Below are 41,724 nucleotides of genomic sequence, written 5' to 3'. Positions count from 1 at the left end.
AGATGTATATAAGAAACAGCAGTAAAAACATTATCATAATCATCCTGGCCATCAATATAGTCTTTATCTGCAAAATACTTTGATTTCACTATTATGGAATGATTTTGTTTAAAGCCAGGGAAAGATAATTTGTTTTTACCTGATGGTGCTATGCCTTTTAGCGCACCTTTATCATCTAAAAATAATATATGCTTTTGTCTATCTGGTTTTAGTTTAACTCTATCGTTCCATATATAAAAATCGACATTAAAATGACACTCAAGATCTTCGTTCAAAACAGTGATTTTGCTTTCTATTTGTTTTTCTATAAAATTTTTTATCTCCAATAATTCGTCATTAACGTATATTTTTGTACTATGCGAGGCTATTCTGTCGGCAAAATATGATATAAGCTCATTTCTTATATATTCGACATAAGCTTCTTTTGTGTGTTTTTCTACATCAAAATAACTTGTCAAAATATTTTTAAATTGTATTAATGTTGTAAAACTATTGTTAATTTTAGTATCGATTTTGCCACCAAAAACGTCTTTCATGATTGCTATATTTCTTTTATCTTTGCAATCAAATGTAATCTTATGTATTACATTATTTCTAGCGACAAAAATATTAATATTGTTAGGATTATTTGTGACAGTAAGATACGTATATCTTCCCCTACCTCTTTTACCGTAATTTGTTTTTTCGTACTTAGTAGAGACTTTGTATTGACAAAAAACTTCCTCAAATTCGTTATCGTCAGTAGGTATTCCTAATCCGTCATCAGCTATATCTATGCTGTAATAAACATGGTCAAACATTCCGCTATTATCAATATTTTCATACAAATTTACATAAATATTTTTGCTTTCGGCATCAATGGCATTTGCAACCGCTTCTATGATAGCTGAATCGGACGGTTTGATATCGTTTTTTATTGATTGAAAAGTAACTTTGGTATCAAAACTTTTCATGCAAATATCCTTCTCGATAGTATAAAAATAGTATAGTAGCAAAAAAATATAAGAGAGTTTTGAAAAATCTTTAATTGTCGTTAAAACGAGAGTGACATAGGCAAATTTTAACTTGACTCTCATTTTGGAATGAAGGAGCTATCATTATTAAAATGTGTATTAAAAAATTTTATGACATCGTATGGATATCCGCGCTAGCTTCCGCAAGAGCGCCGACTACTATATCTCTCGCCATGTGTAGGTGAAAATTCTCAACTCCTGAGAGTTCTCTGATTTTTTTGACTTGCCTGTCTAGATTAACTATCGTCTCGCCGCTTACGGGGCTGGCAAACACTAGCTCAACTACCCTCGGTATCTCTTGTAGTTTGGCGGCTATAAAATTTGGGATAGCTACGATATAGTCGTTAGAGTTTTTCGTCCTCTCTAAAAGCATCGTGTTATTGCCGAAATTTATGTTTTTCCATTTTAGGTTTAAGATTTCGGACTTTCGCCTGCCCGTAAAAATCAGGGCAAAAAGCGTCCAGTAAAAAACGTCGTCGGCGTAAAGCTCATTAATGGCAGAAAATAAATTTCTAAGCTTATCCGAGCAGTTGATAACTTTTGATTTTTTCTCGATTTTATCAAGCTTTAAACCAAACGTCGGCTCGAAAGCTAGAGCCCTATGAATAAGCGCGTACTTAAACATAGGGCGTAAAATTTCTTTTATCGTTTTATTGTATGTTTTTGGCGATAGCCCTTTGCTTCGCATAGAGTTATAAAAAATTTGAATATGATCAAGCGTTACCTTTTCTATAGCCAGCGAGCCTAGCGGGCTGTTTTTGATATGATTGTTAAACATCGCCGCTAGCCCGGTCGTAGCTTTGGTTTTGGCTCTAGTTTCCATATATAAATCCCAAAGCTGCTTAACTTTGATGTTTGGCTGGATTCTAGAAATATTAGATGCCGCCATATCTTTGCCTTTTGCCCACTCCGCAAAAACCGCCATAGCTTCTTGTAAATATTCCCGCCCGGTCCATTTTTCTCTTACGGCTATTTCTACTACCTTAGTGGCTCGCCTTCCGTCGCTACTTCTTTTTCTGAATAAAAACTTATTCGTATGATTTTTACTCACGTAGATATTTGGAACTTTCGTCTTTTTGTATTCGCTTAGACTGATTGACATTTGAGTCCTTTTTAAAATCCTTTGTGCCGCTTTGAGTAACCCATTGGGTAACCCATTTGACGATAGATTTATAATTCTAAAAAGTTATAATCAGCTTAAAATATTGTATTTTAGGACTATACAAACTTATATAATCCTTAATAAATCTGCGACGTATTTTTTCATAACCTCTTTTGCACTTTGAGCTATTTTGGTTTCGTCTATTTGCGCTAAAAATAGCTCATCGTGGTCGTGATAATGTTTTCGATCGCGCTTGATCTTTTGCCTCTTGCGGTACGAGAGAATTTATCAAAATATAATGGTTTGGAATGGTTTTTATAAAACCGTTTAGTTCGCCTAGTTTTCTTGAGGCTCTATTTAGCGCTTTATAAATTTTCTCGGTAGGCTTAAAATCCAGCGGAAGCTCTTGCGGTATAAATTCTCTTTTTTGGGTCATTGTGTTTGCCTATATATAATATATACGATTTAAATTTATGGTTTTATTTTTAAAAATGGTAAGCGACAGAATCGAACATCTCAATCTATCTAATAATTGTTGGATTATACAATTTTTTTTACATATAAACCACAAAATTATACTTTATATAGTTTCTTCACCATCTCCTTACCACTGTCTGGCATTAGTTTCGCGTATCTTAGAGTATGGTTGATATCAGAGTGATTCATGAGCTTTTTTATCGTTAGTATCGGGGTGCCGGCTATGGCCAGATGAGAGGCGAACGTGTGCCTTAGCGTGTGTATTACGACCCTATTTGCGCTATCCTCTGGCGCAAGCCCATCATTAAAGAGTTTGTTTAATAGATGTTGCAAAACGTTTTGAAGTGTGGCGTAGGGTTTATCGACAAGAGCATCATTTGGCGAAATCTTCGTGTAAATTTTATTTATCAGCACCAATGCCTCATCGCTTAAAAATCCCGTATATCTTTTATTTTCTGGATTTTTGCTTTTAAAGTCGGTTATATTTACACTCATATTTGAAAGCGATATATCTTTTTTCTTTATACTTAATATGCCATCAAGCCTAGCTCCAGTACATAAAGCAAGTTCTACGAATAACTCTAGTGCAAAATCTCCTTTACAGGCTAGCTCTTTGCGTAAAAGCTCGATTTCTACAAGTTCTAAAAATCTTTCTCGTTTATTATCTGGTTTTTTGATCTCTATATCAAATGGACTAAGATGAGATATAAGCTTTTGTTTTATAGCGTAGTTAAAAATCGTTCTTATTATGCCCATAATAGCATTTGTACGCGATTGTGATAGCTTGCGACCGGTTCTGCTAGACACAGTTTCTTTTATATTTTTAAAATGCTCTTGTATCATCTCGGAGCTTATCAAGCTTGTAACGATACTTCCGAATTTACTTTTATGATACTGCTCATACATACAAATTTGCTCTTTAATGTTTTCCGTTTTATCTGGCGTTTGTTCGAGCCTATAATCAAAAAATGCTTTTGCTATGTCATCAAATTTTAAACCACCTTTAACAAGCTGTTTCTTAGTTATACTATCCGGTAGCTCGCCGTTTCTCTTTTTGGTGTCGTATTCTTTCTTTTTATTATAGGCGTAGGTTACGTTTACGCCTTCTGATTTTGAGCCTACTTTTATGTCTTTGCCGTCTAATCTTACGTAAAAAATCATATCGTTATTTTCGGGAATATAAATTCTAACTCCCGGATATTTATTTGTATTTGCAAATTTATTATAAGACATTAAAGCCATTTAAGGTTTCTCCTTTTACTTAAAAAGTGGCGAAGCATTTTTCCCCTTTATTTCCCCTCTATTTTTATAAAAATACATGATATTTTAGGATAGCTTAGAATAAGCTTAATCAATAAAATCGCCTATTTTAGGTATTTTTGTAGTATATTAGAGGTATATAAAATACTTTAAGAAATAGTATTATACGAATCCAGCATCCGGAGCCATATATACTCAAAAATCTCTTTAAACCCCGATTTTACCGATATTTCAAGAGCTTTAAGTTTTCTTAGTTTTATAAAATTTGTTCCCTATTTGTTCCCGAAATTTTTTAATATTCCAATTTCTTACCAAGCTTTCTAAGTTAATCTAAGATACCTTATTTTTGTTTTAAAAAACAAGAAAACAATTTTTTACTCTCAATTACTCTAAAATACTCTAAAGAACCATATGGTATTAAAAGTTTTTCAAAAAACTACCCAAAAACCGCTCAAAATAGCAAAAGTAAATAAAAAGTTGCTGTAATTAGTTATGTAAGAACTAAGCAAAAGGAGAAAAATAATATGCTTAATGAATTATATAACGACCTAGAATACAAAACGCTTCTTGAGCACATATCTAGCCAATATAAAGGAAAGGTGGTTTTAGACAGAAAGCAAACCGCAGCGGTTCTTGGTATTGGTATATCCACTCTTGATCTTCGTATATCGCAGGGCAGGGATATTCCACGTTATATCAAAATTGGAGATGCAAAGAATTCTCGCATAGCGTTTGCGATAACGGATATTGCAGCTTATATTTTTCAAAAAAGTGTTAAAACATGCTCTTAATTTCTATAGTAGATAATAAAGAAAAGGATCAAAAATGAGTAATGCTCTTCAAATAGGCGGACACAGCCTAGTTCTTTGTGTAAGAAGCGAATTCTTGACGCTCAAAAAGGCTATTATAAGGTATGAGCACAATGTTAGAGAGGTCAAACACGCCTCTAAAATCGGATATCTTAGAGGTAACAGCCGAAATAATAGATACATAGTGCTTAGCGAATATAACGATAACGGCAATATGCGAGAGATGCCTAGTAGCGATAGGGAATTTAACGATAGAAAGTATATAAAAGCACTCTTGAAAAAATACCACGAAAAAATGAAAGCCGACTACGAAGCCCAAACTAAAATCTATAAAAACGGCAAGGTGGTAAAGAATCGTTGGCGAGAAAATATGGTCGGGTTTTCCGAAATAGTCATAAGTTTCGGCACCGATCGGAATAAAGAATCCAAAGAAGGGCTAAATAAAACCGAAGTAAATTTTATCAACGCTCAGGTCTCGCTCGACAGAGTTAGAAGATTTGCAAACGATTATTGCGCTAAATACGGCGTTAAATGCCTGCTAATCGCTGAGCACAACGATGAGAAAACTAAGCATTATCAGCTTATTTTTACGAATTACCAATTTGAAAACCATAAAAATCTTAGGTTTAGCGGCAAGGGCGAAACGCTAAAATTCGGCAGAAGTATGCAAGAAATGGGAGGGGCGGCGTTTAAGGGCATAGCATTGCGCGGCGAGCTAGGCTCTAAGATGAGGCATAAAAATATAAAACAAATGCACAAAACAGAAAAAGAGTATAGTAATGAGCAAAAGTTTAAAAATAAAATTAGACAATCCATAGTCGATGAAGCAAGAAAGTATATAAAAAAGAAAGAGTCTATGTTCGGCAAAGACTATTTGAGATTGGAAATTGAGGACGATAAGACTTTTATAACGAGTCTTACGAATTTAGTATTAGATCAAATGCAAAATAATATAAGTATAGTTACCGACGTAGAACTAAAACAAAGGATTTACGAGCTAACGAATCAACTAATAAACAAGGGTGAGATAATTGTAAAAAATAACGAGCTGGATCAATCCAACGAAAATCTAATCCAAGAAAATAAAAAGCTAAAAGAGATAAACGCAAATCTAAATAATCAAGACGAAATTATAAAAGATAGAAATTTACAAATAGGCAATCTCTCGGCCGAGCTAATTCAAAAAGAAGATGAAAACAATAAACTAAAAAGCCGATTAGAAAATATTGAAGCTGATATAGCGCAAATAGATAAACTAAAACAAAAAGCCGACCAAAGCGATGCCCTACAAAGCAAGCTCGAAGAAGCTAATACAGATCTAGAAAGCAAAGAAAAAACAAATCAGTCTTTGAAACAAAGAAACGAAGAGCTGGAGGCGTCGTTAAGTAACGAGAATGCCTTAAAGGAAGACAATGAAAGCAAGCTACTACAAATCGTTAAACTACAAACTTCTATAAATGGCAAAGTTCAAAGAATATCTGAGCTAGAAGAAGAAGCAAAAGTTAAAGACGAAACGATAGAAAATTTACAGGATAAGTTAACTATATTAGAAAACTTTAAAACGAAAGTTATTAATTTTATCTTAAAAATAAGCAATTTAATACCGGATTTTAATAAGCTGTTGAATGATGAGCCTACGGAGATAAAAAATGAGATAAAAGGCAAAGCATACAGTAGGGATGGGATGGAGATATAAGCAAGTTATCGGCAGCAAGAAATCTTTAATAGATTGTTATAGAGTGGTACCGGTAGGACAAATTTTATCAAAATGACTAATATGTGATTTTTCTTTCAAAATACGATTTTAAAGGCAAATTTAGCCAAAAAAGGAATATTCTAAATTTACATATTACTTAAATAATTCTTAAAAAAATATACTAATTTTAAAACTAAATTTATATTTGCAGTTGTATAATAATCTCATAATTTTCAGTAATACTAGAAAGGAGCAAAAATGGAAGAGATCGTAAAGACCACCTGTCCATATTGCGGTACGGGCTGCGGCATCGATCTTATCGTGCGAAACGGTAGAATCGTAGATGCCAAACCTAGCAAAGACCACCACGTAAACGACGGCGAACTTTGCTTAAAAGGAATGTTCGGATGGGAGTTCGTAAACTCTCCTAAACGCTTAAGCCGACCGATGATGAGAAAGCTAAATGGCGTCTACGACAAGCACGGAGAGCTTGAAGAAGTGAGTTTTGAGGAGGTTTATGATTTCCTCGCGGATAAATTTAAATCCACCGTCGCAAAATACGGTCCAAGCTCGATCATGGGCTTTAGCTCCGCGCGCTCAAATAACGAAGACAACTACGTTTTCCAGAAATTTTTCCGAGCTCAGGGTAGCAACAACGTCGATCACTGCGCCCGTCTTTGACACGCTCCTACAGTGGCAGGTCTTGCCAGCACGCTAGGAAACGGAACGATGACGAACGATTTAGTAGAATTTGCGACCGACACGGACGTATTTTTACTCATCGGTACCAACACGAGCGAGTGCCACCCGATCATCGCTATGCAGATGCAGCGCGGACTTCAGCGCGGCGCAAAGATGATCGTCGTAGATCCAAAACGCACCGATATGGCCAAAAAAGCCGATATCTATCTGCAAATCCCGATCGGAGCGAATATCAAAACGCTAAACACGATGATGCACGTCATAATCGCCGAAAATTTGCAAGATAGCGAATTTATAGAAAAATACTCCGAGGGATTTGAGTATCTAAAAGAAGCGGTTAAGGACTTTACGCCTGAGCGTTTCGAGTGCGAAACTGGTATAAAAAAAGAGCTCATCATAGAGGCAGCTAGAATGTATGCTAAAGCAGGCGCGGCGGCGATTTGCTACACGATGGGCATCACGCAGTTTAGCGACGGCACGTCAAACGTATTTTCGCTATCAAATTTAGCCGTTTTAACCGGAAATTTAGGCAAAAAGGGTGCGGGCGTAAATCCTCTGCGCGGTCAAAACAACGTCCAAGGCGCATGCGACATGGGCGCGCTGCCTAACGTCATCCCGGCCGGCGCGGTAAATAGCCCTTATGCACAGGAGCAAGCGCGCAAAGTATGGCACTTTGAGCTAAATCCGGTTCCGGGCTTTAAGCTAACGCAAGCGCCGGATAAAATGGATAGCGGCGAGCTAAAAGTCCTCTACGTCTACGGCGAAAACCCCGTAATGAGCGACCCTTGGACCGAGCACTTCGTCCACGCCGTGCATCATCTAGACTGCTTTATAGTGCAGGATTTGTTTTTCACAGAGAGCGCGCACAAGGCCGACGTGGTGCTACCTGCCGCTGGCTGGGGCGAAAAGGACGGAACGTTTATCAACACCTCTCGCCGCGTCCAGCGAACGCGCAAGGCTAGCGAACCGGTTAGCGGCGTAGAGCCTGACTGGAAAGTCGTGTGCAACATCGCAAACCGCATGGGGCTAGAGGGATTTGATTTTGCGAGCCCTGAGCAAATTTGGAACGAGCTAAGGGAACTCATGCCTAAATTTTTCGGTGGTATCAGCTACTATAGACTAGGCAAGCTAGGCGGTATCAGCTGGCCGTGCCCCGACGAGGAGCATCCGGGTACGCCGGTGCTTTACGCAGATCACAAGTCTATGCTACCGGGCGGTAAATTCCGCTTTGCGCCGGTGCTGTACCTAGACGATAAAGGGGAGCGCGCAAAGGCCGAGACCGAATTTAGAGCTAAGATGAATATCCCGGACGGCTATCCGGTCGGTAGCGGAGCGCTTAGCGAAGTACCAGACGAGGTATATCCGTGCCTATTTACGACCGGACGCAAGGTCTATCACTACCACACCGGAACGATGACGAGAGAGTGCCCTGCCCTAGAGTACGGTGCTGGCGTAGAGGGCGCGCTCATAGAGGTGAGCCCGGATATCGCTCGCGAGAGAGAGCTAGAGGAAGGCTGCTACGCGCTCGTGCAAAACAAACGCGGACAGATCGCGGCAAAACTGCGCGTAAATCCGGATCTAAAAGAAGGCACGATATTTACGACCTTCCACTATAGCGAGGCCGACGGTAACGAGCTAGCAAACGCCAGCGACCCAGATCCGCTCTCAGGCATCACACCTCTAAAGATGACGATAGCAAATATCAGGCGTCTAAGCGAAGAGGAATTTATCAAATTTAGAGAGCAAAACGAGATGTCGATGCACTCGGCAAATCCGTATTTGTCGCCTGTTAGAGCGTAAATTTAGGGCGGGAGACCGCCCTTTTTCTACTTAATTTTATCCACTTTTATTCCAACTAACGCGTAAAAATTTAATAAAGCTAAAGAAGCGTGAGTTAAATTTGACGCAGCCAAACTGCGTCAAATTTGATGAGATTGCTCGCTCCTGCAATCTCGGCGAGAGTGAGCTAAATTTTAAGATTTTATCTTAAGCCTATCGCCAGCATAGTAGGCGAGCTTCCAGGTCGGAGTTTGTTTTAGGTCTTTAAAGCCGTAGCCGCGTGCCTTGACCCTATCGCCGTAGATTTTTTCTATCATTACAGATTCGCCTACTAGCAGCGCCTTTGTCGAGCACATTGCGGCACAAACCGGCACTTTGCCTTCGGAAATTCTATCCTGGCCGTACTCTTCGCGCTCGGCTTCGCTATTTGTCGGTAGCGGACCACCTGCACACATCGTACATTTATCCATAACGCCTCTTGCGCCAAATACACCATCTTTAGGGAATTGTGGTGCGCCGAACGGACACGCGTATAGACAGTATCCGCAGCCGATACAGATATCTTTGTCGTGTAGCACGATACCATCGCTCCTGATATAAAAGCAATCAACCGGGCAAACCAGCGAGCACGGAGCGTCCTCGCAGTGCATGCAGGCTATCGAGGTTGATATTTCCTTACCGGGTACGCCTTCGTTTAGCGTGATGACGCGGCGGCGGCGGATGCCAAGAGGCAGCTCGTGAGCCTCGTCGCAAGCCACCGCACAGCCGTTACAGTCGATACATCTATCGTCGTCGCAGTAAAATTTAAGTCTATTGTTATCGTTAAATTCGCTCATTTTACGCCTTTTCTATGCGGCATAGACCGCTTTTGGTTTCAGGAATCTGAGTGTTTATATCATATCCGTAGTTAGTGACGGTATTTGCGCTCTCGCCTACCGCATAAGGCTTGGTGCCTTCCGGGAAATTACCCGTCATATCAACGCCTTGCATATAACCCGCATAATGAAACGGCATAAAGATGGTGTCGGGTTTAACGGACGGTACCACTCTGGCGCGCACCTTAACCTTAGTACCTTCAGGCGAATGAACCCAGATGAAATCCCAGTTTTTAATGCCGTGTTTAGCCGCAAGTTCAGGGTGGATATCCGCAAACATCTCAGGCGTCAAGCGGCTTAGATACATACTAGCTCTCGTCTCCATGCCCGCGCCGCTAAAATTTACGAGGCGAGCCGTCGTGAGGATAATAGGAAATTCTTTTGAGTAGTCCTTTGCTAGCTGGACGGATTTAAATTTCGTATCGACGCGGTTTTGAAGTTTCTTATCCTCAAAGCTCGGATACTTCTGCGCTAGATCAAATCTAGGCGTATGCAGCGGCTCTCTGTGAAGAGGAATTTGATCCGCAAAAGTCCAAACGATCGTCCTAGCTCGCGCGTTGCCGTACGGAGCGATGTTTTTCTCCATGCATTTTTTAGCGATGATATTACTATCGTCATGTATCCAGCTGCCGCCTATTTTAGCCTTTTCATCCTCGGTTAGCGTGATGCCTAGCACCTTTTCGATGTTATCTTTTTTGATCTCCGGATATCCGCCCTTGACAAACGAATCTACTGGCGCGCTACCGTCTGCGGCTAATTGGCTAACTCCGTTATGCTCTAAGCCGAAGCGGTTTCTAAAACCCATACCGCCTTGCCTAACGGGCTTGTTTATATCGTAAAGTATCGGGCTGCCCGGATGATCCTCCGTCCAGCACGGCCACGGCAAGCCGTAGTATTCGCCTTCGACTACGGTGCCCGGTTTTCCTAGACTTGTTTTTTCGTCAAATTTATCCCAGTTTTCTTGGTGCTTTTTGAGCCTTTCCGGAGTCCAACCCGTCATGCCGATAGTTTTTATTATATTTGCGATCTCGCGCGTAGCGACCTCAGGCCACTCGATCTTACCTTCGGCGTCTCTGATCGTGCGCGTTAGCTCGTCATAGTAGCCTAGCCTTTTGGCAAGCTCAAACAAAATTTCATGATCCGGCATACTCTCAAACAAAGGCTCTACGACCTGGCTTCTCCACTGGCCGCTGCGGTTTGTCGCTACGACCGTACCGCTGGTTTCAAACTGCGTCGCCGCAGGCAGTATGTAGACGTCGTCTTTTTTGTCAGTTATCACGCCGGCATCGTTTACGAAAGGATCTACCAGCACTAAAAGCTCAAGCGCATCTAGGCCTTCTTTTACTTTTACTTGTTGCGCGGTTGATGTGATACCGTTGCCGATTACCACTAAGGCTTTTATACTGTCGCCGGCATTATCTACGGCTTCGTTGCCGTTTTTACCGTCAAGCACGCCCGCCCACCATTTTGATAGCGTAAATCCGGGTTTAAACATCATTTCAGGCTTAACGAAATTCTTTTGGAGCCATTCAAAATCGACCTTCCACATCTTAGCGAAGTATTTCCAGTTGGCTTCGTTTTTTGGATAGTACCCAGGTAGCTCGGTCGGCAAATTCGCCATATCCGTCGCGCCTTGAACGTTGTCGTGACCGCGCAGAATATTACAGCCTCCGCCCGATACGCCCATATTTCCTAGCACTAGTTGCAGGATCGGAGCGATACGAGTGTTTGAGCTGCCTATGGTGTGCTGAGTTAGACCCATCGCCCAAACGACCGATCCCGGGCGATTTTTGGCATAAACTTCGGTTATCTCAAGAAGCGTCTCTTTTTTGATTCCGCAAACATCGGCCACGACTTCAGGCGTCCATTTGGCAGCTTCTTCGCGGATCAGATCCATACCGTAGACGCGATCGTTTATAAATTCCTTATCTTCCCAGCCGTTTTGAAAGATGATATTCATCATGCCGTACATAAAAGGTATATCCGTGCCGGTGCGAATTTGAGCAAAATAATCAGCCTTAGCCGCAGTTCTCGTGTATCTTGGATCGACCACGATTAGCTTTGCGCCGTTATTTTCCTTCGCTTTTAGAAAATGTCTAAAGCCGACAGGGTGATTTACCGCCGGATTTGCGCCTACTATAAAGATAGACTTCGCGTTTTGGATATCTCCAAGATGATTGGTCATAGCTCCGTAACCCCAAGTATTCGCCACACCGGCGACTGTAGAGCTGTGTCAAAGACGTGCTTGGTGATCTAGGTTATTAGTCCCGAACATCGCTACGAATTTGCTTATATAATAGCTTTGTTCGTTGCAATCTTTTGCAGAGCCTAGAAACATCACTTGTTCAGGATTTTTCTCGCGATACGCCTTTAGTTTGGCGCCGATCTCGTCGAGAGCCTCTTTGTAGCTGATGCGTTTCCATTTGCCGCCTGCTTTTTTCATCGGGTATTTTACGCGGCAGTGAGAGCGCACCATATCGATGACGTCGCTGCCCTTACAGCAGTGGCCGCCCGCGCTTACCGGGTGATCTTGGGCTACCTCTTGGCGCACCCAAACGCCGTTTTCTACCTCGGCCCGCACTCCGCATCCAACGGAGCAAACCGTACAAACAGTTTTTACGATTTTAGAGTTAGGAAACGGATTTGCCATCTCTTCTTTGGTCGCACTTCTGGTTACGCCGCTAGCGGCCAGTCCGCTCATGCCGCCCGCTACGCCCGCTAGCGCGGCCATTTTTAAAAACGATCTTCGCCCGACTGCGTTTGAGTGGGGCATAAGACGTAAATTTGCCTCAGACATATTTATCCTTTCTTAAATTTTTATTATTTTGCTTGTTCGTAGTATAGATCCCAGTTTTTGCTTCTTTTATAAAGCACTTCGGTCTTTTTGCTTTTGCCGTATTTTAGGTTTGACGCCGCTGCCGTCGCTACTCCGGCCGTAGCCGCTACAGCTCCGACTAGCCCCGCCTTTTTTAAAAATTCTCGCCTATTTTTTTGCATTTTCTTCCTCCATAGCTTTTAGCTTTCTCACTCGGTTTTTTTGTCTTCTTATAGCCTCAGATCTTGAAACTCCGTCCAAAGTCTTTTTGTTTTTGCCGTGATTTATAGGACGCGGCGCGCTTAAAACTACGCGCTCAAACTCGATAAATCCTTGCAGTAGTACCGCGACGTCTTTGTAAATTTCGCTACTTTTGTGATTAAAAAGACTCTCTATAAACTCATCGACGTTTGGATTTATGACCTCTTTAAAAAGCTGCTCCTCAAGCTCGCCGTATAGCTCCAGCTCGCTCTCTCGCGCGATAAATTCACTCATCAGCGCAAATACAAAGCCCACGTTGTCTTCGTTTTCTTTAAATTTAGCCTCGTCGCGTCTAAGGTCGGTGCGGGCTAAAATTTTACGCACTTTCGCGCAGGCATGCCCGACCTCATAACCCTCGTCGTAGTACGACAGCGAGTTTCTAAGCGGACTTGGCGGAGCGTGGAAAATTTCATCGAATTCATCCACTAAATTTTGCGGATTTTTCTCGTCGAATTTTGCCTGTATGCGCATTATGGCAGCGGCCGATTCCTCGTTTAGAGCGTGCGCTGCGGCAAGGCCTAGCATCGCGTTTACACCTGCAAATCTATCCGCGCCTTGACTAAAAACGAAAAAACGCGAAAACAGCGAGTAGTAAAGCCCGCGTCCGGCTGCAAATTCGCCCTTGCTAGTCATTGCCTTCCTTTATCATTTTTATCTGTTTTTTGAGATTTTTCTCGATCGTGAAACTATACTACTTTTTGGCTTATTTCTTATACTTAAAAAAAAATAAATTAAAAAAATTAATATATGCTTAAATATGCCTTAGTTGCATATTACTTACGGCGAATTTTAGGGGATAAAATAAATATGAAATTTCCGCATATATATTGCATTTACGCTTCATTTTGATATTTACTTTTAACTAGGCTCTTTTAACGGGCGTTAAACGAGTCTAAATTTAAAATTTGAAGCGAAATTTGCAAAATTTCAGGGCTCACTCAAGCCCCAAAAACGCTTCTTCGTCAAATTTAAAATAAATCATCTCGCCGACGTTAAAATTTTGCGAATTCTCCGTCAGCGTTTTTATCAAAAAGTCGCCGACTTTGATTTTCACCAAAAGCTCTTTGCCAAGATAGAGCGAAACCGAGTGCAAGATGCCCTCAAAATAGCCTTCTATCGGCGTTTTGCTTAGCGTTATTTTACTTGGATTTACGGCGATCTTTACGGCGTTACGTAAATTTTGCGGTAAATTTACGCTCGCGTTTTCGTCAAATTTTAAAACCCCGTCCCGCGCGTCGAATATATTTTTGTACTCGAATTCGCACACACGCCCCTTGTGCAAAAAGACGTTTTCTTCGGCGATGGCGGTTAGCCATTTGTCGTCGTGGCTAGCGATCACAAAGCCGCAGCCGTATCTTTGCCGCATGTAAAGCACCGCTTTGCCAAACAGCTTTGACGTGCCCACGTCCACGCTATTTGTCGGCTCGTCGAGTAGATAAAGACGCGATCTAAGCGCCAAATTTAACGCAAAACTAACGCGCTGCGTCTGTCCGGAGCTAAGCTCAAAGTGACGCTTGTTTAAAAAACTCTCGTCAAGCCCGACCAAATTTAACGCCTCGCTCGCTCGCTCGTCAAATTCCCCTAGCACTCCGCGGCTTTTTAAAACGGCTCTAAAATTTTCTCTCACGGAGCGTTTTAAAAGCGCGGGTTCTGGCAGCAAAACGCTAACGTCGCGCAGTAAATTTAGACTAGGCGCGCTGCTTCCCCACAGCCGCACTTCGCCGCTAGTGGGCTTTTGCAAAAACGACATCACTCGCATTAGCGTACTTTTGCCGCTACCGTTGCTGCCCGTTAGCGCGGTGATTTTGCTAACGTCGATATCAAGACACGGGATGTTTAAAATCTCGCTCGCGCCGTAGTTTAGGCGTAAATTTCTAACGTTTATCACTTTGCGCCTTTCTCGTTAAATTTAAATAAAAGGCTCAAATTTGACGCGCCCAGGCCGCTTTTTGCGAGCATAAAATTTCTAAATTTATCAAATTTCATTTATCAAGCCTTTTTAGCGCATGTATCGCCAAATTTACCGCAAATGCGATAAAGATGAGCACCAAAGCTAGCGCTATACCCATGGCAAATTCGCCCTTGTTCGTCTCAAGCGAAACGGCTGTGGTAATCGTGCGGGTAAAATACTTGATGTTGCCACCTATCATCATCGCAACGCCCACTTCTGCCACTATCCTGCCGTAAGCAGTAGCGATAACTACCATTAGAGCGTAGCGCAACTCATAAAGCACGCAAAAAACTAGCTTTGCTGGCGCAAGGCGTAAATTTAGGATAGTTAGGTAGTGTTTTCTATCCATATTTTCAACCACGCTTGCAGTAAGCGAGATAATGATAGGAAGGGCTAGCACAAACTGACCTAGCATGACAGCTTTTAGCGTAAAGAGTAAATTTAGGCTGCCAAGCGGGCCATTTCTCGTGATAAATGCATATAAAATAAGACCGATCGCAACCGTTGGCATGGCAAGAGCTGTGTCACTTAGAAGGCGTAAAATTTTGCGGCCCTTAAAGTCATAAAATCCAAGTGAAAAACCAAGTGGAAAGCCTATAAGAACGGCAAAAAGTATCGACACACTTGATGTGTAAAGGGTAGCCTTGATGGCTGAATATGTTTCAAGATTGCCGTTTAAAAGTAGATTAAAGGCTTCTGCAAAGCCGTGAAGTAAAAAATCCAATTATTCTTTCCTAGCATATTTCTTAAGATTATTTTAAATGTGCTATAATATCACAATTTTTTTAAAGGAGAAAAATGAAAAAGATTATTTTAGGCTCACTAGCAGCCGCAGTTTTGGCGTTTGGCGCTGATAATGAACTAATCATGGCGACTACAACAAGTACAGATAACACTGGCTTGCTTGACGCGATCTATCCAGTTTATAAGGCAAAAACAGGCGTTGATATAAAATGGACAGCTGTTGGCACAGGCGCTGCACTAAAGCTTGGCGAAGACTGCAATGCTGACATACTTTTCGTTCACTCACCAAAAGTTGAGAAAGAATTTGTAGAAAAAGGTTTTGGCTTAAAAAGAAATGCCGTAATGTATAATGACTTCGTCGTTATCGCTGATAAATCAATCGCTGATAAATTTAAAGGTAAAGATATAAAAGAGAGCTTTGAGCTTATCAAAAAAGATGGTATCAAATTCTTCTCACGTGGCGATAAATCAGGCACAGACAATAAAGAAAAAGGCATCTGGAAAAAGATCGCTGGTGAAGTCCCTGAAAAAGACGGCTGGTATATGCAAACAGGCCAAGGTATGCTAGCTACGATAAATGCTGCTGCTGAGCAAAAAGGCGTTACATTTACTGATCGTGGTACTTACATTAAATATGAAGCAAACCAAAAAGGTCATCCTGAGATGGTCATCATCAACGAGGGCGACAACGATCTTAAAAACTTCTACTCTCTAATCGCAGTAAATCCAAAACACTGCCCTAAAACTGACATCGAAAATGCAGAGAAATTTATAAAATGGGCTACAAGCGAAGATGGTCAGAAATTTATAGGTGACTTTAAACTGCTAGATAAGCCGCTTTTCACGCCTGACGCAAACAGTCGCAAAAACTAATTTTATTTACGCGCAAATTTGAGTCGAATTTATGGCTTAAATTTGCGTGATTCGGGTGCACTTTGCGCCCTTTTTATAAATCAAATTTAAACTCTCCGACGTTATTTTTAAATATTTCAAAACACTTATTACTAACCACCTCGTCTTTAGTATATGCTTGATATAATTTTAGTAACTCTAAAGTCGTTATTATTAATATACCTTCACTTTTTGCATAGCTTATTTGATTGGCATGTATCGGCTCCCTTTTGCTAGGTTCTATGTCGCGTTGAGGGTTAACTATCAGCAGGCCTTTTACATTGCCAGGAGACTTGGTATCGTCTTCGGCTATTAAATCAGTTACATGTTTCTTGCACTGTGCTATATTGCTATTTTTGATGTTTGTATTTATTCCTTTTATCTCTACCATAAAGTTAATATATTCAAATTCGAATCTAAAATCTTCTTTTTTCACATCTGCAAAATGACTGTCTTTTAGCTTGAAAATATCTACTAAAATTTCCTTCACTACACCAACTAGCTCATCTCCTGTTGAATATAGGATTGATTTAAATCTATTATTTTTAGATATTTCTTTTTCTAATACATCAAGTTGTTTTAATATTTCATCTTTTTCACTCAAATAACTTATATTACTAAAATGCTCTATATTGTTTATCCATTCCGGAGCTACAGACTTCTGATATTTAGACAATATAAAATAAAGAACCGCGCGAGCCGCATTATTGTCTTTTATGTCTAGTGTTGTTATATATACGCCATTAATCTCCAATATAACATTTTTTCCGCCGTTTGATTTTTTTAACGATCTGTGTATAGACTCATCAAAAACAAAATCAGATAAGAATGTGTAATCATCTATTTTAGTTACACTTCTTTCATATCTGATAGTTGGAAAATTACGTATCATTGGCGATAAAGAATCCGGAAAATATTGGATTATACTAGATATTTTTATATTGGAAATACTTATTGTCCAGCCATCGCCACCAATTTCTTCTGTTGTTATATTTTGTGGCATTATTATCAAAGTATTACTTTTTTTAGTTTCCTTAAGTATTTCTGATAATAAGCTAGCAAATCCTTTAATGTCCAAACATATACTTTTCCTTTTATCAGATTTCCAGAGCTTACCATCATTAAAATCTATTATATTAAAGTCAAATTCATCAAAACTTCTCGGCTCGCTTATTTTGCTTATACAAAAACTTTCATCTCTCAAAAAGCAAGTGCGTTTAGTTAGTATTTGAATCTTCATTTTATACTCCAAATAGTTTATATAATTTGTATAAATTCCAATTTTTATATATTAAATTTTATTTTTTTGCTTAGAAAATCTTCCCGCCGAACATCTCATACATCGCCTTTTCCTCGCCCCAAAGCTCGCGGTGCTTTTTGATACAGGATTTTATCGCGCCAACTAAATAGAGCACGTCCTGCTCGGTGTGCGTGTAGTGCAGGCTCATGCGCACGAAGCCGGGCTTGACTTCCGGCATGCGCCCCTCCTTGATACCCAGCAGATCGTGAGCGTACGGGCCCGCGCACATCACGCCCGCGCGCGTCTGGATACCGAAGTCATTACTAAGGCTCGCGGCGAAATCATACGCCGAGACGCCGCGCACGTTAAAGGAAATTATCGGTAGCCGCGGCACGCCCTTTGGAGTGTAGTTTATAATCTCGTCAATGCCCGCTAGTTCGCTCTCAAAAAGACGTGCGAGCTCGTCCTCGATGCTTTTTATCCTCTCAAAACCGACCTCATTTCGCAGTGCGTAGGCTAAATTTGCTCGCATTAGCCCGATAATAGGCGGCGTACCACCTTCCTCTAGCTGCTCGGGATTTTTCAAAAACACGTGCCCTTCGCGGCTGGCGTAGGCGACCGTCCCGCCCGCGGCAAAGGTCGGCACATCGCTGTTAAGCAGCTCCTTTTTGATCGCCAAAAGCCCGCAACTTGCGACTCCGCCGAGTAACTTATGCGGCGAGAGGAAAATCGCGTCGAAATAATCGCAGTCTAAATTTGCGTGAGAGCTCAGCGCCGCGCAGTCAAAGGCCACGATACCGCCTGCGGCTCTGATTAGCTCGCTGATTTTTTTGTAGTCGCTGATGACGCCCGTTACGTTTGAGGCGGCGCTAAACGAGCCGATGATGCGGCGTCCCGCATTTAGCTTCAAGATGCGCTCGAGTGCTAGCAGATCGATCTCGCCTGATTCGCTAAGCGGTACGCGCAGGTAGTCGCAAAGCCCCTCGCGAAAGCTAAGCTCGTTTGAGTGGTGTTCGTAGGGCGAAACAAGCACTAGCGGAAGCTGCGCTGCGCGCAAATTTGCCTCGCCGATCGCGCTTCTAGTCGCAGGCGGCAGGTAGATGCCTAGCAGCTCTTGAAATTTCTTGATAGCGGCCGTCGCGCCCTGTCCGCAGGCGATGAGATAAAACCGCTTGTCAAGCCCTAGCAGCTTTTTTAGGCTCTCTCTCGCGCCCTCGTAGCGCCGCTGCGTGATGATGGCGTTGGAGCTACTGTCGGAGTGGGTGTTGGCGTAGGTTTTTAAAATTTCGCCTATCTCGCGCTCTACGGGCTCATAAGCAAGCCCCGAAGCGGTGCAGTCAAAATAATGCACGTCACGCTTTAAGATAATATTTTTTCGAATTTCGTCTAAATTTGCCATTTTTACTCTTTAAATTTGATACAGTAATTATAGTAAATTTTCGCAAATTTCGGGCTTTTGCTGTGGAAATGATTTAGTAAATTTGGAGGTTAAATTTGAACAAGTTAAATTTAACCGCAAAGCGGCAAATTTAACTTGATAAAGCACAGAAGCGCGAGCCACAGAGGCTCACGACCATTTTATTATTTGTTTATAAAATTTTTCTCTAGCCACTCGATAGCTTTTGCTTCGGTTTCGAAGCGTCCGCTTTTAGCGACTTGATTTTGCCCCTCGTAGAAGCGGATCCTGATACCGTCTTGGACGCTATCTACCTTTATTCTAGTGATCTTGTCTTTGTTTAGATAGACCCTATCGTTTAGTTTTACGTACATTTTTTCTCCCTTAAATTTGATGTGGTTTTATTTATTTTTATCGTTTGCGTCGTCTTTGGTTGCGTCTTTTTTCTCGCCGTCTTTTTTCAAAAACAGCTCCTTAAAGCGCTTATCCGCAAAATCCTCGATGTCGTTTTGTAGCTGTCTATAGGCGTTTATGAGCTCGTGTGCGCGCTCGTTTAGCGTCGTGCCGGCGTTTTCGCCGCCGCCTTGTTTGGTGGTGAAGAGCTCCTCTTTTAGATTTTTTTGCAAAATTTGCAGATGATTCCAGCATTTTTTATAGTTCATGCCTAGGATTTCGGCGGCCTTTGAGATCGAGCCGACCTCGGCGATGACGTCTAGGACTTCGGTTTTTCCTTTGCCGAAGATAAGCTCGCCCTCGTCGTTTTCTATCCAAGTTTTGGTTTTTACTCTCATCTTTTTTCCTTTCTTCTCCTTAAAACACCCCAGCTGGCAGTATTTTACGTCGATTTTATAGTCTTTTAGCGTCGAGCGGATCGTCTTTAGCCCCATGCCCGCAGCCGCGTCTCTAGCGTCTTTGCACAGGATCCTGTCATTTTCGTCGGTCATTTGCTTTAGCTGCGTCATCACGGTGTATTTGCCGCGTCCGTTTTCCAGCCCGCCAAACTGCCCTAGCTCGCAGTTGTCGATCTTTACGCCCATTTTTTCGGCCTCGTCGCTAACCAGACCGACCTCTACACCTAGTTTTGCGGCGATCCTAAACGCCGCACCGCAGTCTAGCCTGCCCTTTGGATTTAGCAGTTTGGTTATCAGTTCGCGGATTTGCTCACTCATAGATTCTCTCCGCGCCGCTATATACATTTATGTTTTCGCCGCGAGCAAAGCCGCACAGCGTGAGGTTAAATTTACGCGCTATCACGACGCCAAGGCTAGTCGGAGCCGTACGCGAGACGAGCACTGGGATGCTGTGCATGACGGCTTTTGCCACCATCTCGGAGCTGAGCCTCCCGCTCACCATCAAAAACGAATTTTGCAGCTGTGCGCCTGCCAGTACCGCCTTGCCGACGGCCTTATCTATAGTGTTGTGCTGAGCGATATCCTCGCCGATATAAAACTGCTCGCCGCTAACAAAAAGCTTAGCCGTGTGCACGCAGCCCGTCATCTCGTAAAGCTCGCACTGCGTGTAAAACTGCCCCATCTGGCGCAAAATTTCGTCTTTGTGAAATTTAACCTCGCCCTTTATCAAGCGCGCCGCCATAGCCTCTGGATCGATGTTTGCCGTCGAGCTACGCCCGCAGCCGCTGATTATCACCTTTTCCTCGTCAAACTGCTCGAGGCGCTTTTTGTTGATTTTAGCCTTTACCCGCACGCTTAAAGTGTCGTCTGAGAGCTCGACACTCTCGATATCCTCAGGGCTCGCGATCAAATTTTCGCTGATTAGGTAGCCTGCAGCTAGTGCCTCCTGATCGGTCGGAGTTGCCATGAGCGCGCCGAAACGCTTGCCGTTTATGTAGATCTCAAGCTTGATCTCGCGCACCAAAATATCATCAACGACGCTTTTTTGTGCGCCTTTAAATTTGGAGATTTGGGTCGTAAAAATAGGTTGCATGATTTTCCTTAATTTTTGCGAAATGATAGCTTGAAAATCTAAATTTAAGATTTGATTGTAGTGAAATCTTGCTTAAATCAAGCAAAAAACTTAAATTATTTTTAGTACGATTTTATCGGTATCTGATGATGATTTATATATGCAAATTTAGCATATATCTTAAGATATTTTTTGACTAAGATTTTATCATTATCTGTCATTTGTATAAGAAATAAAAGAATAGTAAAAAATAGTATAAGGCTAGAATTGGATCGCACATAACTTGCTGTATATAGATTAAATCTTGAAAAATTATAAATATAATTTGCAGCCTGACATAAGACCGAGAAGGAAATTTATATTATAGAGTCAAATTAAAAAAACTAATTTTTGTCAAGCTGTATTTTACTGTTATATAGTCCGTGCACGACTCAAACACGCCGACCGTATATAAAAATCCCTTAATTATATTCATTAAGGGCTTTTTATATGAAAACTTAGACATTTTGCCGATGAAAAATCATTTTCGAGCGATAAGGTTTCGTCTAAGTTTTTATATTTTTCTTTTGCCTAGACAAAGAAAAATATCGGCCGTCTGCCAAGACCTTACAGCAAACTCATTTGAGTTTGCTAAGTAAGTACTAACATATTGTCTTATGTAAGGGTTGTTTATTCTTGATGTTTTGATAAATGATATTAAGTTCTAAGACTATACGATGGAATTTGAAGCGATTGTTTTTTATTAAGTTAAAGTAAATTTTGGTTTATAGGGAAATTTACTTTTGTTTTTTTATTTGGTGTTTTAGCACAAATTTTAAAAATTGAGATTTTGTTGGTTTTTATATAGCATAAATAAAGATTAAAGTAGAGATTGTTTTTTGAGCAAGAAATAAGAATCAAAAAGAAGAGCATTTTGTGCGGGATTAAGATTATTTGATAAAACAAGCGTCGCTATAATATAGCCGTATTCGTTTTTGTAGTCGTATTAAAACCTTCGATTTAGTTGCGTTTTAAATATGTCCATGTTGTAAGAGCCTTATTTTTCCAAATCCTAACTATCGTATCCGCAAGAATCCCGTCTTGAGAATCGACAAAGCTTAATACTTTTCTCCTGTGTCGGCTTGAGTATTTATTAGATAATTAATCTCACTCAAACTATCGCCACTCTTTTACCGCAAGCTTTTATGTAGTTAAAAAATGTTTTATACTTGATATTATACGCTCCGCTTTCTATTCTGGCTACAGCTGATTGGGTTATGCCCATCCTTTTGGCTACCTCGCTTTGAGTTAGTCCGGCTTTGTTTCTAGCGTCTATTAAAGCTTCTATGGCTTTATATTTGTCCTCCAGCGCATCGTATTGCGCTTTAAATTCGGGGCTTTTTAGCTCTTCTTTTAAAACTTCTCTAAAATTAACGGTTCCCATCTTTAAACTCCTTTAATCTTTGTTCTGCCAAATTTAGTATACTTTTAGGCGTTTTTTAACAAAAGTTGGCAGGATTATTATTCTTTTGCCGATTTCATAACAATATATGCTTCTAGTTATTCCTTCATTCGACTTTATACGTATCTCAAATAGTCCGTCTTTTAGGCTTTTAGTGTACGGCTCCCCCATAGTATTGCCTCTGGCTTCTAGAAGCTCGAACATTTTATAGCCTCTTTGCCTGAGCCCGGTCGGTAGCTCCAAGAACTCATCTTTTATGGCTTCGTTTGCAAATTTTACGCTCCGCATCGTAACCATTTTATGCGACTAAGTCTTATTGTGCCATATATGATATAAAATGCAGTTTGTTTTATATGCTTATTGCTGAATAAACGACTTGATATAAACCTACTCATACAACCTCTCCACCATCTCTCGTCCGCTGTCCGGCATTAGTTTAGCGTATCTTAGAGTATGGTTGATATCTGAGTGATTTATTAGCTTTTTTATCGTTAGTATCGGAGTGCCTTCTATGGCTAGATGAGAGGCGAACATATGCCTTAGCGTATGAATAACTACTCTATTGGTTGCGTCGCTTATATCTAAATTTTGATTAAAAAGCTTATTTAATAACGGCTGCAAGACGTTTTGGATAGTGGCTTTTGGTTTATTTACTAAAAAATCGTTCGGGGATAGGGTGGTATAAATTTGATTTATCTTTTCTAGTGCTCTTTTACTTAAAAACCCCGTATACGTGCTCTTTGTTTTAAAATCGCTTATGGTGACCGACTTGGTAGATAACGCTAAATCCTTTTTCTTGATATTTAAAATTCCTTCTAATCTAGCTCCCGTACAAAGCGCAAGCTCAACGAACAGCTCTAGGGCAAAGTCTTCTTTGCCCGCTACTTCTTTGCGTAAAAGCTCTATCTCGATAAGCTCCAAAAATCTCTCTCGCTTGTTGCTCGGCTTTTTTAGTTCTATCTTGTATGGGCTAATATGATCGATAAGGTCATTTTTTATAGCGTGATTAAAAATCGTCCTAACTATACCCATTATAGCGTTTATCCTGGATTGCGACAGCTTTCGTTTGGTTTTAGGTGAGATTATCTGAGAAATATCTTTATGATGCTCATTTATCATCTCGGGTGTTATCTGCGTCGTGGCTAGACCGCCTAACTTATCCTTATGGTAAATTTCGTAATCTCGTCTTTGCTCTTTTATATTGACGGCGTTATCGGGTTCTTTTTCTAGCTTAAATCCGAAAAATGCGTCTGCGATCTCATCAAATTTAAGCGAGTTTTTGTTGTTCTTGGCTATTATTTTCTTGGTTATGCTATCTGGCAATTCGCCGTTTCTTTGCGTCGAATTCTTTCTTTTTATTATATGCGTAGGTTATATTTACACCTTCGGATTTCGATCCGATTTTGACGTTTGCCTTTTACCCTCAAGCGTAACTCTCATATAAAAAACTACGTCGCCGCTAGCTAGATTATTAAAGAAAATTCCCGGGTATTTATTGACTCCGAACGATGAGTTGTGATTTTTAAGTTTTCCTGCCATAATACCCCCTAAATTTGTTCCCAAAATTTATAAAAATGATATTCTAGTGTAACCTAGAATATGCTTAAGCTATTAAATGGCGTATTTTAGGGATTTATAGAATATTTTGGAGTGTTTAAGAATTATATATTTTTGAACCCAGCATCCGGAGCCATTTATCTTCAAAAATCCTTTTAAAATCTCGATTTTAACGATGTTTCAAGAACTTTAAGCTTTCTTGTTTTTTGTATTTTTCCCCTTTATTTCCCTTCAGATTTATTTGCTGTTTTAAAGTATATCGTTCTGATTCGTAGTCAAAATGCGATTATATATTTGTCTTTTAACGAAGTTAAAACAATTTTCCTTTATTCATCCTAGCTTCATTTAAGGCTTTTATAATGCGCTCATCCAAACGAAAGTTGGAAATCAAAAACAAAAGGATCAAAAATGAAAAAGATATTAGGCACTACAGTTTTAGCAGCAGTTTTAGGAGTGACAAGCTTGCAAGCAGCCATCACATCAAAAGAGGCTTTAAACATAGCTGAGAAAAACTTTCCAGGCTCAAGCGTCAAAGATATCGAGATGGATGTCAAAAACGGTGCGACATTTTACAAGATAGAGTCTTTTAAAGATAGCATTAAACAAGAGATTAAGATCGATGCTAATAGTGGTCAGATAGTTAAAATGGAGAATAAAAATAAAAAACATATCTTACCGATCGAAGCGGTAGATTTTTCGAAATTTACTCTTAGCATCGACGAGGCAGTAGCTAAAGCGCTAGCACTCGAGGCTGGTTGGAGCCTTGACGGAGCTGAGCTTGATAACAAAAACGGCCTTTGGGTTTATGAGATCGAGCTTGATCGCGGTATAGGCGAAAAAAAGGTAATCATAAACGCTCAAACTGGCGAAATAATCGGCAACTACATAAAGTGATATAGCGCCCTTTTTGGGCGTTAAATTTTTATAAAGGTGAAAAAGATGAGTGAAAATTTAGATCAAAATTTAAACGAGAAAGTTAGCAAGCAGAGTTTAGAGAGAAATTTAAATAAAAATTTAAGCGAAAACAAAGTCGCTGATTTTAGCGAAAGCGAGAGAGAAAATTTAATTAAAAATGCTGCTAATAAAAATAGTTACGAAAATTTAGAGAAGAGCGAGCAAAGCTCTGAAAATTTAGATAAAAACTCTAGTGAAGCAAACAGTAGAGCAGAAATTTTAAGCCAAGCTACCTCAAAATGCAAAGCTCAGAATTTCTTTAAAAAGCGCTTGAACTTTCGTTTCAAACTACGTCAGATACGCTTATCTGCGCTGGTAAGGCTGGAATGTGGCTAATAAACGCCACAAACTGCCTAAAAGATGAGGCGCAAAGGGTAGAGCTATCAAAGATAAATGAAAAGCAGGCTAAATTTGAAGGGCTGGCTCACATCTTGCCAGAAAAAGTTAAAGAGCTTATCATTGACTACCTAAAGAAGCCAGAAGAGGTGGAATTTGCGCCGATCTATCAATCCAAAAAAACAAAGCTTTGGCGCGCTTGGAGCGGAGTATTTTTATGAGGCGAGGGCTAAAAATAAGGGCTTTTTGTATGATTTTAAGATAGGCACAATGAATGGTGAAATTTTAAATCTAAAAATAAAAAGCCAAATTTGATAAAATAGCTGGCAAAACTACGTGAGGCAGGGATGAAAATTTTAGTCGTCGAGGACGAAATAGACTTAAATAACGTCATAGTAAAGCACCTAAAGAAAAAACGGATATAGCGTCGATAGCGCGTTTAACGGCGAGGAGGTGATGGACTTTACCGCCGTCGCGCACTACGATCTTATCGTGCTTGATCTTATGATGCCAGTGATGGACAGACTTACATTTTTGCAAATATCGCGCGCCGAAAAGCTAGCGACCCCTGTGCTGATACTAACGGCAAAGGACGATGTGGACGACGTTGTAAAGGGGCTTGACGCGGGCGCGGATGACTACTTGGTCAAGCCATTTGACTTTAAGGAGCTGCTAGCTAGAGTTCGCACGCTAATCCGCCGAAACAGCGGCAGTGCTGCTAATGAAATTTGCGCAGGCGAGCTAAAGATAGACCTTTCTAAAAAGTCAGTCGAATTTGGCGGTCAAAGCATCGATCTAACAGGCAAAGAGTATGAAATTTTAGAGTTTTTGATGCTCAATAAGGGCAGAATTTTGACTCGTGAGCAGATCAAAGAGCACGTCTGGGACTTTGATTATATGGGCGGCTCAAACATCATCGACGTACTAGTAAAAAATATAAGAAAAAAGCTTGGTGAGAGCGAAGTGATCCAGACTAAAAGAGGGCTTGGCTATGTTATTAAGGATTAAGCGTGCTTTTGCAAATATCCCTATCACGGCGCGCGTGACGCTTTGGTACTCGTTTTTTATCATCGCTATCGTGGCAGCACTGATCGCTATCTCAGCGGTCGTGGCAGATGAAATTTTTGAAGATGTGAGCCAAAAAAAGTTAGCCAAATCAGTCACCAAAATCGCCAATAATACGGAAGAATTTGAACCCTATTATGATGGGATCTTTTTTATAAAATACAGTGCAAATGGTGAAGTGCTCGGCGGTTTAGTACCTAAAAATTTTGATGGCTCGCTTAAGATGGATAGTGGCGAAGTGAAATTTTACGAAAACGGCGAAAACTGCTTTTACTACTACGATATCGCAGCCAAAGGCAAAAAAGTCTGGATAAGGGGCGTGATAAATGCGGAGAAATTTTTCAAAAAAGAGGGGCTATTTTTGCTGGCCCTTGGCGTCTTTGTGCCGGTTTTATTTGCCTTTGTACTTTATGGCGGCTATAAAACGATAAAAAATGCCTTAAAACCAGTCGCCATGATGTCTAAAACAGCCCTTGAGATAGGCAGTAGCCGGGACTTTTCAAAGCGTATCGATCTACCTGCTGGTAAAGACGAGCTGCACGCACTTGCAAGCGTTTTTAACCAGATGCTTGACTCGCTTGAAAAGGTCTATCAAAGCGAAAAACAGCTCACCTCAGACGTTTCGCATGAGCTACGAACTCCTCTATCAGTCATCATGGCTGAGAGCGACTACGCCGCGAGTTACGCGCAAAATTTAGACGAGGCCAAAGAGTCGCTAGAGGTTATCTCTAGGCAGTCAAGAAAGATCACCTCGCTGATAGATCAAATTTTAGAGCTCTCAAGGCTAGAATCAGGCAGAAATTTGACCTTAAAACGCATAAATTTAAGCTCTATCTTGCAAAATTTAGCCACCGACTACGAGAAGCTAGCAAGCACAAAGGGGATAAAATTTAGCTGCGTGGTCGCACCAGATGCTCAAATCCTTGGCGATGAGCTGATGATATCAAGGCTCGTGGATAACTTTTTAAGCAACGCACTAAAATTTACCACAAGTAAAATTGATCTAAATTTAAGTGTCTCAAAAATGTACGCACTTTTATCTGTGAAAGACGACGGAGTTGGCATCTCGCAAAAAGATAGCGAGCTAATCTGGAATAAATTTTATCAAGCCGATAGCTCAAGAAACAAAAGCCTAAACACAGGTAGTGGTCTTGGTCTTGCTATTGCTGCAAACATCGCTAAAATCCACGGTGCAAAGCTTGGCGTAAAGAGCGAAGCTGGAGCTGGGAGCGAATTTTGGGCAGAATTTGAGCTTGTAAATTTAAAGCAAGTGAAAATTTAGGCAGTTTGCTAAGACAAAATTTATGAAATAGCAAATAAATACGAGTATAAATTTAAACGCCGCATAAAACGGCGTCTATATTTTTAAAACAAAGTTAAAGTCATAAACTTTTACAGAGATTTCATGGTTAGGTTGCTTCAAAAAGAGCTCTTAGGGCATACTCATATCATAAGCATCAACAAAGACTATCAAAGCTACGAGATAGATGAAGATAGTAGCGGGGTTGAGGTCTATATAGTAAGTAAAGCACTAAGACGTATGATTTAAAGTCCATTTAAATGGCTTTTAAAAGAGTTTGTAAAAAGATGTTTTTCAAAGTAATGTAAAGAAATTTTCGCCATTTTGATTTTGAACAAAGCTTGCTCTAACTACGAGTTGACCACTCTTTACTATGCTTTTTATAACTTTGATATCTAACAAAATTTAGCCGAGAGCCACAAACCAAAAACCAAAAATGCAAAAGGCACTAAATTTAGTGCCTTTTATCTCTATCTTTCGCCAAGTTTGCCACATGCATCAGCGCGGCACCTACTGCAATGCGACATTTGATTTATGTCACTACCTATTGATCTTCGGATGCGGTGAATTTCATCACTTGAAGGGGATTTTAAATTTTCAAAAGGCGTATCATGCACCGGTATCATCGCCATACAGTTCATTATGTCAGCTCCCCACTGCTTTGCCTTTGCCGAGATGCTTTGGATGTGGTCCATATTGACCCCAGGGATGACGACGGTGTTTATCTTGACTAGCATACCAGCCTCTTTTAGCTTGCGGATGCCCTCGTCCTGGCGTGCTAGCAGTATCCTAGCAGCCTCCTCGCCGTAGTAGTTTTTATCCTCATACCTCACCCACGAATAGACCTTCGAGCCAACATCTGGCGTCACGGCATTAACCGTCACTGTTACGTGGCTCACGCCAAGACGCACGATCTCATCCACATGCTCAGGCAGCGCTAAGCCATTAGTTGAGAGGCAGAGTAGGGCATTTGGGAAGTGAGACTTGCACTTTTCAAAGGTCGTTAGCGTCTTGTCAGCGTCACACATCGGATCGCCAGGACCAGCGATGCCGATGACGGAGATGTCTTGTCTAAATTTAAAGAGCTTTTCTAAAAATTTCACCGATTCATCTGGCGTTTGCACCTTTGCCGTTACGCCAGGGCGATTTTCATTAGCGCAGTCATATATGCGGTTGCAGAAGTTGCACTGGATGTTGCAGTGAGGGGCAACTGGCAGATGCACACGTCCGTAGTTGGCGGATGCTTTTTTGTTAAAGCATGGGTGATTGTCTAGTTCAGCCTTAGTGCGAAAGATCATTAGCTTTTTTTCCTTCCAAATTTAATGGCATTTGCATGGCAGACATTGAGGCAGTCACCGCAGTTTGTGCAGTTTATTTCATCAGGTCTTGTCCCCATCTCGCACTTGCGCAAGCATGCGTCGCAGTCGTCACAAGCACTCGTTTTATAGACGCGAAATATCGAAAATTTACGCAAAATTTCAAGCACGCCGCCTGATGGACAGACGAAACGACACCAAAGGTTAGCTACAATTAGCGAGGCTAGCATAACTGAGATGATGATCACCGTGCGAGTGACCCACTCCCATTCGCCAAAGCGAAGTGACAAAGTAAGAGCGGTTAGGTACTCATCGCTCGTTCTTATAGGTATCATCATGCGAGGATTGCCCCAGACGAAATAGACCCAAAGGCTGATTACTATGGTAGCTAGCATGCCTATTTGAGCGATTATTAGCTTTTTGCTGCGGATTTTTAGCTTGAAAAAGGCAAATTTACCAAGCATTTGATTGACAAAGCCAGCTGGACAGACCCAGCCACAAAATGCTCTACCAAAGGGGATGACAAGCACTGGGATAAATAGCCAAAATCCAAAAAACAGCGACGTGATCCGCCCCCAACAGGTGATGATAGGGCAGTTTTGGCAATTTACAAATGGCACTACAAAAGGGCATCTAAAAATGCCGTAATACGCCCATTGACCGATACCAGCTATAAAGATGAGCTGCACTAGGCGTCTTATCTTTGTTGTGGGAGAGTTTTTGCTTCTCTTTTTTAAATTTACATTGCCGCATGCACTGCTATTAGAGCATGCGCTATTACAGCTACTACACATCTTTTACACCAAACCTTTCTATAAGCTCTAGCCCACGCGCTGAATAAATGGAGGTAAAGCCATGTTTTTCAAAAATTTCTTGCCCCTCGGTGCCGCAAACAAAGTCTGCAAAATCATTTGCAAGCCTTTCATCTTTTACATATTTCATTATATTTAGCGTAAAAGTGAGCGGTCCAGGCGGGATGAGCTTTTCATCGATGGGCATATACTCGATCTTGTCTTTAAACCTATCGTGCGTTGTTAGGCGCTTTTCGATGATAGAAGCGTCACCCTTGCCATTAACTAGCTCGCACATCATATTTATGACGCATGACCCGTTTGCGACCATGTTTTTCATCACCGCATCAGTGAGGTTTGAGTTTTTTAATATCCCCTTGACTGGGCCACTGCCAGGGGGCGATGATCTAAGAGGTAGCATCACTCTAACTCCTGGCTCAGCAAGGTCTTTTAAGTCGCGAATGCCAGCAGGGTTTCCCTTTGGCACGACTAGGACGTAGTCGGTAAAGCATAGTGGCCTAAAGTGAAGGCTAAGGCCAGCTTTGCGAAGTTTTTTAGAAAGCTCTAAAACCCTTGCTCCAAAGAGCTCGGTCGTGCTTTGAAGTGCTAAAAGCGACTTGCCAAGAGCACCTGCAAAAGCGCCAGTGTATTGGATATTATGCCCTGTTCTTGACTCGTAAATGGCATTTAGCTCGTTAAAAGCTTCAGATAGGCCTCCACACGACCAAACCTGAAGCGAGTCAGACTTAAATGGCGTAAAGCCAGCCAGCATCGTTTGCGGAGTGGTAACAGCAGCTGTGGCTAAAGCACCTTTTAAAAAGCCACGGCGTGATATACCGGTTTGTTTTAATTCCATGAAATCTCCTTTTGGGATTTAAGAAATGTAAATTTGATATTTTCGGCACGCGAAACTTGTGAAATTTGACTTTTGAAATTTGCAAAAATGGTAGTTGAAGGTAAATTTATGCAAATGTAAATCGCAACTGCGACCAAATTTGGTGTAATTATAACCAAAAGTAAGTTTAAAAAGCGAGATAATTTTAATAAGATAAAAAATTTATATTGTAAATTTAATGTCTAAAAAATAATTAAGGTTTTAGTCATTAAACAATAAAAAATATTGTAAAATGCTCCCCTTATTTTAAATGGAATTATATTCACAAAATGGAGGTTTATCTTGAAAAATAACAAATTCGGTATTTCTATCGCTTTGGCAAGCGTTTTATACGCTTGTGCGAATGCGCAGGTTATGGATATAGTGACGAATTATTATAGGGATTATCTTGATTTCGCGCAAAATAAGGGTGCTTTTACCCCGCAAGATACTCCGCTAGAATTTGCGCAAAGAAACGGCGACAAATTTACGTTTGATAAAATCCCAAATAGCGGTGCTAGGAATAATAAAGGAAATTTTACTTCACTCGGACGAAATTTCGTCGTAACGGCGAACCATACGTTAGATGCTGCCGCGGCTAGTAATTTTAACGAAAATAGGGGATGGTTTGGCAATACGAAATACGAATATCTAACCTCTCGTACGGCGACTCCGACAGAGGGGTTATATAATTCCGATACCGCTTATATGCGAACGACTAAATACATCGTAGAGGGGCAAATAGATCCGATAGACGTACCGAATTTAGATATTTCAGGCGATAGCAGGGCGACCGATGAGGCTAATATAGATAAAATACAAAACTATTTAAAGGATATAAAAAATAGAGGCGGCGCTAGAGGCGATAACGTTATTGCCTATCAGGCGGGCACCGGAGCGCTTGGGCTAGAAAAACCGAAAATCGATACCGACGGATATAGCGACGTCGTAAGCGCAAGAGAATTTGAAGATCAAAATATCGTTAATCAGGCTTTGGGCGGAAGTGTAAACGAAATAAGCACGCATTATTCGGCTAATTATAAGACGCATATCTCTAGTATAAATAGGCCTGGGGTTTATATGTTTATGACCTCTGATAGGGGTTTTAGGAACAGGCTTTTGCCCGGCGATAGCGGTTCGGGATTTTTCGTATACGATACGGTAGTACAAAAATGGGTTCTAGTAGGGGTTTTATCGGCGGCCGCCGATAATAGCAATCACGCCTCAATCGTAACGATGAGGGATTTTAGCGACTATAGGAGAAATTATGAAAATTTAGTCAGCGGTTTAAACGTCTCAAATGCCCAACTCGTAAGAAATAAAGACAATATATTTAGCACTGCAAACGGTTCAAGCATTACGCTAAATTCTAACCTTGATTTAGGCCACGGCGGAATCGTCGTAAATAGCGGAAACTTTACGCTTATAAACGGTATCGGAAGCAATAAAATAACTAGACTTGCGGGCTTTGACGTAGCTCGCGGCGCAAGTTTGAGCTTAAACGTAGCGGCCGATACTAGCGTACATAAAGTCGGCAAAGGAAGCTTAATCGTAAATTCTAGCGGCAACAAAACATTAAGATTAGGCGACGGTATAGTGGATCTAAGAGCCGTAGACGCTTTTGAAAAAATTTATTTAACGAGCGGTAGAGGCCTATTAAGACTCGGCGTAGACGATAGTTTAAATGATAAAATTTTCTTTGGAAACGGCGGAGGAAAGCTTGATTTAAACGGATTCGATCAAATTTTTAGTAACGTTTCGGCCAATTCAAACGCCGCTAAAATCACGAATTTATCCGCTCAAAAAGCAACGCTTAAAATAAACGGCGAAAGCGGTAAGGATACGATATTTCACGCAAGCGTAGATAAAAATATAGACGTAAAACACGATGGGCAAGGGCGAGAGCTCGTATTTGACGGCGGTTTTGATATAGACGGAAGTTTGAGTCTAAATAACGCCAAGGTTACGCTTCAAGGACATCCGACCGCTCATGCTACGGCAGATGCTAGCGTTTTAACGCAGGCGGTAAAGGATAAAATAGCCGCCGCCGGTTTAAGCGAACCTTCGTATATGGATTTAACTCGCCCATCTACGCTATCGCAGCCTGATTGGGAGAAGCGTAAATTTAATGCGAAAGAGGGCATAAAAATAAACTCTTCAGAACTTACGATAGGTAAGGACGCGAACGTAAATAGCGATATAGAGGCGAAAAATTCCGTTATAAATTTAAGCGGCGAATTAACTCACTATATCGATAAATTCGACGGCTCAAATACTTATGACGACGGCTTAAAATACCGCCAAAACGTAGAAAAAGGAAATTTGCTAGTTAAAGACGTTAGCTTTAAAAATAGAATCGTCATGGATAGCGACAGCATGCTAAGAGTCGGCGGCACGAAGACTAAGCTAAAAGAGCTCATAATAAACGGCAAAAATACGGCTCCTACTCGCAGCATAGCGGCTGGAAGCGGTAAATTAGAAATAGAAGATTTAGAGGTTAGCGGAGCAAACAAACTAACCTTTGACCCCGATACAATCGTAACGAAAAATTTAAATGTTAAAAATTTTAGTAATGCAAACGAGCCTATTTTGGATTTTAAGAAGATTTTGACGCTTGGTGCGGGAATGAAATTTAACATCGACTTTACGGCTGCTTTAAGAGGCGAGATGACTGCTAAAAAAACCTATACGCTCTTAAGCGCAGAAAGTATCGTAAACAAAGGCGCGATATTTAATACCGAGCAAAAAATTAACGGTCTTTTTACGACTTATGCCATAAAAGACGGCAAAATTACGATGAGATTAAGCGATAAAAAAGCCGAGAATCCGTCTGCGACGCCGGGATCTGAGCAGGAGCTAAGGTTGACCGGATTTAGCGAACGCCAAAATAAAATTTTAAATATGTTTAAAAATAGACCGGAGTATGAAAGCGCCCTTCAAAGCGGCGATACCGAGACTTTAAGACAAATGGCGTTAAAGGCGGAATCCGATATGAAAGAAATTTCTGGTTCGTCTTTAAAAGTTAGCGTCAAAGCCTTACAAAACGGTAATGAGTTAATAAACTCGAGATTATCTCAAATTACTCAGTTAAGGGCAAAGGCTGATATTTCGCGGTTTAGGCTAGCAGGGCTTGAGAGCGATTTTAAGCCGACCGCCGTAATAGCCTACGAAGCGGCCGAGGCTAGCAGGCAAAGAAATAATTTCTGGGCGAACGTAAACGGAGCGTACTTTAAAGATAAAGATAGCGGCGGTGATTTAAAATTTTACGGCACGTATATAGGCTACGATAGGAGCTATGACGAGGTTATTTTAGGCGTGAATGCGGGCATGAGTAAGGCTAAATTTATCTCAAATGCCGTAACCGACGATGCAAAAATTTATAGCTTTGGAGCGTATGGACTTTTTGAGCAAGACGCTCACGAGATACAGAGCAATCTAAATTTAGCCTTCGTAAATTCTAAGCGCAGCTTAAACGATTCGCAAAAGGCTAGCGTAAGAAGCACGGGTATCCTTTCGAGCAACTACTATAAATATAAAATTTCGCTCGGTTCAAACGGCGAATATGCTCAGGCTATCAAACCCGTACTTGCGCTAGAATTTGGAGCAAACGGCGTAAAGGGCTTTAAAAACGACAGATACGATCAAAAAGATATAAACGACTTTAACGTAGCTTTAGGGGTCGGCGCCGAGTATGTGCTAAATGGCGACAAAAATGCATTTGCGGTACAATTTTTGGTAAAACAAAATGTCTATAACTCTGACGATAAATCTTATGTTTCGCTCAATAACTCAAACGAATACGTCGACTATAAACTCGACAATAACAAACTGGTCTATAAGCTAAATTTGGTCGCGGATACGAAAATTAGTGAAAATTTCGCGCTTTCTTATCAACTTAGCGGAATGTTAGATAACGACAAAAGCTACGGCGTAAGCGGCGGTATGAAGCTGGAATATAAATTTTAAGATATTAGATCAAGGTGAATAAAAGTTCACTTTGATTCTTAAAACAAAAGCAAAATAGTCTCAAAATTTAGATTTTAGAAGATTAAAGATTATAAATAAAATAGAAAGTGGTGGGTTCACCAGGACTCGAACCTGGGACCATCCGGTTATGAGCCGGATGCTCTAACCAACTGAGCTATGAACCCACAGTTGAAAGAAAATCGTATTATACAAGAAAAAGCTTATCTAAATATAAAAAAACAGCCTTTTTTATGAGGTGTATAAAACGAATAAATTTAAAAAGAAAAGCCCTAAAATAGGGCTTATAAATTATTTATAATTTTTAATAGCAGCGTCTAAAATCTCTTTTGCAGCGTTTGCGTCTTTAAATTCTTTCACCTTAACCCATTTGTTTGGCTCAAGAATTTTATAAGTTTCAAAGAAATTTTTGATCTTATTTAGTGTCGCAGTTGGCAAGTCTTCGTAGCTTTTTATCGCTTCATATCTTGGATCGATCTTTGTAACTGGCACAGCTAAAAGTTTCTCATCCATACCCGCCTCATCTTCCATCACCAAAACGCCTATCAAGCGGCAAGGGATGACGCTACCAGCTTGGAGCGGATACTCATTTAGTACCAAAATATCAGCTGGATCGCCGTCAGCTGCAAGTGTATTTGGCACAAAGCCGTAGTTTGCTGGGTAGAACATCGCTGAGTAAAGCACGCGATCAACCACGACCGCGCCACTATCTTTATCGATCTCATATTTGATATTTGAGCCATAAGGTATTTCGATTACGGCATTGATTTTGTCTGGGTTTGAGCCAGCTTTGATTTTTAAAACGTCCATATATTTGTCCTTTTTATTAGAAATTTTCGTGATTTTAGTATTTTTTGCATTAAATGCGTGTAAATTTTAACTACCTTATGATTTCTACACTGTCTACGTCGATTTCCATTTTTGTAATGTCTTTATCAACCTCGCCCCTTATTCGTAAAGGTATATCTTCATTGGCTGTTATGTTGCCCCATTTTTTGTCGCCTATCTCAACGACAATCACATCGCCATTTTTATCAACAAATTCATATTTATCTGATTTGATGTGTGACTTTATCTTGCCCTCAAGTATGACTTTGGTGTCGTCATTTAGCTTTAATGCCTCTTTTGCACTTATCGTTTCACTTGAGTGCTTTGATGTGAAGCCTCCAGCCATTGCGATGCTAGCAGATATTGCAGCGATTATGATCTTTTTCATTTTTATCCTTTAAAATTGGTTGTGAAATTTTAAGGGATAGTATATTTTTGATATTAATAAAAGGTAAGTTTTTACATAAAATCTTTTGTAACAATTTTATAGATGTTTTTAGCGGTAATCGGTAGTGCTCTATCTGCGCTACCACCAAGAAAGCCATATCTAATCTCGACAGTAACGTTAAATTTGGCCACCTCTTTACCATTTTGATCGACTAAATTTATGACTGCGAGAGTCTCAGATTTACCAGCACCACCTATGCCTAGGGTTAAGTGCCTAAGGATCCTAACTCCATTTTTTGTTCTTTGTATATCGCATTTTATGATTAGGTCGTCACCGTATTGGTCTTTCTTTTTTAAAAAGGTATTTATGTATCCTTCTAGCTTTTTATCAAGCTCGGTTTCGCCACAAACCGCTTTAGCGCTGCTGTACTTATATGTAGTATCCTTTTAAACCATTTCTATATACTTTTTAGCACATCCTGTAAAGGCAAAAATAGTTACGATTGAAAGTAGTATTGTAAATTTAAATTTATGCATAATTTCATCTTTGTTTAGGTTTGTTAAAAATAAATTTAGAATTGTAGGAAAGTTACATTTAAAATGAAATTAAAAATAAGTATATTTGAATGATATTTATTTAGGACCTTGCACATTTTTATGCAAGGTCTGTAAATTTATAAAAGTTTAGCTAGTAAATTTTTGATATCAGCTACGATCTCGTCTATGCCACGCTCACCGTTTACTACGTGAAGTAGCTCTTTTTCGCTGTAAAATTTACGGATAGGTTTGATCGGATCAAGATATACTTTCATACGGTTATTAAACACTTCGTTGTTATCATCAGCGCCTCTTGCACGGCCAAGCACTCTAGCTCTTGCTACATCTTCGCTAACATCTACTTCGATGACACCTTTTAGAGAAATTTCATCTTGTTCGCTTAAGACTTTGTCAAGCTCAGTCATTTGCTCAACGCTTCTTGGGTAGCCGTCGATTATGATGTTTGATTTATTTGAGCTTTTGATAGCTGAGACGATCGCATTTACGACAACGTCAAGCGGAACTAAATTTCCTTTTGAGATAAAGCCGTCTATTAGCTTACCAAGCTCACTACCACTAGCAACTTCAGCTCTTAAAAGATCGCCAGTTGAAAAGTGTGCAAATTTCTCATCTTGTTGTGCGATGATCGATGCATCTGTTGTTTTGCCGCTACCTGGAGCGCCGATGATTAAAAATAAATTCTTCATTCTTTCCCTTTTATTGCCTTTGTCTTTTGAGCGCTTTTTGCGGAGCTAGTAAAATTTAACTTGATGAACTAAGCGTTCTATCTGCGCAAAATTTTACGTCGCAACCACAAAAATCATCTCAAAATACTTAGACAAGTTTTAATTTAATTAGCCGCCAAGTTGGAGACATCTTTTTATAAATTTAAATTTAGGATGGAATTTTGTCTAAAAAAATATTTAAAGACAAAAATTTTCCATCTCTTTTTAAAGGCAAATTTTAAGCCTTTTGCTCTTTTTCTCTTATCCTTAGTCCTAGCTCCCTAAGCTGCTCGTTGCTAGCGTGGCTTGGTGCCTTTGTGAGTGGACACTGAGCACGTTGTGTTTTAGGGAATGCTATGACGTCACGGATTGAGCTTGCTTTATTTACGAGCATATTTAGCCTGTCAAAGCCGATCGCGATACCACCATGTGGAGGCGCGCCAAATGTCAAGGCATCAAGCAAGAAGCCAAATTTCTCACGCTGTTCCTCTTCGTCTATACCAAGAAGCTTAAAGACCTTTTGTTGGATATCATTTTTGTGAATTCTTATACTTCCGCCACCAAGCTCAAAGCCGTTTAGTACGACGTCGTGAGCGATAGAGAGGATGTCCTCAAGATCAGGCTCGTCAATATTTTTTGGCATAGTAAATGGATGGTGCATCGCAGAGTAGCTGCCATCGTCATTTTGTTCAAACATTGGGAAGTCAAGCACCCATAAAAACTCAAGTTTGTCTTGATCAATGATACCCATTTGTTCAGCTAGGAAAATTCTAAATCTTCCCATATAATCAAGCACGATTTTTTTCTTGCCAGCGCCAAAAAATACTACGTCGCCAACTTTTAGCTCACATCTTGAGACGATCTCATCAAGATCGCTTTGTTCAAAAAATTTGCAAAGTGGGCCTTTTAGTCCTTCTTCTTTCATTTGGAAGTAGCCAAGCCCTTGTGCGCCAAATTTACGTACAAATTCCTCAAATCTATTCATCTCGCGCTTACTAAAGATATTGTCGCCATTTGGTACTTTTAGCGCTTTGATGCGGTTTTTCTTCTTGTCTTTTGCGATAGAGCTAAAAATTTCATTGCTTGAGCGCTCGAAAATATCGATAACATCGATCATTTTTAGATCGTATCTAAGATCAGGCTTGTCTGAGCCGTAAGTCTCAGTAGCCTCTTTGTAGCTCATGCGTCTAAATGGCGTTTTGATATCGTATCCGCAGGCTTTAAATATATCTTTTAGCATCGTCTCAGCCATATTTATGATATCTTCTTGCTCGACAAAGCTCATTTCTATATCTATTTGAGTAAATTCTGGTTGGCGATCAGCCCTTAAATCTTCGTCGCGGAAGCATTTTGCGATTTGGAAATATTTATCAAAGCCAGAACACATCAAAAGCTGTTTAAATAGCTGTGGACTTTGTGGGAGCGCGTAAAATTGACCCGGATATACACGGCTTGGCACTAGGTAGTCTCTCGCACCTTCTGGAGTTGCGCGTGTTAAAACCGGAGTTTCAAACTCGATAAAGCCCATTTTATCTAGGCTGTTTCTAGCTGCGATCGCTGCACGAGAACGCATTTTAAATATATTTTGCAAGCGCTCGCTTCTAAGATCTAAAAAGCGGTATTTTAGCCTAATGTCCTCATTTACGCTCTCATCGCCTATCATAAATGGTAGCGGCTCGCTTGGATTTTCGATGATTAGCTCACTTACTATTACTTCTATCTCGCCAGTTTTTAGCTTTGGATTGGTTAGTCCTTCGCCTCTAGCTCTTACTTTTCCTTTTGCTTTTAAGACATATTCATCTCTTACTTTTGCAGCAATATCATGTGCTTCTTTGCTGTCAGCTGGGTCACAAACTAACTGTATAAGCCCACTAACATCTCTTAAGTCGATGAAAATGACGCCACCATGGTCTCTATATGTATTTGCCCAGCCACAAAGTATTACTTCTTTGCCGATGTCAGCTTTGCTAAGATCGGTGCAATAATGACTTCGCATAAAATGCTCCTTTGCAATGTTTTTTAGGCAATTATAATCGCTTTTTTCTTTTGAAAAGCTTTGTTAAAATAAAATATGTTACAATCATTTACATGAAAAATGAACAAAAATTTAATACTTTTTGTACAAAAAAAGTAGGACTTATTGCTAAAGATTATCCATTGTTTAGGCAAGATTTAGAAAAATTAGAAAAAATTTTAAAAAAGTATAACGCAGAAATTTTGCTTGAAAAAAATTGTGCTAAGCGTATAGAGAAAAATGGTTTTGAGCTTATAAAATTAGCTAAAGAGTGCGAATTTTTAATCACGCTTGGTGGTGATGGCACTATAATCTCAACTTGTAGAAAACTAGCTTATATCTCGCCACTTGTCCTTGGCATACATGCTGGTAGGCTAGGCTTTTTGACAGATATCACGATAAATGAGAGTGAGAAATTTTTTAAAGACTTTTTTGATGACAAATTTGAGGTAGAAATGCCATTTATGTTAGACGTCACACTTCACAAAAATGATGGCAAAACTGAGCAAAAGATAGCATTTAACGATGCAGTTATCGTTAGTAAAAATGGTGGCTCGATGACGCATATTGAGGCACTTTTAAATGAAAAATATTTTAATTCATATTTTGGAGACGGCGTTATAGTGGCGACACCTGCTGGAACAACGGCATATAACATGAGTGCAAATGGCCCTATTATCTATCCATTAAGCGAAGTTTTTACAGTAACTCCTATCTGCTCGCACTCACTTACACAGCGTCCAGTCGTACTCACGAAAAATCATACGGTTAAATTTAGAACAAATAGCGATGCGATTTTGGTACTTGATGGTCAAGATAGGTTTGATATGAGTAAAATTTCGGCCGTTAGCATGAGCCTTAGCAACAAAAAAGCGAGGCTGATACGCCATATCGGTAGAGATTATTTTCAAATTTTAAAAGAGAAACTTCACTGGGGTTATAATGATTGATCGAATTTTGATTAAAGATTATCTAAATTTTAAAAATGTCGAGCTAAATTTCAAAGAGGGTCTTAGTGTATTTACAGGCGTTAGCGGCGCTGGTAAGTCGGTGCTAATGAGCGCCATAATGGCTGTTTTTGGGCTAAAAGATAGCGAGGCAAGGCTGATAGAAGCTGACGTGGAGCATAAATTTGAGCTTGATGAGTTTGGCATAGAAAATGAAGAGGTCAATATTTTCAAGCTTTTAAAAGATAAAAGCACGAGATATTTTATAAACCAACAAGCCATCTCAAAGAAAAATTTAGCCCAAGTGGCGCGCGAGCACATCAAATACCTCTCAGCAAAAGAGGCAAACGAGTTTGAAAACGAGAAATTTCTAAATTTGCTTGATAGGCTGGAAATTTCAAAAAATGAGAAATTTAAAGAGATAAAGCAGGAGTTTGAAGAGACGTTTTTGGAATTTTCTAAAATTTCAAAAGAGCTTGCCACTATAAAAGAGGAAGAGAAAAAGGTCGAGGAGCTAAAGGAGCTTGCTAGCTTTGAGATCGAAAAGATAAGAAACGTGGAGCCTAAAAAAGGCGAGTTTGAAGAGCTTATGGAGACTAAAAAAAGGCTTAGTAAAAAGGATAAGATAAATGAAGCGTGGGCTAGGGCTGAGCGGATATTTGAGCTAGAGCACAGCGTAAATGAGGCGCTAAGCATCAGTGACCTTGACAATGGCTTTTTTGAAGATGCGATGAATGAGCTAAGAGTCGCAAGAGATAGCCTAAATATGGAAGAACTCGACGATATCGATGTGGAAAGCGTGCTTGATAGGATAGAGGCTCTTAATGCCATTATTAGGCGTTATGGCAGCGAAGAAGAGGCCTTAGAAGTGCTTGTTAAAAAGAAAAAAGAGCTTGCCAGATATGAAAATTTAAGCTTTGAAAAGAGTGAGCTTGAGAAGAAATTTGAAATTTTAAGCAAAAGGGCAAATGAGCTAGCTAGCACTTTAAGTAGGGCAAGGAGCATAAATTTAAAAGAGCTTGAGAGCATGATAAATTTATACCTAAAAGAGCTTTATATGCCAGATATCACGCTAAAAATAGAAGAAAAAAGACTTGATATTTTAGGACTTGATGAGGTTTGTCTAAATTTAAATGAGACTTCGCTTAAAAATTTAAGTTCAGGCGAGCTAAACCGCCTAAGGTTAGCTTTTATAGCCGCATCTAGCGAGATAACAAAAACGGGCGGTGATGTCATCATACTTGATGAAATAGATGCAAATTTAAGTGGAAAAGAGGCAATGAGTATCGCAAATGTCCTTTTAAAACTTGCAAATTTTTATCAAATTTTTGCCATTTCACATCAGCCGCAGCTTAGCTCAAAGGCAAATTCGCACTTTTTAGTAGAGCGTCATGGAGAAAACTCGGTCGTAAGAGAGCTTGGTAGAGATGAACGAGTGAGCGAATTAGCACGTATGATAAGCGGTGAACACATAAGTGAAGAGGCAATAAATTTTGCGAAAGGGCTTTTAAAGTAGCTTAATTTAAATTATTAATTTAAGCTTTATAAATAAATTTATTTGATAAAATCGCCACTAATTTGATAAAAATTTTTGTAGGAATAATATGGAAAGAATCCTTGTAGTTGATGATAATAAGGCGTTAGCAAAGCTGATTGTTATGCAAATGGAAAAGACTATTGATGAGATGGCAATTGATGTTGCATATAGTTTTGCCGAGGCTCAAATGCTAATTA

Annotated in this window: 39 protein-coding genes, 1 tRNA gene and 1 pseudogene (1 of these 41 cut by a window edge); 14 read left to right on the top strand and 27 right to left on the bottom strand. The window is 40.2% G+C overall.

Annotated elements, in window-relative coordinates; genetic code table 11:
• The 4 genes and pseudogenes from CVT18_RS07715 to CVT18_RS07700 form a co-directional block, all read right to left on the bottom strand.
• Positions 1 to 953 (bottom strand): ATP-binding protein (locus CVT18_RS07715; RefSeq protein ID WP_159071495.1); only part of this gene is annotated, 953 nt, incomplete at its 3' end.
• Between the two features lie 169 nt (positions 954 to 1,122).
• Positions 1,123 to 2,115 carry a tyrosine-type recombinase/integrase gene (locus tag CVT18_RS07710; protein ID WP_103629073.1) on the bottom strand — a complete coding sequence of 331 codons (993 nt, stop codon included), beginning with the start codon at positions 2,113 to 2,115 and terminating at the stop codon, positions 1,123 to 1,125.
• 165 nt (positions 2,116 to 2,280) lie between these two features.
• Positions 2,281 to 2,551, bottom strand: a pseudogene (locus tag CVT18_RS07705) (Fic/DOC family N-terminal domain-containing protein); the annotation flags it as partial.
• A 137-nt stretch (positions 2,552 to 2,688) separates the two neighbouring features.
• Complete coding sequence (locus CVT18_RS07700) at positions 2,689 to 3,834, bottom strand: tyrosine-type recombinase/integrase (protein ID WP_103629072.1); 1,146 nt, start codon at positions 3,832 to 3,834, stop codon at positions 2,689 to 2,691.
• A 542-nt stretch (positions 3,835 to 4,376) separates the two neighbouring features.
• Between CVT18_RS07700 and CVT18_RS07695 the strand changes: the two genes are divergently transcribed.
• The 3 genes from CVT18_RS07695 (at position 4,377) to CVT18_RS07680 (ending at position 8,859) form a co-directional block, all read left to right on the top strand.
• Positions 4,377 to 4,643 (top strand): helix-turn-helix transcriptional regulator, encoded by a 267-nt coding sequence (locus tag CVT18_RS07695; protein WP_107824404.1) that lies wholly within the window; start codon positions 4,377 to 4,379, stop codon positions 4,641 to 4,643.
• A gap of 34 nt (positions 4,644 to 4,677) precedes the next feature.
• Entirely contained in the window at positions 4,678 to 6,357 is a 1,680-nt protein-coding gene (locus CVT18_RS07690; RefSeq protein WP_107824403.1) for a hypothetical protein, read from the top strand.
• Positions 6,358 to 6,615: 258 nt separating this feature from the next.
• Complete coding sequence (locus CVT18_RS07680) at positions 6,616 to 8,859, top strand: molybdopterin oxidoreductase family protein (RefSeq protein ID WP_234410309.1); 2,244 nt, start codon at positions 6,616 to 6,618, stop codon at positions 8,857 to 8,859.
• Positions 8,860 to 9,032: 173 nt separating this feature from the next.
• Here CVT18_RS07680 and fdh3B read toward each other — a convergent pair whose 3' ends face one another.
• From fdh3B to tupB, 6 genes are all read right to left on the bottom strand, one after another.
• Positions 9,033 to 9,674, bottom strand: coding sequence for a formate dehydrogenase FDH3 subunit beta (gene fdh3B, locus CVT18_RS07675; protein WP_103628642.1), 642 nt, complete (start codon positions 9,672 to 9,674; stop codon positions 9,033 to 9,035).
• 1 nt (position 9,675) lies between these two features.
• Entirely contained in the window at positions 9,676 to 12,486 is a 2,811-nt protein-coding gene (locus tag CVT18_RS07670; protein ID WP_234410312.1) for a molybdopterin-dependent oxidoreductase, read from the bottom strand.
• Positions 12,487 to 12,533: 47 nt separating this feature from the next.
• Positions 12,534 to 12,710 carry a twin-arginine translocation signal domain-containing protein gene (locus CVT18_RS07660; RefSeq protein ID WP_009496297.1) on the bottom strand — a complete coding sequence of 59 codons (177 nt, stop codon included), beginning with the start codon at positions 12,708 to 12,710 and terminating at the stop codon, positions 12,534 to 12,536.
• Positions 12,697 to 13,422, bottom strand: coding sequence for a molecular chaperone (locus CVT18_RS07655; protein ID WP_107824402.1), 726 nt, complete (start codon positions 13,420 to 13,422; stop codon positions 12,697 to 12,699). The genes CVT18_RS07660 and CVT18_RS07655 overlap by 14 nt, the downstream gene beginning before the upstream one ends.
• A 301-nt stretch (positions 13,423 to 13,723) precedes the next feature.
• Positions 13,724 to 14,677 (bottom strand): tungstate ABC transporter ATP-binding protein TupC, encoded by a 954-nt coding sequence (gene tupC / locus CVT18_RS07650; RefSeq protein ID WP_103628638.1) that lies wholly within the window; start codon positions 14,675 to 14,677, stop codon positions 13,724 to 13,726.
• Positions 14,678 to 14,771: 94 nt separating this feature from the next.
• On the bottom strand, positions 14,772 to 15,464 hold the full coding sequence (gene tupB / locus CVT18_RS07645; RefSeq protein WP_103628637.1) for a tungstate ABC transporter permease TupB: 693 nt from the start codon (positions 15,462 to 15,464) through the stop codon (positions 14,772 to 14,774).
• Positions 15,465 to 15,538: 74 nt separating this feature from the next.
• Here tupB and tupA point away from each other — a divergent pair, with 74 nt between their 5' ends.
• Positions 15,539 to 16,357: a tungstate ABC transporter substrate-binding protein TupA gene (gene tupA / locus CVT18_RS07640; RefSeq protein WP_087584700.1), complete on the top strand. Its 819-nt coding sequence runs from the start codon at positions 15,539 to 15,541 to the stop codon at positions 16,355 to 16,357.
• Between the two features lie 73 nt (positions 16,358 to 16,430).
• On the opposite strand, the gene CVT18_RS07635 is transcribed toward tupA, so the two are convergent.
• The 9 genes from CVT18_RS07635 to CVT18_RS10310 all read right to left on the bottom strand — a co-directional run bounded on the left by CVT18_RS07635 (position 16,431) and on the right by CVT18_RS10310 (position 23,914).
• The gene (locus tag CVT18_RS07635) at positions 16,431 to 17,615 is read right to left on the bottom strand and encodes a hypothetical protein (protein ID WP_103628636.1); all 1,185 of its coding nucleotides are present in this window, start codon (positions 17,613 to 17,615) and stop codon (positions 16,431 to 16,433) included.
• A 70-nt stretch (positions 17,616 to 17,685) separates the two neighbouring features.
• Entirely contained in the window at positions 17,686 to 19,014 is a 1,329-nt protein-coding gene (locus tag CVT18_RS07630) for an aminotransferase class V-fold PLP-dependent enzyme (protein WP_103628635.1), read from the bottom strand.
• A 182-nt stretch (positions 19,015 to 19,196) separates the two neighbouring features.
• The gene (locus tag CVT18_RS07625; RefSeq protein ID WP_002951016.1) at positions 19,197 to 19,385 is read right to left on the bottom strand and encodes a hypothetical protein; all 189 of its coding nucleotides are present in this window, start codon (positions 19,383 to 19,385) and stop codon (positions 19,197 to 19,199) included.
• 27 nt (positions 19,386 to 19,412) lie between these two features.
• A complete protein-coding gene (locus CVT18_RS07620; RefSeq protein WP_103628634.1) occupies positions 19,413 to 20,180 on the bottom strand; it encodes a winged helix-turn-helix domain-containing protein in 768 nt (255 codons plus the stop codon).
• Entirely contained in the window at positions 20,173 to 20,955 is a 783-nt protein-coding gene (gene fdhD, locus CVT18_RS07615; RefSeq protein ID WP_103628633.1) for a formate dehydrogenase accessory sulfurtransferase FdhD, read from the bottom strand. Before fdhD ends, CVT18_RS07620 begins: the two co-directional genes overlap by 8 nt.
• 1,129 nt (positions 20,956 to 22,084) lie before the next feature.
• Complete coding sequence (locus tag CVT18_RS07605; RefSeq protein WP_103628632.1) at positions 22,085 to 22,357, bottom strand: helix-turn-helix domain-containing protein; 273 nt, start codon at positions 22,355 to 22,357, stop codon at positions 22,085 to 22,087.
• Positions 22,358 to 22,390: 33 nt separating this feature from the next.
• Positions 22,391 to 22,672: a type II toxin-antitoxin system RelE/ParE family toxin gene (locus CVT18_RS07600; protein ID WP_234410308.1), complete on the bottom strand. Its 282-nt coding sequence runs from the start codon at positions 22,670 to 22,672 to the stop codon at positions 22,391 to 22,393.
• A gap of 90 nt (positions 22,673 to 22,762) precedes the next feature.
• On the bottom strand, positions 22,763 to 23,698 hold the full coding sequence (locus CVT18_RS07595) for a tyrosine-type recombinase/integrase (protein ID WP_180999675.1): 936 nt from the start codon (positions 23,696 to 23,698) through the stop codon (positions 22,763 to 22,765).
• Positions 23,699 to 23,752: 54 nt separating this feature from the next.
• Positions 23,753 to 23,914 (bottom strand): hypothetical protein, encoded by a 162-nt coding sequence (locus CVT18_RS10310; protein ID WP_180999674.1) that lies wholly within the window; start codon positions 23,912 to 23,914, stop codon positions 23,753 to 23,755.
• Between the two features lie 426 nt (positions 23,915 to 24,340).
• Between CVT18_RS10310 and CVT18_RS07590 the strand changes: the two genes are divergently transcribed.
• The 6 genes from CVT18_RS07590 (at position 24,341) to CVT18_RS10195 (ending at position 27,836) form a co-directional block, all read left to right on the top strand.
• Entirely contained in the window at positions 24,341 to 24,826 is a 486-nt protein-coding gene (locus tag CVT18_RS07590) for a PepSY domain-containing protein (protein WP_103628631.1), read from the top strand.
• Positions 24,827 to 24,871: 45 nt separating this feature from the next.
• The gene (locus tag CVT18_RS10525) at positions 24,872 to 25,222 is read left to right on the top strand and encodes a hypothetical protein (protein WP_234410307.1); all 351 of its coding nucleotides are present in this window, start codon (positions 24,872 to 24,874) and stop codon (positions 25,220 to 25,222) included.
• The gene (locus CVT18_RS10520; RefSeq protein WP_234410306.1) at positions 25,213 to 25,443 is read left to right on the top strand and encodes a hypothetical protein; all 231 of its coding nucleotides are present in this window, start codon (positions 25,213 to 25,215) and stop codon (positions 25,441 to 25,443) included. Before CVT18_RS10525 ends, CVT18_RS10520 begins: the two co-directional genes overlap by 10 nt.
• Positions 25,444 to 25,678: 235 nt before the next feature.
• Positions 25,679 to 26,230 (top strand): response regulator transcription factor, encoded by a 552-nt coding sequence (locus CVT18_RS07580; RefSeq protein WP_234410311.1) that lies wholly within the window; start codon positions 25,679 to 25,681, stop codon positions 26,228 to 26,230.
• Positions 26,214 to 27,569 carry a sensor histidine kinase gene (locus CVT18_RS07575; RefSeq protein WP_103628630.1) on the top strand — a complete coding sequence of 452 codons (1,356 nt, stop codon included), beginning with the start codon at positions 26,214 to 26,216 and terminating at the stop codon, positions 27,567 to 27,569. The genes CVT18_RS07580 and CVT18_RS07575 overlap by 17 nt, the downstream gene beginning before the upstream one ends.
• 123 nt (positions 27,570 to 27,692) lie before the next feature.
• Positions 27,693 to 27,836, top strand: coding sequence for a hypothetical protein (locus CVT18_RS10195; RefSeq protein WP_159071494.1), 144 nt, complete (start codon positions 27,693 to 27,695; stop codon positions 27,834 to 27,836).
• A gap of 221 nt (positions 27,837 to 28,057) precedes the next feature.
• Here the strand turns inward: CVT18_RS10195 and nifB are convergent, their stop codons facing one another.
• From nifB to CVT18_RS07560, 3 genes are read right to left on the bottom strand one after another with little or no spacing between them, the layout of a single operon-like run.
• Positions 28,058 to 28,885, bottom strand: coding sequence for a nitrogenase cofactor biosynthesis protein NifB (nifB, locus tag CVT18_RS07570; protein WP_107824401.1), 828 nt, complete (start codon positions 28,883 to 28,885; stop codon positions 28,058 to 28,060).
• The gene (locus tag CVT18_RS07565; RefSeq protein WP_103628628.1) at positions 28,885 to 29,697 is read right to left on the bottom strand and encodes a 4Fe-4S binding protein; all 813 of its coding nucleotides are present in this window, start codon (positions 29,695 to 29,697) and stop codon (positions 28,885 to 28,887) included. The genes nifB and CVT18_RS07565 overlap by 1 nt, the downstream gene beginning before the upstream one ends.
• Positions 29,690 to 30,550 (bottom strand): substrate-binding domain-containing protein, encoded by an 861-nt coding sequence (locus CVT18_RS07560; RefSeq protein ID WP_103628627.1) that lies wholly within the window; start codon positions 30,548 to 30,550, stop codon positions 29,690 to 29,692. The genes CVT18_RS07565 and CVT18_RS07560 overlap by 8 nt, the downstream gene beginning before the upstream one ends.
• Positions 30,551 to 30,871: 321 nt before the next feature.
• Here CVT18_RS07560 and CVT18_RS07555 point away from each other — a divergent pair, with 321 nt between their 5' ends.
• Positions 30,872 to 34,534 (top strand): S6 family peptidase, encoded by a 3,663-nt coding sequence (locus CVT18_RS07555; protein ID WP_107824400.1) that lies wholly within the window; start codon positions 30,872 to 30,874, stop codon positions 34,532 to 34,534.
• A 108-nt stretch (positions 34,535 to 34,642) separates the two neighbouring features.
• On the opposite strand, the gene CVT18_RS07550 is transcribed toward CVT18_RS07555, so the two are convergent.
• The 5 genes from CVT18_RS07550 to aspS form a co-directional block, all read right to left on the bottom strand.
• Positions 34,643 to 34,719, bottom strand: a tRNA-Ile gene (locus CVT18_RS07550).
• 124 nt (positions 34,720 to 34,843) lie between these two features.
• Positions 34,844 to 35,362 (bottom strand): inorganic diphosphatase, encoded by a 519-nt coding sequence (gene ppa / locus CVT18_RS07545; RefSeq protein ID WP_103628625.1) that lies wholly within the window; start codon positions 35,360 to 35,362, stop codon positions 34,844 to 34,846.
• A gap of 70 nt (positions 35,363 to 35,432) precedes the next feature.
• Complete coding sequence (locus CVT18_RS07540; RefSeq protein ID WP_103628624.1) at positions 35,433 to 35,768, bottom strand: NirD/YgiW/YdeI family stress tolerance protein; 336 nt, start codon at positions 35,766 to 35,768, stop codon at positions 35,433 to 35,435.
• 673 nt (positions 35,769 to 36,441) lie between these two features.
• A complete protein-coding gene (locus CVT18_RS07535) occupies positions 36,442 to 37,011 on the bottom strand; it encodes an adenylate kinase (protein WP_103589018.1) in 570 nt (189 codons plus the stop codon).
• A gap of 256 nt (positions 37,012 to 37,267) precedes the next feature.
• Positions 37,268 to 39,025 (bottom strand): aspartate--tRNA ligase, encoded by a 1,758-nt coding sequence (aspS, locus tag CVT18_RS07530; protein WP_107824399.1) that lies wholly within the window; start codon positions 39,023 to 39,025, stop codon positions 37,268 to 37,270.
• A gap of 92 nt (positions 39,026 to 39,117) precedes the next feature.
• On the opposite strand from aspS, the gene CVT18_RS07525 reads away from it, so the two are divergent.
• From CVT18_RS07525 to CVT18_RS07515, 3 genes are all read left to right on the top strand, one after another.
• Positions 39,118 to 39,993: an NAD(+) kinase gene (locus tag CVT18_RS07525; protein WP_103628645.1), complete on the top strand. Its 876-nt coding sequence runs from the start codon at positions 39,118 to 39,120 to the stop codon at positions 39,991 to 39,993.
• Positions 39,986 to 41,506 (top strand): AAA family ATPase, encoded by a 1,521-nt coding sequence (locus CVT18_RS07520; RefSeq protein WP_180999673.1) that lies wholly within the window; start codon positions 39,986 to 39,988, stop codon positions 41,504 to 41,506. Before CVT18_RS07525 ends, CVT18_RS07520 begins: the two co-directional genes overlap by 8 nt.
• An 88-nt stretch (positions 41,507 to 41,594) precedes the next feature.
• A protein-coding gene (locus tag CVT18_RS07515; protein ID WP_107824398.1) for a diguanylate cyclase crosses the window boundary here: on the top strand, positions 41,595 to 41,724 show its beginning. The gene runs 1,127 nt beyond the window's last position; the window shows 130 of its 1,257 coding nt (coding positions 1–130); the start codon lies at positions 41,595 to 41,597; the stop codon falls past the right edge of the window.

The sequence above is a fragment of the Campylobacter concisus genome (assembly GCF_003048405.1).
Taxonomy (GTDB): domain Bacteria; phylum Campylobacterota; class Campylobacteria; order Campylobacterales; family Campylobacteraceae; genus Campylobacter_A; species Campylobacter_A concisus_Q.
This window is presented reverse-complemented; position numbering and strand designations above follow the sequence as displayed.

Excerpts from the sequence above, each read along its gene's own strand:
- CVT18_RS07710 (WP_103629073.1), bottom strand. The coding sequence starts at position 2,115 with ATGTCAATCAGTCTAAGCGAATACAAAAAGACGAAAGTTCCAAATATC.
- CVT18_RS07700 (WP_103629072.1), bottom strand. The coding sequence starts at position 3,834 with ATGGCTTTAATGTCTTATAATAAATTTGCAAATACAAATAAATATCCG.
- CVT18_RS07695 (WP_107824404.1), top strand. The coding sequence starts at position 4,377 with ATGCTTAATGAATTATATAACGACCTAGAATACAAAACGCTTCTTGAG.
- CVT18_RS07690 (WP_107824403.1), top strand. The coding sequence starts at position 4,678 with ATGAGTAATGCTCTTCAAATAGGCGGACACAGCCTAGTTCTTTGTGTA.
- fdh3B (WP_103628642.1), bottom strand. The coding sequence starts at position 9,674 with ATGAGCGAATTTAACGATAACAATAGACTTAAATTTTACTGCGACGAC.
- CVT18_RS07660 (WP_009496297.1), bottom strand. The coding sequence starts at position 12,710 with ATGCAAAAAAATAGGCGAGAATTTTTAAAAAAGGCGGGGCTAGTCGGA.
- CVT18_RS07655 (WP_107824402.1), bottom strand. The coding sequence starts at position 13,422 with ATGACTAGCAAGGGCGAATTTGCAGCCGGACGCGGGCTTTACTACTCG.
- tupA (WP_087584700.1), top strand. The coding sequence starts at position 15,539 with ATGAAAAAGATTATTTTAGGCTCACTAGCAGCCGCAGTTTTGGCGTTT.
- CVT18_RS07635 (WP_103628636.1), bottom strand. The coding sequence starts at position 17,615 with ATGAAGATTCAAATACTAACTAAACGCACTTGCTTTTTGAGAGATGAA.
- CVT18_RS07630 (WP_103628635.1), bottom strand. The coding sequence starts at position 19,014 with ATGGCAAATTTAGACGAAATTCGAAAAAATATTATCTTAAAGCGTGAC.
- CVT18_RS07625 (WP_002951016.1), bottom strand. The coding sequence starts at position 19,385 with ATGTACGTAAAACTAAACGATAGGGTCTATCTAAACAAAGACAAGATC.
- CVT18_RS07620 (WP_103628634.1), bottom strand. The coding sequence starts at position 20,180 with ATGAGTGAGCAAATCCGCGAACTGATAACCAAACTGCTAAATCCAAAG.
- fdhD (WP_103628633.1), bottom strand. The coding sequence starts at position 20,955 with ATGCAACCTATTTTTACGACCCAAATCTCCAAATTTAAAGGCGCACAA.
- CVT18_RS07605 (WP_103628632.1), bottom strand. The coding sequence starts at position 22,357 with ATGGGAACCGTTAATTTTAGAGAAGTTTTAAAAGAAGAGCTAAAAAGC.
- CVT18_RS07600 (WP_234410308.1), bottom strand. The coding sequence starts at position 22,672 with ATGGTTACGATGCGGAGCGTAAAATTTGCAAACGAAGCCATAAAAGAT.
- CVT18_RS10310 (WP_180999674.1), bottom strand. The coding sequence starts at position 23,914 with ATGGCAGGAAAACTTAAAAATCACAACTCATCGTTCGGAGTCAATAAA.
- CVT18_RS07590 (WP_103628631.1), top strand. The coding sequence starts at position 24,341 with ATGAAAAAGATATTAGGCACTACAGTTTTAGCAGCAGTTTTAGGAGTG.
- CVT18_RS10525 (WP_234410307.1), top strand. The coding sequence starts at position 24,872 with ATGAGTGAAAATTTAGATCAAAATTTAAACGAGAAAGTTAGCAAGCAG.
- CVT18_RS10520 (WP_234410306.1), top strand. The coding sequence starts at position 25,213 with ATGTGGCTAATAAACGCCACAAACTGCCTAAAAGATGAGGCGCAAAGG.
- CVT18_RS07580 (WP_234410311.1), top strand. The coding sequence starts at position 25,679 with ATGGACTTTACCGCCGTCGCGCACTACGATCTTATCGTGCTTGATCTT.
- CVT18_RS07575 (WP_103628630.1), top strand. The coding sequence starts at position 26,214 with ATGTTATTAAGGATTAAGCGTGCTTTTGCAAATATCCCTATCACGGCG.
- CVT18_RS10195 (WP_159071494.1), top strand. The coding sequence starts at position 27,693 with ATGGTTAGGTTGCTTCAAAAAGAGCTCTTAGGGCATACTCATATCATA.
- nifB (WP_107824401.1), bottom strand. The coding sequence starts at position 28,885 with ATGATCTTTCGCACTAAGGCTGAACTAGACAATCACCCATGCTTTAAC.
- CVT18_RS07565 (WP_103628628.1), bottom strand. The coding sequence starts at position 29,697 with ATGTGTAGTAGCTGTAATAGCGCATGCTCTAATAGCAGTGCATGCGGC.
- CVT18_RS07560 (WP_103628627.1), bottom strand. The coding sequence starts at position 30,550 with ATGGAATTAAAACAAACCGGTATATCACGCCGTGGCTTTTTAAAAGGT.
- ppa (WP_103628625.1), bottom strand. The coding sequence starts at position 35,362 with ATGGACGTTTTAAAAATCAAAGCTGGCTCAAACCCAGACAAAATCAAT.
- CVT18_RS07540 (WP_103628624.1), bottom strand. The coding sequence starts at position 35,768 with ATGAAAAAGATCATAATCGCTGCAATATCTGCTAGCATCGCAATGGCT.
- CVT18_RS07535 (WP_103589018.1), bottom strand. The coding sequence starts at position 37,011 with ATGAAGAATTTATTTTTAATCATCGGCGCTCCAGGTAGCGGCAAAACA.
- aspS (WP_107824399.1), bottom strand. The coding sequence starts at position 39,025 with ATGCGAAGTCATTATTGCACCGATCTTAGCAAAGCTGACATCGGCAAA.
- CVT18_RS07525 (WP_103628645.1), top strand. The coding sequence starts at position 39,118 with ATGAAAAATGAACAAAAATTTAATACTTTTTGTACAAAAAAAGTAGGA.
- CVT18_RS07520 (WP_180999673.1), top strand. The coding sequence starts at position 39,986 with ATGATTGATCGAATTTTGATTAAAGATTATCTAAATTTTAAAAATGTC.